The organism is Nonlabens sp. MB-3u-79, from assembly GCF_002831625.1.
Classification (GTDB): Bacteria; Bacteroidota; Bacteroidia; order Flavobacteriales; family Flavobacteriaceae; genus Nonlabens.
Window position 1 is genome coordinate 1441784 of the sequence record NZ_CP025116.1, and the last position, 50717, is coordinate 1492500.

Sequence of the window (50717 nt, forward strand, 5' to 3'; positions counted from 1 at the left end):
CCAACCGCTTCCAGAAAGATCGCGACCTAAATAACCATTCCCATATTGATTGCCATAAGTAACAGAGCTTTGATGTTCCATACCTAAATAGGGAACTTCTACTAATTTATAACTGTCTTCATAAAACGGATAAGGCCCAAACCAGTGCTCAAAAGCCTTCATCATTTTAGGCGCATCTTTAAAATGTGTTTTGGCTTTTTCTAGGTTGTCTCTCAATACGTAATAATTCATATCTAGCAGACCTTTTTCTCCTTCGTAGACTTCAGAGAAATTCACATAATCACCTATATTGATATTAACTCCATAATTGTTGATTGGGTTTTTAACTTCCCAAGTATATGTCGAGCTGCCATCTGCTTGTATTTCTGTATCAATCAAACGACCGTTAGAAATGTTCATTAAGCCTGCAGGCACGTTTATAGACATGGTCATTCCATCTACTTCTTGATACATGTGGTCTTTGTTAGGCCACCATACACTAGCTCCTAGGCCTTGATTAGAAGTGGCAATAAAATGTTTTCCATTGGAGTCTTTTTTCCAAGAAAAACCACCATCCCAAGGAGCATTTCTCGCCTCACGAGGCTGGCCTTCAAAAGTTACTTTTACAGTATTGATGGTTCCAAGGCTTTGCTTTTCTTCCAATATAATAAAATGAGCATCTCCCTCATGTTTTACTTCAAGTTCTTTCCCATTTTGGGTTGCCATGGTGATTTCCATAGGTTCTTGAAGATCGATTTGCATGACTTGATAGGGTTCTAAGACCTCATAAGTAATGGTATTCGATCCGCTTATGAATTTATCTTCTGGTTTAACTGTTACCTCTAAATCATAATACTTCAAATCCCACCAAGCGCGCTCCGGGGTGATAGAACCGCGTAAAGAATCTTGCCTGCTAAATTGCTTTTTATTGGTGAGTAACTGAGCTGTTGTTAACTGGCTTGTCCCTAAAAGGATCAGTGACGCTATTATAATATGTAATCTCTTCTTTCTCATCATTTATTTTCTTCATTAACATTCTCATCAGGGCAGAATGAATTCTGCCCCTTGGAATTTATGTTGTCGCCTTCGGCGTTTTTTTTATGTATCGAATGAATTCGGTTTTTTTTCTTCATTCTCATTCTCACCAGCGGACTGAAAGCCGCCGCTTGGAATTTATGTTGTCGCCTTTGGCGTTTTTTTATTTACCGAATGAATTCGGTTTTTCTTTGTTCATTCTCATTCTCACCATCGGACTGAAGTCCGCCGCTGGGAATTTATGTTGTCGCCTTTGGCGTTTTTTTTATTTACCGAATGAATTCGGTTTTTTTCTTTGTTCATTCTCATTTCCACCAGCGGACTGAAGTCCGCCGCTTGGAATTTATGTTGTCGCCTTCGGCGTTCCTTTTATTTACCGAATGAATTCGGTTTTTTTCTTTGTTCATTTACATTCTCGCCAGCAGACTGAAGTCCGCCGCTTAGAATTTATGTTGTCGCCTTTGGCGTTTTTTTATTTACCGAATGAATTCGGTTTTTTCTTTGTTTTGCGAACTATAATTTTTATTTTACCTCATACCTCATACCTCATACCTCATACCTCATACCTCATACCTCATACCTCATACCTCATACCTCATACCTCATACCTCATACCTCATACCTCATACCTCATACCTCATACCTCATACCTCATACCTCATACCTCATACCTCATACCTCATACCTCATACCTCATACCTCATACCTCATAAACTCAATCGATACGCCTCAGTAACCGTTACTTGTGCTTTTTTTCCTTGAGGGGTAAAAAGCTTTTCATAGCCGCGACGTCTGCTTTTTTCGGCGTGATGTTTCCAGATAAAGCCACCAGCCATCCATTCTTCCTGCCAAACATTATCATAGAGACCTTGAAGCAACACCTGTTGCGCTTCTTCATTTACTGCTCGATCTTCTCCTGCATTTTTCCAAGGTTCTTTACCAGCATAATCAGCACTGATATAGCCGTATTCTGAAAAGAGTATTTTCTTACCGTATTTTTTAGAAACTCCTTTCATTTCGTCTTTCCACTTTTTCCAATTTTGTTGAAGAGTGGCAGCATTTGGGGTTTTCTCGTCGCTTAATGGGAAATAAGCATCCACTCCTACATAGTCCAGATCATTCCAAAAAGTCACGTGCTTATAGTTATCCCAGTTGGCAGCATAGGTCAGTTTGCCTGAGTATACATTACGTATGTTTTTGATAAGCTGCAGCCAGTAAGCGGGTCGCTCTTTTACAAAGGAATCTAACTCTGTACCTATACAAAACATGCCTACTTTTTCTTTTGCTGCAATATGGACAAACCTCATAATGTAATCGGTATAGCTGTCTTCTAAAACCTTCCAAGCTTCTTCAGATTCCAGTTTGATGTTTCCCGTATAGTCACCACGGCCTATCCATATTTGTGGTTTTAAAAGCACCTCAATGCCTTGATCTTTCATATGATTTGCAGTTGATGCCACCCCATGAGGTTTCTCGCCCCACCAACCGCGATTCTCCTCATAATTAACTTGAGGTTGTTCCAGACTTTTCATCCATGCATAAGGAATTATAGCAGCATAGTTAGCATTGTAGTTTTTTACCGGAGTAATTGCAGTATGGTCAATAGAATCTCGTGTAGCAACAAATGAGATACCGTTGATTTTAGAAAGAGTTTTAATCTTACTGTCTATTTGAGTCTGTGCACCCTTCTCGTTTGGAGAGTTACAGGAAATTATGCTTACTGCTAAAAGTAGGTAAAGTATTTTTTTCATTAAAATTTAGGAATCAGAATTTAAGTAAGAGGCTAAAGCTTATCAATAATTAAATAGTATGCTGTTTTAATGCCGCTTCATAAAATTAATCAAATTTGAACGATTTTAATTCTATTTCTTAGTATACTATTTGGAATCCATTATTCTTGCAAGCTTGTGATAGATGATAGGCTGTTTTTTTTTATTGGCACCACTTTCGCATCCTACCAAGTGTGTCACCATTTTCTTTTTCTTTCTTGAAAAAGGAATTTAAATAAATCTTATCCTTATAAAAATGTGATCTCGATTACTCATAAATGTATAACTTACACTTTTCAAAGAGCTGAAAATTATATTTAGGGAACAAAGAGTCACCTCAAGGGAAGTTTCTACCTGTTTATATCTCTAATAATTCAGTTGATTTGTTATCTAATAACTCACCTACTCATGGACCACATAGTCATTATAGGAAATGGTATCGCTGGAGTTACCGCCGCACGTCACATTAGGAAAAGTTCTGATCATCGCATCACTATTATTTCTGGTGAGAGCGATTACTTTTTCTCTCGTACGGCGCTTATGTATGTCTATATGGGGCATATGAAATTTGAACACACTCAAGCTTACGAAAATTGGTTTTGGAAAAAAAACCGAATAGAATTAAAAACTGCTTGGGTAGAAAAGGTCTCTGGTGCTGATAAAACCATTCTATTCACGACAGGAGAAAGCATGAGTTTTGACAAGTTGATTATAGCTACGGGTAGTGTTCCTAATAAATTTGGATGGAAAGGTCAAGATCTCGATGGGGTTCAAGGCTTATACCACAAACAAGACCTGGAAAAACTAGAAAAAAATGCACCTGATAATAAGGTGTGTAAACGTGCTGTTATCGTAGGTGGCGGTCTTATAGGAATTGAAATGGCAGAGATGCTGCATTCCCGTCACATTCCAGTTACTTTTTTGGTAAGAGAAGATAGCTTTTGGAATGGGGTATTACCAGCTGGAGAAAGTGCGCTGGTCAATGAAGAAATTATAGCAAATGGCATTGATTTGCGCTTAGGGACTAACCTGGAAGAAATCATCGATAATGGTAATGGAAAGTGCAAAGCAATTAAAATAAAAGAAACAGGAGAAATTATAGCCTGCGATGTGGTAGGGCTTACTGCTGGAGTATCTCCTAATGTGAGTTTTTTAAAAGACTCCGATATAGAATTAGGTCGTGGGGTTCTAGTAAATAGACTTCTAGAAACTAGTGTAAAAGATATTTATGCGATAGGTGATTGCGCTGAACAGCGAGAAGCAATAGGCAGGAGAAGACCTATAGAAGCTGTATGGTATACAGGGCGTATGATGGGAGAGGCTATCGCTCAAACTATTTGTGGCAACCCCATGGAATACAATCCTGGTCACTGGTTCAATAGTGCCAAATTCATGGACGTAGAATACCAGACTTATGGATGGGTAAGTGGAGCGCGACAGCCAGATTTTGAAGAGCAATTTCACTGGAGGCATCCTAAAGAGATGATTTGCGTGACCATAGCGTATCATAAAGATACCGATGTGTTTTTAGGTATCAATACTTTTGGAATCCGAATGCGTCACGAGATTTTTGATCGCTGGCTCAGTGAAGGTCGTAAGGTAGATGAGGTCATCATGTATCTAAAGGATGCTAACTTTGATCCAGAATTTTATAAACAGCATGAGAGTGCTATTGTAAAGCACTACAATCAACAAAGAGAAAAACAAATCAAGCCAGTAAAGAAAAGCTGGAAACGCATTTTTGCTTAAACCAATCCTGACAATTACGCTTTATGAAAGCAATACAACATATAGGCATAGCCATTTTTTTAGTGGGTTTTGGAATCTTTATCAGCCTTCCTTTTTTAGGCAACTTTAAACTCGATCAAAAAGGCTTTGACGAGCTGATGGACAACCAAGGGATAAAAAGTGAGGTTTTTATACAAGACCTACAAGCCAAAATAGTCGACAAAGATTTTTCTGGTATCACACCTTTATCCTCTATAGTAGCAAAAGCTACTGAAAATGCAAATACCATTCATACCAAGAATAAGGAATGGGATAAAAAAGTGTATGCCAGTGATGATGATCTAGCAACCTCCATAAAAAAGGAATCTGGTTACGGCTTTATTACAGAAAACAAAGGTTTAATGTGGTTCCTCACCTTTGGACTTGGGATTTTAGGTGCTCTGATGTTTATCATACCACAAGTAGTTACTTTAGGTAGAAAAGGAATTAAAAACAATGGTATTTATCACCAAAGCTCTACAAATAGAGGCTGGATCGCGTGGCTCGTATTTGTCTTTTTAGTTAGTTTTTACTTAGTGCTCTATTTTCAATCAGAATATGCCGTAAACTGGACGTATTTAGTAGACCCTATAAGTAAAAGTTTGAACGGTAATCCTGCAGGGCACTGGTTTGTATATGGTTTTATGTATTGTACAGTAATGACAGTTATGGCTGTTAGGATGTATGTCAAATACCGTCATAATAAATACCAAGTCTTGCGAACAACCTCCGTATTGTTCTTTCAAATTGTCTTTGCTTTTTTGATTCCTGAAATCATGGTGCGTCTACAATTATCGTATTCAAAAGGTTATGACTTTAAGAATGCATTCCCATTAGATTATGATTTCTTTTTTAGCTGGAACTTGAAAGAGTTGGTTTCTAGCGGTGGATTAGGTTTGTTTATTCTCGTATGGGGAATTCTATTGACCGTGGTGATTGTTCCAGTAATGGTTTATTTCTTTGGAAAAAGATGGTATTGCTCATGGGTTTGTGGTTGTGGTGGACTGGCCGAAACTTTGGGGGATCCTTACCGTCAGCATTCCAGTAAATCGCTTTTCTCTTGGAAAGTAGAACGCTGGTTGATTCATGGCGTACTCGTCTTTGCCTTAGTAATGACTGGTTTTACTCTGTATGGCTTTTTTACCGAGGCTAGCGTAGTTCTTGGCATTGATGTGCAAAGTATTATGAATGTCTACAGCTTTTTAATAGGGGCTATTTTTGCCGGAGTGATAGGTACTGGATTCTATCCTATTTTTGGTAATCGTGTGTGGTGCCGTTTTGGTTGCCCGCTGGCGGCTTATTTAGGATTTGTGCAGCGTTTTAAATCTCGATTTAGGATTACCACTAACGGTGGTCAGTGTATTTCTTGTGGTAATTGTTCTACTTATTGTGAGCAAGGAATAGATGTAAGAGCTTATGCTCAAAAGGGAGAAAACATCGTTAGGTCCAGCTGTGTAGGATGTGGTATTTGTAGTGCGGTATGCCCGAGAGGAGTATTGAAGCTGGAGAACGGTCCAGAATCTGGTCGTATCAATCCTACAGAAGTATTGTTAGGAAATGATGTGGACTTGATGGAGTTGTTGAATAAGAATAAATAGAATAAGTGTTCCGCTTTCGCGAAAGCGAGACGTAAACATTGTTTTAAGCTAATGGCGAGGCTCCTAAGAATAGGTATGGATCTAAGTAAAGAGAAATGGTAAACAAAACTCAACCTGGTAAGGAATCTGTAGAAAACTATTTGAATGCTGTTGAACCTTTTTAAAAAAGAGAGGATTTTTTTCAACTTCTTCATTTGATGGAAAGCGTGGTAGGAGAGAAAGCCAAGCTTTGGGTGAATACAATAGGAGTAGGGACCTAACATTCTAAATACGACACAGTAAGAGAAGGGGATTTCTTTATTATAGATTTTGCGACTAGGTCTAAAAACATTAGGATCTATACGACAGCTTACAACTCAGAACTGGACAATAAAAAGGCCGATTTAGGTAAAGTGAAATTGGGGAAATCTTGTATTTACAACAAGAAGTGGAGTGATATAAATGAAGAAAAACTGAAAATAGTACTTTCTGAAAGTATAAGAACCAACAAAGAACTTTATCATTAATTCATTTAGAATGTGGTTTTCTTTTGTCTGCCAGCAATGGTATTAATTATTTGAGGGGCATGCACACGACTATTTTCTATAAACCATTTATGGGTTTCTTCACCACCACAAATAACCCCGGCTAGAAATATCCCTTTTACGTTGGTTTCCATAGAGTTTTCATTGTAGGACGGAATCTGTTTTTCGCCCACGAGCTCTATTCCCATTGCTTTTAAAAATGTAAAATTAGGTAGGTAACCAGTTAAGGCTACCACAAAGTCATTAGGTATAGAAATATCTTTACCTGCTTGCTTGATGACTATTTTGTCTTCTGATATTTCTTTAATCTCACTGTTATAGTAAGCCTTTATGGATCCTTCTTTAATACGATTTTCAATATCTGGCTTTACCCAATACTTGACACGATCTCCTATACCTTCATCACGTATGATCATAGAAACCGCACCGCCTTTGCGGTAAATTTCTAATGCGGCGTCCACCGCACTATTACTAGCGCCAACAACAGCTACTTTCTGAAACGCATATAAATGTGGGTCGTTGTAATAATGAGTCACTTTAGAAAGTTCTTCCCCTGTAACCTCCATTTTATTAGGAATGTCATAGAAACCTGTAGCGACTATAATGTTCTTTGCTTTGTAATGACCTCTATCAGTAGTGACTTTAAAGTTTTTAATTTTATCTACGGCAATTACTTTTTCAAAAAGCTTTATATGTAAGTCATTGGAACTTGCTATACGCCTGTAGTATTCTAAAGCTTCTTGTTTGCTGGGTTTTGCGTCTTTAGATATAAACGGAATACCATTCAGTTCTAATTTCTCACTGGTAGAGAAAAATTGCATGTTAGAGGGGTAGTTGTAAAGCGAGTTCACTAGAGGTCCCTTTTCAATAATCAGGTAGGATAGGTTATTTTTCTTTGCTTCTAGAGCGCAATTAATACCTATAGGTCCAGCACCTATAATGATGACATCAACTGGTTTTTCATTTTCCATAGCATTCAAAGGTACTTATCCAGGGCAGAAATGATCTTAAGAAAAGATTATTTTTTACGTCTTAACCCTGCTTTTATCATGGGCATTCTGTCAATAATGCTAAAAAGCTTTTGAGGTTCAAAGTAATCTTTTCTTTCTTCTTTAAGGGTTCCGCCAAAGCCTATAAGGACAACTCTAAAGTGGTTGCTCTGGTTAAAAAGAGTAAGTAGAGGTAGACTTCCATTCTTGGATTGTCTTAAAAGTAAGATGCTCCAGTTATTGGGAAGTACTTGATAAATAATCAATTTACGATGTAGACAAGCTGTTGCTTCATTAGTGATTGCCCTTATTTAAAGCACAAAAAAAATCGTCTTATGGAGATCAACTGACTTCCATAAGACGATTTGAAACTATTTTTTTAAGCTTAAGCTACCTTTGCTTTTCTGTTAAGAATAAGGTTGAGGTATAGATTTACTTTCTTTTTAAGTTGATTTCTAGGACATATAAAATCTAAGAAGCCTTTTTCGAGAAGGAACTCTGCCGTTTGGAATCCTTCTGGAAGTTCTTTTCCTGTGGTATCTCTAACTACACGAGGTCCTGCAAAGGCAATTAAAGCCCCAGGTTCTCCTACATTGATATCTCCTAGCATAGCAAATGAGGCTGTAGTCCCACCTGTAGTAGGGTCTGTACATAAAGATATATAAGGTATTCCTGCTTCGCTCAATTGAGCAAGTTTTGCACTTGTTTTTGCTAGTTGCATTAATGATAATGCCGCTTCCATCATACGAGCACCGCCAGACTTAGAAATGATCATAAATGGAATGTTGTTCTTCAGGGAATAGTCTGCTGCCCGAGCAATTTTCTCTCCTACAACACTACCCATAGAGCCACCAATAAATGCAAAGTCCATACATGCCACTACAAGATCATTACCTTCAGATTTACCTACTGCTGTGCGCACGGCATCCTTAAGTCCTGTTTTCTTTTGAGCTGCTTCTATACGGTCTGTGTACTTCTTAGTGTCTTCAAAATTTAATGGATCTTTAGAAACAATATTAGGATTGAGTTCTTTGTATTTGTTGTCGTCAAACAATATTTCAAAGTACTCATTACTTCCTATTCTTACGTGGTATCCATCTTCTGGGCTCACATAAAAATTATTTTTAAGTTGATCTGTATCTACTATCTTTCCAGTGGGCGATTTGTACCACAATCCCTTAGGAGTGTCTTTTTTTGCCTCTGTAGGTGTAGTTATTCCTTTTTTGTCTCTTTTAAACCAAGCCATATCTTCTTCAATAAAAAACATTAAAATCCGCAAGGATTGAAATGATAGGGTTTATTTATAACGTATTGATGTTATTTAGATCTTCAAAAGCTTGCTTTAATCGAGCTTTAAAAGACTCTTCTCCTTCACGCAACCATTTACGAGGGTCGTAATATTTCTTATTAGGAGCGTCTGCACCAGACGAATTTCCTATTTGGGAACGTAGAAAGTCATCGTTACTGTCCATATACTTCTTAATACCATCTGCAAATGCCCATTGCAAGTCTGTATCGATGTTCATTTTTATAACTCCGTAACCTATAGCTTCTCTTATTTCTTCTAGTGTAGAACCAGAACCACCGTGGAATACAAAATCGATGTGATTATGCTCTACGTTGTATTTTTTAGAGATGTATTCTTGAGAGTTTTTAAGAATTTTAGGAGTTAGTTTTACATTACCTGGCTTATAAACACCGTGAACGTTACCGAATGCAGCTGCAATAGTGAATTTATCACTCACCTTTTTAAGCTCTTCATAGGCATAGGCTACTTCTTCTGGTTGAGTGTATAGCTTAGATTCATCTACGTCGCTATTATCTACACCATCTTCTTCACCACCTGTTATACCTAACTCTATTTCTAGAGTCATGTCCATTTTAGACATTCTTTCTAGGTATCGTTTACAAATTTCTATATTTTCTTCTAATGGTTCCTCACTGAGGTCGATCATGTGGGAAGAGTATAAACTTTTCCCGGTTTCGCGAAAGCGTGCTTCACTAGCATCTAATAAGCCGTCAATCCATGGCAATAATTTTTTTGCACAGTGATCGGTATGTAATATTACGCTTGCACCATATGCCTCAGCAAGTCTGTGTACATGCTCTGCACCGGCGATACCTCCTAAAATGGCAGCTCTTTGATGATCATTGTTCAATCCTTTTCCAGCATTGAAAACAGATCCTCCATTGGAGTATTGGATAATTACTGGAGAGTTTAACTCTGCAGCAGTTTCCATAACAGCGTTCACGGTATTAGAACCTACGACGTTTACTGCAGGTAGTGCATAGCCGTTTGCTTTTGCGTGATTGAATATTTCTTGAACTTGATCGCCAGTGGCAACTCCTGGTTTAATTTTATGACTCATGTTTATGATGTATTGAGTAGCAAAAATAAGCAAAAATAAACGTCTATTTTAATCTTGCTAGAAAGGATAGTTAATACCGACGTTAAGTACCGATCTAGAAATTTTAAATTCTTTGAGCCACCTTCTATTTTCTTCTAGAGCGGGGTTGTAAGTTTTAAAGCCCATATCAAATCTTAAAACGAAAAAGCCAAAATCATAACGCAAGCCAGCCCCTGTTCCTAAGGCTAGGTATTCTAGATCAGTCAGGTTATTAAAAATAGCATCTGGGTCTTCTTCACTATCAAGTACGTTATAAATATTGCCTACATCTGCAAAAACAGCACCTTTAAAAGCTCCTGCAATAGGGAATCTGTACTCTACATTAAAGGCCAGTTTCATGTTTGCTATGTTAAAGTCGTTAAGGCCGCCAGTCTTTCCAGGTCCTAATTCATAGGCTTGCCAGGCTCTGTTATCATTAGGTCCGCCGGCAAAAAAAGATCTTATAAATGGAATGTTATCTGAGTTGCTATATGGAATCGCGATACCACCAAAGGCCCTTATGGCAAGCACGTGATTATTGACATATCGCCAGTGTTTGATATAGTCTATTTCTGTTTTTACGTATTGGCTGTATTCTACCCCAAAAACACGTCTTCTGTTATTGTCATTTTTATCAATGCCGGCAAGGCTTGATATCCCTGAAAGCACATTTCCAGCAGCTTCTATTCTCAGATTGAATTTAGAAAAATCATCGTCATAAATACCTACTCTATTGTTGCGTGTCCAGCTGTAACTAGAGGATATAATCAGGTTGTTTTGCGATAATCGATCCCGGCGTTCTCTTACATTTCTTATGATTTCTCTTTGATCTTCGTCTGCACCTAAACTCCCTGCTATCGCATCGTTTATAAATGCTGTAGTACCTTCTGGAATAGTTAAGTTGCCGCTATCGTTCACATATGTAGGATCGTTAATGTTCAGATTGTTTGCGAGATCATTAATGCTGCCATAACTACTTTGATAGACATTAAAGAAATTACCTGGGTCTAGATTACGGACATATTGAGCGTTGACTAAGTCTAGTCGTGTGCTTTTTATAGCCGTTTGTCGCCAATTGTAAGTAAGTGCTCCATTAAGACTTTGTTTATCGAGTCCTATATTTGTCTGGCTAAAAAAACCAAGTGAAAAATTTGTCGATGGAGACATGTATTTAGGAATGAGGCTATCGAGACTAAATGGCAGGAAGAGACGTGGGAAACTCAAACGTGCATCTGCACCTAATTCTTGTAGGTCAAAAAATCTAGAATCTCCATTTGCTGCATTAGTACTAGCGCCTATATTACCTCTAAAAGAGATGTCCAGCAGCTCGCTGCCTCTAAAAAGATTTCTTATCAACAAGGAAGTATTGAGACCTACTCCTATCGCTTGTATGTTGCTATGTGTAGCCTCAACTCCATAGGTGAATTCAAGTTTCTTTTTAGAAGTCAACAATACATTTGCAATAAGATCTGTGCCAGTAGAATCTCGAGGATCTGCATCGTACCTGATAGTAGGATATAAGAAGCTCTGAAGCTCGGTAATTCTTTTGTAAGTCCTGTCACGATCTATATCTCTATAAATATCTCCTTTATGAAAAAAGATAGCATCAGTAAGTGTAGATTTTCTGTATTTGCGTTTTCCAAAGCGCAGGATATTGTAATCTTCATATCCTGAGGTGTCTGCCACCTTATCGCTTGTGGCATTTTGATAGTCAGGAATGATATTTACTTCACTAATCTTATGTACCCTATAGGGAACGCTAATAGTAGAGTCACCATTTTGTACTTCACGGTTTTTTATAATTAAAGTGATGTTTGCTTTTTGCTTGGTATTGACGGTATCTCCTTCAAATCTTATGTTTTCCTTTTCCATGTGAAAAGCACCGTGGTCACGAAAGTAAGAGTTAAGTCGGTCTCTTTCTGCATTGATGTCTGGGGTGAAATATTGCTCTCCTTTTTTTATAATACTTTCTAATTCAACGATTTGATATAAAGAATCGATAACTGGAGTAGCTATTTGAGTGGTAATACTATCTATTTTATAGGCTTGGTTCTTGGTAACATAATATTCTATGCGGGCTCTTTTTTTGTTTTTACCGTCAATGACTTTGTGATCGACCACTGTGTTGAACCATCCTTGATTCCAGTACCATGCTTTTAGTCTTTCTTTAGACTTTTCAATGGCCACTTCATCAATTAGTGCAGGGGCTTCTCCGGTTCTTTTTAACCAATTATTAAAATCGACAAAACTTTGTCCTAATCCCATAGTTTGCTTTTCAGACAGTAAGGCATTACGTCTTTTTAAACCTTTGGGATGGTCTTGCATCCATTTTAAATAAATAGAGTCGCGATGAGGTCTTGCAAGGTTGTAAATATGGAGGCCAATTGGTATACCCAGCACTTTTTGATTAGGCTGTGATATAGGAAGGGTATTTACTCTCGGGTCTTTAGGTGCGGCACTATCAATTAGAATGGTGCTTTTTGTAAGTAGTTTTTTTGCTTCAGGAACGCGTTTGATAGCGTTACAGGAAACTAATAAGGTAATAAGCAATATAATTAAGCCTATTTTTGCATGAAGTCCTGTTTTTTCCATAGTACGATATTCAAAAATACGATTATAAATGATTACCAAAAGCAAGTTAAAGCTTATCAAATCTCTTAATAGGAAAAAAATAAGGGAAGAGCACCAGCTTTTTATCGTAGAAGGATACAAATCTATTAGAGAACTCCTTAATTCTGGGCTTATTGCAGAAGATATTCTTATTGTTTCTGGGAATCATCAATTAGATGATCTAGAATCTGAAATAATAAGTGCAAAGGATATGAATATTCTTTCCAACCTTAAAACGGCACCTGGTTACCTGGCTGTTTTTAAGATGAATCAAAAGCAAGAGCTTCCTAAGACAGGTAAAATAATAGCACTGGATGATGTAAAAGACCCTGGTAATTTAGGAACTATTATAAGACTGGCAGACTGGTTCGGTATAGAACATATCGTTTGTAGTAATGAAACAGTTGATGTTTATAATTCAAAATCTGTCCAGGCCAGTATGGCATCGCTAGCAAGAGTTCAAGTTCACTATACTCATCTTAAAGAGTACCTCAGTAATTCCTTGCTTCCTATTTTTCCTACTGCTATGGGAGGAACAAGTATTTATAAGGAAAAATTGCCTGAACAAGGGATCATTATCATGGGAAATGAATCTCATGGAATAAGTGAAGAGTTATTAGCGATAGGGACTCCCATAAGTATACCTCCATATGGAAAGCTACAAAACACAGAAAGTCTTAATGTGGCTATGGCAACATCTGTAATCTTGGGAGAATGGTTGCGCTCTTCATCTATATAGATCATATTAGAGAGTGCCATGACTTAAACGAGGCATAAATTCTATTGTCCATTACCGCTTTCGCGAAAGCGAAACAACAACAGTCTTAGCGCACGTATCTCAAAATGCTCCAAAGTAAGAACAGGATATTTGCATTAAATAGATGTTACTGAAATGTGAAGTTGATAAAAAGACCTCGGGACTGCATACTTGTAATGTTACCAGTCCATGGACTGCTGGAGTCTATGTCACGCACGAGTTCGTCTCCCATAGCAAATACACCTCTTATAGAAGGAGAAAACTTGAAGTAAAACAAGTAAAGATCTATACCTATTCCTAATTCGTAATTAAAAACACTGGAAGTTTGTCTGAATTGCCCTGTGCTATTGTCGTCTGGATTATCTTGATTACTGCTCAAGTTATTAGACCAAGAAGCCCCAGCTACAATAAAAGGTTTCCAGTTGTTAGATCTCTTTGTGGAGAATTTCACTAACAGAGGAACATGAATGTAAGTAGAAGTCACTTCACGTTCCATTTGAGCAACTGTGGTAAGAGAAGGATCTGGAAAAGTTAAGTTTCTAGTGGCAAAAACTATTCCTGGCTCTAGCCTTAAATTGAAGTAATCGTTAAGACGTAAATCGCCTATAAGACCTACATTAAAACCAGCACTGGACTCTGTAATGATATCTTCGGTGATTTCATTATAATCAAACTTGTAATCATAAGAATTGAAACCTAAATAATAACCCCAAGACATGGTCTTCTGATCAAAGTTCTCTAAATTTTTAATTTTTTCTTTTGAAAATAATTGAGCACTTGCGGTTTGAAAACCTATTGCTACAACTATGATGACCATAAGGTGTCTCATATTATGCTTTTACTGCTTTATAAATGGTGGATGCACCATGAAATTGTAATTCGTTTTGTACTTCTTTAAACCCTACTTTCTTTAAAATATTGTTGAACTTCTCTCCATAAGGAAATTTAGAGGCACTATTAGATAGGTAACGATAGGCGATTTTATCCTTTGAAAACAACCTCCCTAGTGTAGGTACGATCACACCAGAATAAAAATAATATCCTTGTTTGAAAGGAAACTTTGTCGGTACACTGGTTTCTAAAATCACTAAAATTCCTCCGGGTTTTAAAACTCTTAAAATTTCAGCCAATCCTTTTTCAAGATCTTCAAAATTACGCACTCCATAAGAAACGGTTATGGCGTCTATAGAAGCATCTTCAAATTGTAAATTTTCAGAATCTCCCAATACCATTTCAATACGGTCATCTAGATGCTCTTCTTTTACTTTCACTTTTCCTACCTCCAGCATACCGCTAGAAATATCGAGACCTATTAGTTTTTTTGCGTCAGTTTGCTGTGCCATTTTAATAACCAGGTCGCCAGTTCCAGTAGCGATGTCCATGATGACTTCAGGATGTTGTGCAGCAACTATTTTCACTACGTTATCACGCCATTTTTGGTCGAGACCAAGGGAGATCATTCGGTTGAGACCATCGTATTCACTACTGATGGTGTCAAACATCTTAGTAACTTGTTCTTTTTTTCCAGAATCTTCTTCTTTGTAAGGCTTAACTTCTTCTGACACAATCTTTAATTTAGACGGGCAAAGATAATGCAGAGTGTTGAGGTTATTGCTATGCTGCTTTCTATTCTATTTCTAGAATGGAAGTTTATTCTGGGATAGCTCAGGGCGAAAGCGAGATAATCATCCATTTTACCGTTAAAAGCAGCGCTTTTTTTACATTTTAGGTCACATTCTAGTATCTTTGATCTACTACAGATACGATTCTATGAAAATCATTATTGCAGGAGCTGGTGAGGTAGGTTTTCACCTAGCAAAATTGCTGTCCTACGAGTCACAAGACATTACACTTATTGATCCTGTTCAAGAAAGTTTACATTACGCTGATACTCATTTAGATATACGAGTAATGCGTGGTGATTCTACCTCGATAAAAATTCTTCAAGATGCACGAATAGATCAAGCAGATCTAGTTATAGCTGTGACCAGTAGCGAGACTACAAATATTACCATTTGTGTACTTGCAAAACAACTGGGCGCAAAACGAACCATCGCACGTATAACCAATACAGAATTTCTGGAACATCAAGATTCTATAGGTTTTGCTGGTTTTGGGATTGATGAGTTGATCTCTCCTGAAGCTTTGGCAAGTAAGGAAATAGAACTACTTCTCAATCAGAGTGCTTTTAATGACAGTTATGAGTTTGAGGAAGGGGCACTTACAATGGTAGGAGTCAACCTTCAGCGCACGGCACAGTTTGTCGGTAAAACAGTACAACAGGCTGGAGAGATTTTTCCTGAAATTCATTTTATGCCTATCGCTATACAGCGTTTTGGCACTCAATATACATTGATTCCTAGAGGAGATACACAGTTTAAAGAAGGAGACCAAGTGTATTTTATAACCACAACTGGTGGAGTGGAGGAGCTTTATAAACTTACTGGTAAAACAAAACACGCTATGCGTAATGTCATGATACTAGGTGGTAGTAACATAGGTAAACAAAGCGCAATGCAACTGTCCAAAGCCGGTGTCAACGTAAAGTTGATCGAAAGGGATGCAAAAAAAGCTTTTGACCTTGCTGATGCATTACCAGAAGTACTGGTTCTCAACGGCGATGGTCGCAATGTGGAATTGCTTCAAGAAGAAAACATTCATGAAATGGACGCTTTTATAGCGGTTACAGGAAATAGTGAGACCAATATTATCTCCTGTTTGATGGCAAAAAGTAAAAGTGTCAAGAAAACCATATCTCTTGTGGAGAACATGGATTATTTCCAGTTGTCTCATAGTATAGGAATTGACACGCTGATCAACAAAAAATTACTTGCAGCAAATAATATCTTTAGATATGTACGCAAAGGGGAAGTAGTCGCGATGACAAAACTCAACAACATGAATGCAGAGCTGCTAGAGTTTATTGTGCAACCAGAAAGTGCTGTGTGTGGTAAAACCATAGCAAATGCCGGCGTGCCTAGAAGCGCTATCATAGGTGGTGTGATAAGAGAAGGAATAGGTAATATAGTTTTGGGAAGTTTTGTTATCGAGGCTGGAGATAGAGTAGTAGTCTGTTGTTTGCCACGCTCCATTTCAAAGGTGGAAAAACTATTCTTATAATGACAAAACTTAATTATAAGATCATTGTTTTTATCATGGGACTGCTTTTAGTCTTTAATGGCGGGTTCATGTTGTTTTCTGCATTAGTCAGCGCTATTTATGCAGAGAGTGAAGGTCTAGATATTCTTGCAGCTGCGGGTGTGGCTGTCGCTGCAGGAGGATTAGTCATGTTCCTGACCCGTAATCATATAAAAGTACTCAATAAAAAAGATGGTTATCTCATTGTAACTTTAGGCTGGTTGATCATGGCTTTTGCCGGTACTATGCCCTATATGTTTACAGGTGCGATCACTAATTATACCGATGCCTTTTTTGAAACCATGAGTGGTTTTACAACTACTGGTGCAAGTATCATTAACGATATAGAGGTCATGCCCAAAGGAATTCTATTCTGGCGCAGTCTTACGCACTGGATAGGGGGTATGGGTATTATTGTTCTCGCTGTCGCCATTCTACCATTATTAGGAATTGGAGGTATGCAACTCTTTGCTGCAGAAGCTCCTGGGCCTAGTGCAGATAAATTGCATCCCCGCATCACAGATACTGCAAAAAGACTCTGGTTGATCTATGTAGGTTTTACTGCGGTAGAAACCTTGCTGCTTAGGATTGCTGGAATGGGTTGGTTTGACGCGGTGAATCACGCGTTAAGCACGCTTTCTACTGGTGGTTTTTCAACAAAAAATGCCAGTATAGCCTTCTGGAATGACAACCCTGCTATACAATGGATCATTATTGTGTTTATGTTTATTGCTGGAGCCAACTTTGTTTTAAGCTACTTTGCTATTAAGGGAAGGTTTAGTAAAATTTTAAATGATACGGAGTTCAAATGGTACAGCGTTTTTGTATTGGGTTTTTCTATTTTAGGAGGTGTTTTGATTTATTTTCAAGCAGATCCACTGACCTCCTCCATTGCTCATCCTATGGTTTTAGGTGAAGTAGAAAGTGCTTTTAGGCATAGTACTTTTCAAGTGCTAGCGGTCATCACAACAACTGGATTTGTTTCTGCAGACTATACCATGTGGACGCCTTTTTTGACCATCATGTTTTTTGGCTTGTTCTTTTTAGGTGGTAGCGCAGGTTCTACTGCTGGAGGAATTAAAGTGATGCGTCACATCATTTTAATACGTAACGGTATTATGGAATTTAAAAGAACACTGCATCCAAATGCTATTTTACCCATACGATATAATGGTAGAGCTTTACAAAGTGGTATTGTTTTCAATGTACTGGGTTTCTTTATTCTTTACATGCTTTCTTTTATTGTAGGAGCAACTGTACTAGCAGCGCTAGGTCTAGATTTTGAAACAGCCATAGGTGGAGCTTTGAGTAGTCTCGGGAACGTGGGACCAGCTTTTGGAGATCTATCTCCTGTAGATAATTTTTCTGGATTACCGAAGTTAGGAAAATGGTGGTGTTGTTTCTTAATGTTGATAGGTAGACTGGAGTTGTTTACTGTGTTGATACTGTTGACGCCTTTTTTCTGGAGGAATAGGTAGCTTTCAATTACCAATTACCAATTACCAATTCACAATCCAAATCGCTACAGCGGTAAAATAGACAGTCCATAAACCCATGCTTGCGCTTTGAGTTTATGGACTGTCTAATATTTTCAATCTTTTAAGCTTCCTACATAGAGGGAAGGCTAGAACGGTTATAGCCTGTTTGAAATATTCTTATCAGGTCAACTCATCATTAAGAAAGCACCTCTTTAATCCTTCTAATAGCTTCTGTTATTTGCTCTGAACTAGCCGCGTAAGAAATACGAATACAATTAGGAGCACCGAAAGCATCTCCAGAAACGGTAGCTACATTTGCCTCTTCAAGTAGCATTAAAGAGAAGTCTGTTGAGGTTTTAATCTGATGTCCTTTAACTGTTTTTCCAAGCCATGCTGAAATATCTGGAAACACATAAAAAGCACCATCAGGAACGTCTGTCGTAAAACCTTCAAGCTCAGAAAGCAGGTTTAAAATCAAGTCACGACGTTCTGCAAATGCATCGATCATGTACTTAATTTTTGAAACCGGTGCTTCTAGTGCGGTGATTACAGCGCGTTGTGCTATACAATTGGTTCCACTGGTAATCTGACCTTGCATCTTATTACAAGCTCTTGCAATCCATGTTGGAGCGCCTATATAACCTACTCTCCATCCAGTCATTGCAAAGGCTTTACTTACACCGTTAATGGTGACGGTACGATCGTACATGCTTGGAATAGCCGCTATGCTTGCATGCTTTCCAGTGTAGTTAATATGTTCATAGATTTCATCACTTACTATGATGATATTAGGATAATCAACAAGTACATCTGCAAATGATTGAAGTTCTTCTTCCGTATACAAACTACCACTTGGGTTGTTAGGAGAAGAAAACAACATCATTTTAGTTTTAGGAGTAATTGCGGCTCTCAATTGCGCTGCGGTAATTTTAAAGTTTTGTTCTACTCCAGCTCTTACTTCTACAGGAGTACCTTCGGCAAGTTCCACTATGGCAGCATAACTTACCCAGTATGGAGCAGGAAGAATACACTCATCTCCTTTATTGAGCAACACCATAGCGACATTTGCAATAGATTGCTTTGCTCCAGTAGATACGACTATCTGACTGCGGTCGTAAGTAAGGTGGTTATCCCTTTTAAACTTGAGTATGATCGCATCTTTGAGCTCGGTATAGCCGTCTACAGGAGAATAGCTATTGTAATTCTCGTTGATGGCTCTGATAGCGGCATCTTTGACAAAATCTGGAGTATTAAAATCAGGCTCGCCTAGGCTTAAACCTATGATGTCTTTACCTTGTTCTTTTAATTCGCGAGCCTTTGCTGCCATTGCTAGTGTTTCACTTACAGGTAAATTGTTAATGCGATCAGATAGTTGAGAGTTCATAATAGTTTTAATTATAATACAAAAATATCACAACACTTGAATTAACAATCGCTTATGACGACAATTAATATTTTATTTTTGCACAAATTATAAATAGTGCATCAAATTATAAAAGAATACTTTCCGCATATTACAGATCATCAGTTAGAGCAGTTTTCTAAACTAGGAGATTTATATAAAGAATGGAACGCTCAGATCAATGTGATTTCTAGAAAAGACATCGATCAATTATATACACGACATGTGTTACACTCTCTTGGGATTGTTTCTATAGTTCGCTTTCGCGAAAGCTTGCCTAATAAACCAGGTGGAACCAGAGTGCTGGATGTAGGAACAGGTGGGGGCTTTCCTGGAATTCCTCTTGCCATCATGTTTCCTAAAACAAGTTTCCACCTTATCGATGCAATAGGTAAAAAAATCAAAGTAGTCGATGCTGTTGTGGAGGCTTTGGGATTAGAGAATGTCACTACAGAGCACGGAAGAGCAGAAACAGTGAAAGGTCGTTTTGATTTTATAGTCTCCAGAGCAGTTACTAACATGCCTGATTTTGTAACCTGGGTGAAGAATAAAGTCAGAAAAGACAGTTTTCATAACGTGAAAAACGGAATTCTTTATTTAAAAGGAGGTGATCTTACCGAAGAATTAAAACCCTTTCCTAAAGCTCGTATATACGAGTTAGAAGAAGTTTTTGAAGACCCGTTTTTTGAAACAAAGAAAGTAGTGCATCTTCCAATAAAATAAAAAAAGGAGCTTCGATAGAAGCTCCTTTTTGTTTTTGATTTAAAGTTGTATACTAGAAATTAGTGCTTAAATTTAAAGTAAAACCAGTATTCTCTGGCACAAATCTACAAACTCCACCTACACAAATAAGTCCACCACGTTGGCGTCCATAGTTGACGGCTATCCTACTGCGTCCTTTTGTGTAACTTCCACCAGCAGAATAATAATGGATTTCAGTGATGTCATAATTATACAAGTCAGTGGCATATATAGATAATGAAGAGTTGAAAGCATATTCTAAAGTTGCTGCGGCCCAATTGCCACGATCAGCATCGGCACTCAAGTGTTGCAAGTCCAGGCGCAGGCTTTGACCTTTGTCTAATTCATAAAGGAAATCAGCAACTATAGCTGTTCCATTCAAAACAAATGTTCCACCTTCAATGACTCTCCCATCATAGTAAGTTTGTGTGCCTGTTACTTTTGCTGAGAAATCATCAGTTAATTTTTTATAAACTTGCAAGCTGTATTCTTCAAAATAACGGTCGCCTCTGGAAAAAAGAGAGGCTTCATAAGTATTGTTAGGAACATCAAAAGTAGCATCTAAGCCACCCCAGTTTGCATAATTAAAGGAGAAGGTTGTTCCTTTTTTACCGCCTAGAAGACTTCCTTTTTTAGCGGTATAAACCACATCTATTTGTCCACCTATTTCTCCAGCTTTTCCTTCAGCTGGTGATAAAAGCGCCTGTGGGGCGTATACATATATATTGTTTACAGCATAACTGCTTTGTTTAGTATAACCAGGTATAAAATTGATGGTCTGTTGTTGAAAGGCATTTCCCTGCGCTTCACGATCAGAATAGAAGCCCATATTTTCTAAGGACCTAAAAACAGCATTGATCCCTAATCCAGGAACCGCATAACCAGCAGTAAATAAAAAGGCTCTACCATCACTGTAATTACCGTTTAAGGCACTTCCTCCTAAAATAAATGCATCAGGATCTTTATATATATATTCTAACCCAAAGTTCAATGCGTTCATATACACATCAGATCTAACACTATATGCATTTACGGTTGCAGGAAAGTTAGGATCTGGACTGGTGGACTGCTGATAGCGACCTACATAACTTGCTCCTACATTGATTGAAGTTTCCAAATCAAGTACAGTACCTAAATCGAGTTCTGTATTGAAACCTTGAATAGTTCCTTCAGAAAGTTCAAAAGCTGCTCGCTGATTACCAGCAAAACCTGTTGCTTCTAGATAATCAGTAAATTGATAGTTGACACGTATTCCTCTTATGGAGTTATCTACACCTAAGGTGTGGTCTTCCCATGATCTGTAAATCAATCCACTACCGAATTGATCGTAAAAGTTACCTGCCGTAATATCTAGTCCTTTATGTCTAAAGTTAGCAAAATAGGTTGCTATACCATTATCTGCATATTCTGGAAAATATCCTAAAAGAGGAGATGGTTGGTACATTTCATATTGTGCACCTGCAGTAAATTTACCGTTGGAATAATTTAATTTAAAATAGTTATTGGATCTTAATTGATCTTGTGGTGCTAGGGTTCCTATCCCATCGCCATCTTCATCTAGTCCGTTATCATCTTGATACCATTGTGTATTAGATTCAAATCCGCCAGAGAAACTTCCATCTTGTGCTGCAGTTATACTAAGGCTGCAAACCGCTATTGCGGTGATCAGTATTTTTTTCATAAAAGTAAGGTTAGTTTCTGGAGTGGTTTAGTTGAGGTGTTTTTTGAACTCTTCAAATAATTCTAATTCTGCTCCAGGAGTAAAACTAGAGTGACGGTAAACGATTTTATTATTCTTAACGATTAAGGTTAAAGGAATTTGAGGATTACCTAGAGATCTTATGATTTCATTTTTTGTATCTAATAAAATTTCATAGGGCCAGTTTCTACCCATAGATTCTGTCTTCACTCGTTGCTTAGTTCTAGCATCATCGGTAGCTATTGCGACCACTTCAAAACCAAACTGTTCCTGCTTGTCAGCATAATGTTCTTTGATTGCGTCTAATTCGCGCATACAAGGAGTGCACCAGGTTGCCCAGAATGATAAAACAACTGGTTTATCTTTAGATAGGTCTTGAATATTGATTTTTTTCCCTTTGATGTTTTTTAGGGATAACTGTGGTAGTTCTGTTTGCGCTTTCGCGAAAGCGAAACATAAAATAGCGGCTAGAAATATTAATTTTTTCATAATAGAATAAAATTGTTTAGGAATGCAATTATAATTATTTCAAAGGACTAATCATACCAAACCACTGAAATCCGTCATTTTTACAAATAATCACGAAATAGTTATGATAATTTCACAAGAAGTCTATATTTGACGATCCATAATTAATTGTTAAAAAAATTTATTCATGAAAACAGCAAACTTTTTAAAAATCTTTACATTATTCTTAGCTATAGGAATAACTTCTTGTACAACTGAATCTACCGACGAGGGTGGAGGAAATGATGGTGCAAACGGCCTTGTGTTAACAGCAAGTAAAACCAGAGTATATAACTTTACATCGGTGACTTTTACTGTTAATGACGGGAATAGTGATGTAACTTCTAGTGCTGTCATCTCTGTGGACGGGACACCTATTTCAGGTAATACTTCTACGATGACTGGTCTAGGAACAAAAAATATAACAGCAGTCGTTGGAACGGACAATACAAACTCCCTGGACGTTGTTGTTATTGAACCTAGTTTTACAACCAAAGCATTAATAGAAGATTATACAGGCGCTTGGTGTGGATGGTGTCCTCGTATTTCTCAAGGGATTATAGATGTTCACAACTCGACAAACGGTGAAAACGTAATTGCTGTAGCGGTACATAACGGAGATTCAATGGCTTTCCCATTAGAAGCACAAATGAGATCTCGATTTGGTGTAAGTGGTTTTCCTACTGGAATACTTAATAGAGACGCTGACTGGTCAGCAGTTTCAGGAAGTTCTATGGACATTACCCAGCCTATGGCATTGTTGAATACAACTAAATCTGTAGGTCTTGCAATCAATTCTTCATTAAGCGGTTCTTCAGTTTCAGCTACTATCAAAGTAGGTTTTGATTTTGATACAACAGGCATGAAGCTAGTAGCCGTGTTAGTAGAAAACGGTAAAATTCTTCCTCAAACTAATTATACAAATAACTGGGGTGGAGCAAGTACCATTTCAGATTTTGAACACAATGATATCTTAAGAGCAGCATTTACTGACGTTTTTGGTAATGTAATACCAGCCGCTGAGCAAATAGGAGGTTCTGAATATTCAGTTACTTTGTCTGCAAGCGTTCCTTCTGGAACTAATACAGCAGACATGGATGTTGTAGCATTTGTTGTTGATGATTCAGGAAAAGTAGTGAATGTTCAAAAGGCTGCAGTAGGTGTTAATCAAGATTTTGATTAATCAATAGTCATAAACATTTAATTTTTAAACGAAAAGCGCTCTTTTAAGAGCGCTTTTTTTATGGTTTTTTTTATTCTTTTTAATTAGTTGAAAGGAACGGGCATTTTAATTTAGCCTCCGTTTCTAATTTATGTTTGTCATCTATAGTAGTCCTTAAGAGTTTTGATCACATCATTTTTTATAATGTTTTCAATTTAAAGCTTGAGTTAATTAAGGAAAAAGCCTGACGTCTATAATAAAAAAAGCCACATCAATTGATGTGGCTTTTTTGTTAAAGTCTCAAGAATGTTTATTCTCCCATGAAAGGATATCTGTAATCGGTAGGTGTTACAAATGTTTCTTTAATCATGCGCGCAGAAACCCATCTGAGTAAGTTCAATTTAGAACCTGCTTTATCATTTGTTCCAGAAGAACGAGCTCCGCCAAATGGTTGTTGTCCAACTACTGCTCCTGTACATTTATCATTAATATAGAAGTTACCTGCACAATTCTCAAGGGCTTGAGTGGCTTGTGTAACAGCGTAGCGGTCTTGTCCTAGTATAGCGCCAGTAAGAGCGTATTCACTGGTTTCATCAACTAGTTTCAACATCTCTGCATACTCATCATCTTCATACACGTAGATAGTAATTACTGGGCCGAATAGCTCCGTCTCCATGGTTATATATTTAGGGTCCGTGGTTAAAATAACCGTTGGGTCCACAAACCATCCTTTAGACTTGTCGTAGTTTCCTCCTATGATCACATCAGCGTTAGAGTCTTTTTTAGCTCCATCTATATAGGTTGCTAGCTTATCAAACGAACCTTCATGAATCACAGCGGTAATAAAATTACTCATGTCTTCTGGAGACCCTATTTTAAAACTATCTACATCTCTACGAATGTATTTTTCCACTTCTGACCACATACTCTTAGGGACATAAGCACGGGAAGCGGCACTACATTTCTGACCTTGGAATTCAAAAGCACCTCTCACTATAGCTGTAGCAACTTGTGCAGGGACAGCACTTTTATGTGCAACGATAAAGTCTTTACCACCTGTTTCACCTACTATTCTAGGGTACGTCTTATAGGTATTGATGTTTTCACCTATTTTAGTCCATAGGCTTTTAAATACCGCTGTAGAACCGGTGAAGTGAACACCAGCAAAATCTGCATGCGTCATTACCTCGTTAGTCATCATAACAGGATCTGCATTTACCATATTGATAACGCCATCAGGTACCCCAGCTTCTCTAAATACTTCTACAATTACTTGTGCGCTCAACATTTGATGGTCACTAGGCTTCCATATGCATACATTACCCATTAAGGCAGCGCTGGAAGGAAGATTACCCGCAATAGCGGTAAAGTTAAACGGAGAAATACAGTATACAAAACCTTCCAAAGGTCTGTATTCTAATCTATTCCATGCACCAGAAGTGGATTCAGGTTGCTCTGCATAAATCTCTGTCATGTATTGTACATTGAACCTCAAGAAATCTACCAGCTCACAAGCGGCGTCAATTTCTGCTTGGTAAATGGTTTTAGACTGATTGATCATGGTTGCGGCGTTAATACGCGCTCTGTAAGGACCAGCAACTAGTTCTGCAGCTTTTAAGAAAATGCCAGCTCTTTGTTCCCAGGGCATTTGAGACCACTTTTTACGTGCTTCTAAGGAGGAAGCAATAGCATCTTGAACTTCTTTTTTTCCACCTCGGTGGTATTTTCCTACTATATGTTGGTGGTCATGTGGGGGTCTTATAGGTGCCGTATCGCCAGTTTTTATCTCTTTTCCATTGATGTACAAGGGCACCTCCGTATTTGTATTCCACAATTCTTTGTAAGCTGCTAGCACTTGGTCTCTTTCTACAGTTCCTGGAGCATATGTTTTAATAGGCTCGTTTACAGCAACTGGGACGTTGAAAAATCCTTTTCCCATGATCTAATTTGTATTTTTAATTCGTGGGTGAAATTACAAATAATCTAGCATTACTTTGAATTCTATTTTGGTAAAGTAATCTTAATCTAGAAGAGTAGGTGAAAAGAAAGCGGCACTTTTAAAGGGAAGCAGGTTGATAATCAACTACTATTTTTTAATAAAATATAAATACAGATTCTTGAAATCTAATTCAGCGCAAAAGGAGCGCTGAGTTTAAAAGCAGGGATAATAACACTGAATTGATTAGAAGTAGTGAAGTTAACCATATTGTAAAAACCACTCATGTTGCCAAATGGAGAGCTAAGTAAGCAACCACTTTGGTAGCTATGCGACTGCCCAGGTTTAAGAACCGGCTTTTTACCTATGATGCCTTCTCCATCAACGTGCTCTGTGCGACTTAAGCTGTCTTTGATACGCCAGTGTCTGGTGTTGAGTTGGACGTAATCCTTGCTCTGATTTTCTATAGTGATGACATAGGTAAAGGCAAAGCGCATCTTATAATTTTTATAAAATGTACCTTCAAAACTCGTTTGTACCGAGATTTTAATACCTCTTGTAACCTGTTGTATCATAATTTAATAAAGTACAATTCCTATCAAAAGTAATAAACTAACTCCTAACAATAGTCCCACGACAAATATAAAGCTTACTAAAAGAAATTTAATGATGGTTTTAAACCGTCTTTGTCCATAAAAATTACGCAGAGATTTATACAGGTAAAACGGACCTATAAACAAGAAAAAGAATTGAGTGAGGTTGACATAACCCAAACTGCACCATTTTATCAGCATCATAAGAATCATACATAGAAATGTAAACGTAAAGGTGTTAAACGCAAAAATCAAATGTTCCATATAAGTGAATTTCCTGCGAGCATAGAGCAACCAAAGAAATAAAGTTAAGACAGGTGTAAATAGAAATAGAAACACAGGTAGTTTAGGTAAGATAATATCGACTAAAATATGAGGGTCAGAGCTTATATTTTGTATCAATAGCACCTTTTCATAAATGGATTTATTGTACAAAGTATTATTGTGTTTCATTTGTGCCAGCGCTGTTGCTGGATCTGCGATTTTATGTTCCTCGTAAAAGTCACGATAAAACTTTATTTGTTTAAAAAAGGAGTTTAGAGTACCTAGACTGTCCATGTCTTTTTGTGTAAGCTCGTTTTTAGAGAGGTCTTTTTCTTTTTTTGATTGTTCTACCGCAAGGCTATCTGCTGCCATAGCTGCTGCTTGCCCTTTGCGTATTTGTTTTGCTATATAATTGCCCACAATAGGTTTTTCCTCAATTTCTTGAAGCTCTTCCTGAGTAAGTTGTCCGTTATTTTTTTTATCATCCTGATCAACTAAAACTAAGCCGTTACCGAAATTGATATCAGCATCGTCATTTTTGACATCTGCGACTGCTTTTTCTATTTGATCTTCGGTAAAAATATTCACAAAATTCTCTAATTGTAGCATTAAAAAGAAAACAATACATACACTCAAAAAGAAGCGAAAGGGATTTGTATAACTCAATCTTTTACCACTTATAAATTGCCTGCTTACGTAACCAGGTTTGAACAGAAGGTGCTTGATCGTGCGCCAGATGCGACTGTCATAAGAAAATATGTTGGAAAAGAACTCGCCAAAGAAATCTTGGAGTGCCAGTTGCTTCTTAGAATTGAGTTGTCCACACTGATGACAGTATTTATCTTCTACATCAAGTGGTGTAGAGCAGTTGAGGCATTCCTCCCCTCTGTATTCAATAAGCGATCTTGTTGTAGGTTTCATGAATAATGGTTGGTCTCTGGTAAAGGTAGTTAATTCGTAATGTTTTGAGAATTGGCCTCACCTATACCTATTAGTTGATCGTACCTACCACCTAACTCTCTGTAATAAGCTAGCACGGAATACTGATTTTCTGTTTGCCATTTATTGCCACTTATAAAGCCTGGATCTTGAGAACTGTTGTCGTAAACAACCGTATAGCGATAATTGTAGAATCCTTGCTTTAATAAAATAACCGCTTCGTATTTTCCTGTTTTGGAATTATAAACAGCTTCGTTTTCTGGTTGGAGTTGGAAGGCGTTGTAATTACCCATGATATAGATTTTAGCATCAGGCGGCAATTGTATGCCTTGTGTGTCCAAGGCAAAATGAATATTGACATACTCTGCTTGTACGGCGTTATCTTCATTATCAAGGGTAGTTACCAGGTAGTTGCCATTAATGTCTGGATTAAAGGTGTATTCTAGGTTCTTACGAGGGCCATCGACAAATAGATAAGCGTTGTACAATTCCTCTTTACGTACAAAATCTATGTTCATATTAGGTGATCTAAAATCTCTATTCTCAAAGTTGAGAAATTCATTCCCTGCCCAGAAAGAGGTTTGTTCGTCATATCTGTAAACTTGTTTGTTTCCTAAATTGAATTGAGGTTTTATATCGGTGATGCTTGTATTCAAGTCGCTGTTTTGGATAATAGCAATTTTAAGTTGGTCATTAGGGTTTATAAAATTGATCTCTTTAGAATCTATAAAGAATTGAATACGTTGTTGGGTCAACACATAGTTCAAATCACGGGCGCGTTTTATTTCTACTCCTACGACAGATTTTTGATCCAAGACCATAAATTTTCTAGAGAAAACAAGTTCTTGATCAGAATTATAAATATGGATCATGTAATTACCACTCACTTTAAATCCTTGTGTAAACTGATTGGGTATTCTTAAATCATAATGAGAATAAGGCTGGATAGTGGTAAATGAATTGCGGTAATTAAAAATGCGCATGTCATCGATTCCTAAGAGAAACTCATTTTTAAAGAGTTGGCTAGGTTTCCAGTCGTAATCATAATGCTCAAACTGATAATAATAATCAGCTTCATCTCCTATAACATCATCAAAACTCATTTCAAATGCATCGCCTAATTTGAATACAGGCAGCATGTTTTCTGGGGGTTTATTAAAGGTCACTGATTTGATGTAATCAGGATCATTAATCAGTTCTTTTTCGGTCTGAGAGTTGACATTGAAAAAGATGAATAAAACTGTAATAAAGAATAAAATGTACGACTTCATAGCTAGGCGATAGTTAGGTATAAATATAGTGGAATTGCTCTTAATAGTTACGCTTTCGCGAAAGCGATGCCAAAGCAAATAAAAAGATCTATTTAGAACATATCTAAATAATATTATGAGTATATTATCAAGTCTTTATTGCGTAAATTTGCAGACTTTTAAAAAAGATTAAATATAACATCCTATGTCAAAGGACATTAGAGTAAAAAAAGGGCTTGATTTGAAGCTCAAAGGTGAGGCTGACAAGAATATTGTCCCGGCTCCACAGTCTTCCATTTATGCGATAAAACCTGCTGATTTTCATGCAGTTGTTCCTAAGTTAATTCTTAAGGAAGGAGCAACAGTTAAAGCTGGTGAACCTATTTTTTATTCCAAGCATGATGAGAAGGTAAAGTTTGCTGCTCCTGTGAGTGGAACTATCACCGAAATCCTACGTGGTGCAAAAAGACGCCTTCTAGAAGTAAAAATTACTGCAAACGCGAGTAATGAGGCTATACATCATGGTAATACCGACCTTTCTACTGCTAGTGCAGATCAAGTGCGAAACCTATTGTTAGAAAGTGGGTGCTGGCCATTTATTATACAGCGTCCATATAGCATCATAGCAAACTCTGAAGACACCCCTAAATCTATTTTTATATCGGCATACGCGACGGCTCCACTTGCTGGAGATCCAGAAGTATATCTTGCAGATAAGATGGGTGATTTTCAAGCTGGTATTACTGCTTTAAGCAAATTGACCAGTGGGAAGGTACATCTTTGTGTAGGCAAAGATTCTACTCTTAAAGGTGTGGAAGATGTTGAGGTGCATACCGTGAAAGGACTTCATCCTGCAGGTAACGTTGGTGTGCAAATTCATAAGATTGATCCTATTAATATGGGAGAACGCGTTTGGACGGTAGGTCCAGAAGATGTAGCTACAATAGGTCATCTTTTTCTTACTGGAGAATTTAAACCAGAAAGAACTGTCGCCTTAGTAGGTACTGATGCAAAAGAATCAGATCGTAAATATTATAGAACTTTAGTAGGTGCGCAAGCAAATACGATAGCTGGAACAGTAGATACAGCTCACACACGTATCATTTCAGGTGATGTGTTAACTGGAGATAAATTGAGCAATGATCAGTTTTTAAACTACTATCACAATACGCTCACTCTGATCCCAGAAGGTAATGAATACGCTTTCTTAGGTTGGATGCCATTTACACGTAACAATGTACCCTCTAATGCAGGAACCTCTTTTTCTAAATTATTAGGAGGAAAGCGCACTGTGGATACCAATCTTAACGGGGAAGAACGCGCACTAGTTGTGACCGGAGAAATGGAAGAAATGTTGCCAATGGATATATATCCATTGCAGCTTATTAAAGCTTGTATGGCTGGAAATATTGAACAAATGGAAAATTTAGGGATCTACGAAGTAGCCCCAGAAGATTTTGCGTTAATTGATTTTACAAATACGTCTAAACTAGAGGCTCAAGAAGTGATTCGTCTAGGATTAGATTTAATGATAACAGAAGTAGGATAAATTATGAAATGGGTTAGAAACAAATTAGACCAAGCAAGAAAGCCGTTTGAACCTGGGCAAAAATTTGAAAAATTTGCTCCAGCGATCAATGCTTTTGATACTTTTTTATACACTCCTAATCACACCACTAAAAAAGGAGCGCACATACGCGATGTGGTGGATTTAAAGCGTACGATGATTACTGTTGTATTTGCTTTAATACCGGCACTTCTTTTTGGTATGTGGAATACAGGTGCTCAATACCTGTATCAAGATTTAGGCTTAGCAAACGTTACAGATGTACCGTTTTGGGACGCTTTTATAGAAGGTGCGATTCTAGTGACTCCGTTAATTATTGTGAGTTATGTAGTAGGATTAACCATTGAGTTTATTTTTGCGATCTACAGAGGTCATGAGGTGAATGAAGGTTATTTAGTAACCGGATTGTTAATTCCTATGATTTTTCCAGTGGATATCCCGCTATGGATGCTGGCTATCTCTGTGGCTTTTGCAGTTTTGATAGGTAAAGAAGCTTTTGGTGGTACTGGGATGAATATTTTGAACCCAGCACTTACTGCTCGAGCTTTTGCTTTTTTTGCATATCCTTTATATATGTCAGGTAACGCTATTTGGGTTCACCAAGGAGCGACTGATAGCATTTCAGGAGAAACAATATTAGGTACACTGGCACAAGGCAAATCGGTAGCTTATAGTTTCTTTGATGCAGCTGCTGGTTTTATACCTGGATCTGTATCGGAGACATCAACTATCGCAGTGCTTCTTGGTGCAGCAATATTGATACTTACTAAAGTCGGTAGCTGGAGAATCATTTTAAGTGGTTTTGCAGGTGCGGCAGTGATGGGATTAATTTTCAATGCTTTTGGTCTTAATGCCTTAATGCAATTTGATTGGTACATGCACTTAGTTGTAGGTGGATTAGCCTTTGGTCTTGTATTCATGGCGACTGATCCAGTTAGTGCTGCTCAGACCATGAAAGGAAAATGGATTTATGGGTTCCTTTGTGGATTCTTCGGTGTCATGATACGTGTATTTAATCCCGCCTATCCAGAAGGAATTATGCTTGCGATATTATTGATGAATGTATTTGCTCCGACCATTGACCATTATGTGATTCAAGGAAATGTGTCTAAACGTAAAAAACGCCTAGCAAAAGCAAAGGCTCAACTTCAAACAGCTTAGAAATGGATAGAAATTCAAATGCTTATACATTCTTATTTGTGATAGTGCTTATTGCGGTAGTTGCAAGTGCTTTAGCTATAACAGCTACTTCATTACAACCGGCACAAGCAGAGAATGTAAAGAACGAAAAAATGCAAAATATACTCGGTACAGTTGGTATTGAGGTGGCAAGAGACAGTGCTTCCTTGCCTTTTGAAAAATATATTGTGCAACGCATTGCTTTAGATAATAAAGGTAATGAGAGAACTGACGTAAATGCTTTTGACATAGAACTTAAAAAAGAACTGAAGAAGCCTCTTGCTGAACAAGCGTTCCCACTTTATGTTGCCGATGTGGAAGGTTCTAAATACTATATTGTTCCACTTAGAGGTAAAGGTCTTTGGGATGCTATATGGGGTTATGTAGCTCTTAAAGATGACGTGAATACTATTAAAGGTGCCGTATTTGATCATAAAGGAGAAACTCCTGGATTAGGTGCTGAGATTACTCAAATGTGGTTCAAGAAAAGTTTTGATGACGAAAAAATATTTGATAGTTCTGGAGACTTTACTGGAGTTTCTGTTGAAAAAGGATATCAAGGAGGGGATAATAAAGATGACAATGCAGTAGACGCTATTTCTGGAGCAACAATTACTGGTGACGGCGTTACCAAAATGATTACAGAACGTCTTAAGAATTACCTTCCTTATTTTGAAAATAACACTAACGTTAAAGTGGTGTCTAACTAGTTTATAGTTCCGCTTTCGCGAAAGCGATATAAAAACAACCATTATGGCTGAAAATAAAAAATTAACCAAAAAAGAAGATTTGATTCTTTTTCTATCAGATACTGATGAGAGAGAAGGCCTTCTAGGTAAGAAAAACAGAAAATTGCTTTCTGATCCACTTACAGACAATAACCCTATTACGGTACAAGTGTTGGGTATTTGTAGTGCATTGGCAATTACTGTTAAATTAGAACCTGCAATTGTAATGTCCTTAGCGGTGATGGCAGTAATGGCTTTTAGTAACATGATTATTTCTATGTTGCGTAATTCGATTCCATCTCGTATTAGAATCATCGTGCAACTAGTAATAGTGGCAGCTTTAGTAATTCTTGTGGATCAAGTATTGAGAGCTTACGCATACGATGTGTCCAAACAGCTATCGGTCTTTGTGGGATTGATTATTACAAACTGTATTGTAATGGGACGTTTAGAAGCTTTTGCATTAGGTAATGGAGTTTATAAATCATTCCTTGATGGAATAGGTAATGCAGCTGGATATGCTTTTATACTTATTCTAGTGGCCTTCTTTAGAGAGCTTTTAGGATTTGGTAAATTATTAGGTTACCAAATTATCCCAGACGCTTGGTATGAAGCTGGTTATTCTAACAACGGTTTAATGTTGTTATCTCCTATGGCTTTGATAACAGTTGGTCTTATTATATGGGTGCAACGCAGTCGTAGCAGAACATTAATTGAACAAAATTAATTTTAAGAAATAGAATCAAATGGATTTAATCAACATTTTTGTAAAAAGTATTTTTATAGAGAACATGGTTTTCGCCTATTTCTTAGGTATGTGTTCTTACTTAGCCGTTTCAAAGTCGGTTAAGACAGCTGTAGGCCTTGGAGCTGCAGTGGTATTTGTATTAGGTATTACCGTGCCTATTAACTGGTTGTTAGACACCTATTTATTAAAGCCAGGAGCTTTAGTATGGTTGGATGCTGAGTATGCTAGTATAGATTTATCCTTCCTTAGTTTTATCATGTTTATAGCAGTAATCGCTAGTATGGTACAGCTCGTAGAGATGGTAGTAGAGCGTTTTGCTCCAGCTTTATATGGTGCCTTGGGTATTTTCTTGCCACTTATCGCTGTAAACTGCGCTATTTTAGGGGGGTCGTTATTCATGCAACAAAAAGATTTTTCAGGAATCTCAGAAGCTGCGACTTATGGTATAGGAAGTGGTATAGGTTTCTTTCTTGCGATCTTAGCTATTGCAGCAATACGTGAGAAGATTACTTACTCTAATGTACCAGCGCCACTTCGTGGACTAGGAATAACATTCATCATCACAGGACTTATGGCTTTAGGTTTTATGAGTTTTATGGGAATAGAAATTTAAAAAGAAAACATCGTTATGGATTCTAACATGATTACAGTTTTAGCAAGTGTTGCAATTTTCTTGACACTTATTTTATTATTAGTATCTCTTCTATTAGGAGCAAAATCTAAATTGCTTCCTTCTGGACCGGTTACTATTAATGTTAACGGAGAAAAAGATATTACTACAGGTTCTGGAAGTACGCTTCTAGGAACTTTAGGAGATAACAAATTATTCTTACCATCTGCTTGTGGTGGTGGTGGTACATGTGTTCAATGCAAATGTATCGTTACCGAAGGTGGGGGTTCTATTTTACCTACTGAAGTACCTCACTTTACAAGAAAGGAAATCGCTGCTGGATGGAGACTTGGTTGTCAAGTTAAAGTAAAGCAGGACATGAAGATCGAAATTCCAGAAGAAGTTTTTGGTATTAAAAAATGGGAAGCTGAAGTAGTTCGTAATTACAACGTTGCTTCCTTTATTAAAGAGTTTGTAGTACGTCTTCCAGAAGACATGCATTATGAAGCTGGTGGATATATTCAGATCGAAATTCCTAAGTGTGAAGTGAAATTTGAAGATATAGATATCACAGCTCACCCAGAAGAGCACGATACCCCAGATAAATTTAAAGCAGAGTGGGAAAAATTTAATTTATGGCCACTTGTGATGAAAAATCCGGAAACTGTGGAAAGAGCCTACTCTATGGCTTCTTTCCCTGCAGAGGGTCGCGAGATCATGTTGAATGTGCGTATTGCTACTCCACCATGGGATAGAGCAAAGAATGGATGGATGGATGTTAATCCAGGTATTGCAAGTTCTTATATCTTCAATCAAAAACAGGGAGATAAAGTAGTGGTCTCTGGACCCTATGGAGAGTTTTTTATCAATCATTCAGAATCTGAAATGCTTTATGTAGGCGGTGGTGCAGGAATGGCGCCAATGCGTTCTCACTTATATGAGCTTTTTAGAACATTGAAAACTAATCGCAAGGTGACGTATTGGTATGGTGGTCGTTCCAAGGCAGAATTATTTTACATTGAGCATTTTCGTTCTTTAGAACGTGAATTTCCTAACTTTAAATTCTACTTAGCTCTTTCAGAACCAGCAGAAAAAGATAATTGGAAAGTAAAAGAAGACCTGGATGCTGAAGGAGATGGATTTGTCGGATTCATTCACCAGGTTGTTATTGATCAATATTTAAACAAACACGATTCTCCTGAAGACTTAGAAGTGTATTTCTGTGGGCCACCATTGATGAACAATGCTGTAGGTAAAATGGCAGAGGACTTTGGTGTAGACCCTGAGAATATACGTTTTGATGACTTTGGAGGTTAGAAATAGCCTCATCACTACATTATAAATTAAAAGCCTGGTCCAAGACCAGGCTTTTTTTTATGCTCGTGATATAGCTGATTTTAAGAATTTTTAAAATATAGCGTACACATATACCCTTAATTTATCTAGTTCTATTATTAGTCTTTGAAGCGCTTATAGGTAGCAAATGGGTAGTGACACGTACTTCTTGACTTTGCATAAAATAAGATGCAATCACATCAATAACTGAGTTTTAGAAACTGAAAAGTGTAGTTTTTTAGTTCATTTGATAGTAGTGTCCCAACTTGAAATGATCAAGGGGTTGTTGTTAAACTTGCTGGTAAATTTGTTGGATTACTCATAAAAAGCGCCTAAAATACCCCGCTAGCACATTAATACTAATAATATTTACACTTCATCGATAGTATTTCTGTTTTATTTTAACTTGAATATTTGTTTTTTATCGATTGAACTTTTAAAGTTATCGATATAAAGTGCTGTTCGTAGGAGGGTTAAGTTCTGTATGTATATAAAAAACGCATTTTAATATTATATTTTTACTATGCATACATCACAAATAAGCATTATTATTTTGGATAACTCATATATTTTCGTTTAAAACGGAGGTTTACTCGTTCAACGACGTTTTGTGTATAGTGTTAGATAAGCACAATCCCTTTATAATTGTATAGAGGATTGTTTGAAGAATTTGTTAGCAATTCAGCACTCTTATGACATTGAATATTTGTTAAATAAACAGTTTATGAGAAAATTTCTACAATTAGTAATTTTATTTTCAATGTTGCCTGTAATAAGTCAAAACATTGATTATACGAGTAATGTAACCAGTTTTTATGGGGACTGCCCAGATGCAAATGGTAATGAAGAGTATACATGGAACGGATGGCTTTCTGATGATTTTGATACCACTGAAGATGCAACAGGTTGTATAACTCAGGAATCTAACGGTGTAACGACTCATGCTGGAATTTTTCTTACAAGAAGTCGTACCAATATAGCCACTACCCAAATTATCACAAGATTTGACGGTTGGGAAGACGACAGTACCGACATTGGAAATGGAAATGGAAATGCCAACGGTTACGGGAACGGAAATGGGAACGGGAACGGAAATGGGAACGGGAACGGAAACGGAAATGGGAACGGAAACGGAAATGGAAATGGCTATGGGAACGGAAATGGCAACGGAAACGGGAACGGAAACGGGAACGGAAACGGAAACGGCGGTAGTACGGGTGATCTATGCAATTATGATAGTGGTGTTGATGACTGTCGAGTTCAAGAAATAAGTTATTTCATAGTTACAGATGCTGTAGAGCATGAGTCTCAATCGCAAACTCGGAGATGTGGTACTGACAACATGAATATGAGCGTTTCTTACTCCTATCAATACGCAACAACTTCTTTAGAAAATGCTACTGGCTATAACGGAACTTTTACAACTGAGGGTAACCTTCCTTTTTGGGGAGCACAAGGGTCTTGGGGTAATTCCAATCAGAATACTGCTGCTAGTGGATCTATAGACGATGATGAAACCTCTTCTTTCAGTACCACAGTTACTTGTATGACAGAAGTAAGTTTTAATTGGAAAGTCTCTTCTCAAGCTACTTATGACTTTTTAAAGGTATATGTAAATGGGAGCCTAGAAAGACAAATTTCTGGGGAGACCGATTGGGCCACTGTTACTTTGCCTTTGGATCGAGGGACGAACACCATCAAATGGGAATATGCTAAAGATGCCTACGTTTCTGAGTATTTAGATAGAGGATTTGTAGATGATATTAGTTTTAATAGCAACGAGCAAATTTATGCCGGTTCTATAGATGGTGCACAATCGTTTTGTGTAGGTCAATTACCTAACGCTCTTGGTACTGTAAATTATACCAATACCTTATATAATGGTTTAACTCAACAATGGCAGCAAAATGTTGCAGGAGTCTGGGTAGACCTAGTAAATGAAAATAATGAGACTTTGGACTTCGATAGTCCATTATCTGCAACAACTACTTTCCGCAAGAAAGTAAGTGATACCTGTGGTAATGCAACTTACTCCAATGAAATTGTGGTGACTATGACTGCTGGAGATGTGGCAGAATTTAGTTATGAGAGAATGTCTTTTTATCCAGAAGATACAACTGCAGTACCTCAGTTAGGTGCAACTACTGTTTCAAATGGATTTTTTACAGCAACAAATGGTCTTGTGATAGATCGGTTAACAGGGGTTGTTGATGTGGTAGCCTCTCCTTTTGGAACCTATCAAGTAACTTATACTACTAACGGCAATTGTAGTGGTGTAGAAACAGTGGATATTAAAATAGAAAAGGACTTTATTTACGATAATGGAATATGGACTCCTAACGATCCAAGTGACTTAACTAATCCCTCTACAAGAAATCACAGCATTCAAATAATGGAAGATATTGTATATGCTAACGAGCTTGTCGTGAAAAATATAAAAATAGCACCGGCGGTGTCTGTTTCCTTTACTAATGATGTATCTGTTTACAATAAGTTAAATAATCAAGGTAACATGAATAGCACAGCAAGTTTCAAAGCTGCTGAAGTCATAAATACAATAGCTTGGTTTTCTAATAAAGCATCCTTTGAAGTTCTGGAAGTTGAAAACTCCAACCTCACAATACAAGGTAATTATATCATCAATAATAAGTTGTTTAATGATGATGCGATTTCAGCATCTACTGTTGACGCAACTAATGCTGTTGTGATTTTTAGATCGACTGCCAATAAAACAGCTGTTATAGACGGTGCTTTTATAGATATTACTGGAAGTGTTAATGTAGAAAATTTTATTGAAAACCGCAGATCATTCCGATTCTTATCTTCATCAGTAACCTCTACCAGTTCTATATATCAAAACTGGCAAGAAAATGGAGACAACCTTATTGTAGGATTAGGTATTCATATTACAGGTGCAGGTGGAGCTGCAAATGGTTTTGATACCACATCTACTAATAATGCTTCTATGTTTGGGTATAATAATCTTAATCAAAGTTGGTTAGCTCAAACATCTACCAATCAACAACAAGATGTTCTTACTGCTGGAAAGCCTTACCGAGTATTGGTAAGAGGAGATAGGCAAACCGATTTAAGTTCCAATTCAAGTGCTTCTTCACAAACCGTTTTAAGAGCAAATGGGACTTTAGAAAACAGCAGTAAAACAGTAAATGATATAGCGCTAAACTCAGGAGAATATATGATGATAGGAAATCCTTATCAGTCTAATTTAGATTTGGCTTCACAGTTAAGAGAGCTTTTAAATAATAACTCCAACAACCTTACTGCGGTAGATCCTAATTTTTACTATGTATGGGACCCCTTAGGAAATGAAAAGGGAGTTTATAGAACCTATGACCTTGCTACTAACACTTTTGTAGGAGCACAGGTGCCTAATACAAGGATGATTCCCGGCACTATAACACCAGGGCAGTCCTTTTTTATCGCTGCTTCTGGAACCGCAAACGGGAATGTGACTCTTAACAGAACCTCAAATAGTACTCCATTACCATCTGGTCTTAGAAACCAAATTAATTCTAATGCCTCTTTAATGATTTCCTTATTTGACAATACAAGTGCTGCATCTGCCACATCCTCTATAGATGGATTGATGATTAGATTTGAAAACGGTTCTAATAATGGTGTTGATAATAGCGATGCAATTAAATTTAGCAATATCGATGAGAACATGGCTAGACAACATTCTAGTGGTTCCTTATTGAGTATAGAGAACAGAGCGCTTCCGTTTGACGGAGAAGAACTTCAATTATTTAACAATAACTATAGAAATACCAACTACATTATTGAAGTAGCTTCAACTAGCTTAGGCCAAGTTCAAGGGGTTCTTGTGGATAATTTAAACAATACTAGAACTATTTTAAACGACGGTCAGTCCACGAGCTACAGTTTTACAGTAGATGGTGCTAATTCTCAAAGCATTGCCTCAGATCGCTTTAAAATTGTATTTGAAAACACGACTTTAGGTGTTGATGATGTGATCACGGATACTACAGCAATTAAAATCTATCCTAACCCGGCAACTGGGGACTTTGTGACTTTAGATTTAGGTCTTAAATCTTCTGATGCACAGGTAAGTGTTTATAATGTTTTAGGGCAACTTGTAAGTACGCAAGAGACTAAAGGCCTGTCTAAGCTGACTATTAATACGAGCCAATTAGCTGCTGGGACTTATATAGTGAATGTAGTTTTGGACGGTCAGAAATATGTAGAGAAATTATTAGTGAAGTAACTTATTGGGAAATTAGAAGCTTACGCTGTTATGTAAACCTTAATCATGAAAATGGTTAAGGTTTTTTAATTGTTCCGCTTTCGCGAAAGCGAAACAACTATCCAACTGCAGCCACATCATCATCATTAACTTATAGGGACGCTACTTAATCAGGCTGCCTATATGCAGTGTCCTTGGCTTACATACTTTAACCAGCTACTTGGGCAACCGGCAAAAAAAAAGCCATCACAATTGCAATGGCTTTAAATTATTAGCTAAATTTTAAGTTACACATTTCTTTTACTTGAGCCGTAATAAGCAATGTATGCGTAGCACAATAAAAGAACAAGAAAGGCAATACTTAGACCTGTGCCAGTAGCATTTCCATTAACGTCTGCACCAAAAGCATCTGCTATAGTACCGACTAACTTTGGAATAAACGCACCACCTACTATTCCCATCACAAGAAGACCTGAAGCTTGAGCTTTTAAGTTGTCTAAGCCATCTAAAGCAAGGCTAAATATAGTTGGAAACATTATAGAATTAAATAAACCTACTGCCAGTATAGTAAACATGGCTGTAGTGCCAGTGCTGCCTATAGAAATCAAAATCATTGCGATAGCAAGTATACCAAAAACCGTCAACAGTTTACCACTGCTTATAAACCTCATTAAAAAGGCTCCGACAAATCTTCCTATCATTGCTCCACCCCAATAAAGAGTTACAAAAGAACCTAGAATAGCGTTAGCATCTACCTCGCTGATGTCTTTCCCTATAAGAAGGAAAGAAGATAAGCTACTTAAAAAGCCGCTATTTTCTATCGTCGTTATCACGTTTAATTCTTGAAAATAGTTAACTAGGAAGCTACCTATAGAGACTTCTGCTCCTACATACATAAAAATACCTAAGACGCCTAGTAAAAATCTTTTGTTAGATAGCAATTTAGAATAGCCTCCTTTAGGAGCTTTTTGTAAGAGAGAAGGTAGTTTTGTAAAGCCAAATATGGCGGCAAGTGTGAAGAGGACACCGGCAATGATAAGAAATGGTTCCTGAACTGTTAAGGCCTCTCCAGCGTAATAAGTAATTTTATCGGTATCTGACAATTTTAAAATGCCTTCACTTGACATCACGCTATCACTCAGTAAGAATAATGCTCCAGCTATAGGAGCGAGTAGAGTTCCAAAGCTATTAAATGCCTGTGATAGGTTCAACCTGCTAGAAGCCGTTTTTTCATCACCCAAGAGCGTTACATAGGGATTTGCAGCAACTTGCAGCAATGTGATTCCAGCAGCTAATGTGAAGAAGGCGGTTATAAAAATCCAAAACTGTCGGTAGCTTGCTGCGGGATAGAATAAGCAACAAGCAACTCCCATGACGATTAGGCCGGTAACAATACCTTTTTGATAGCCTATTTTCTCCAATAAAAAACTAGACGGAATAGCAAAGCAAAAAAATGCACCAAAAAACGCAAACTGAACCATTATAGACTGCCCATAACTTAATTCAAACACATCTTTTAACCTCGGTACTAGCGCATCTACTAATACCGTTATAAATCCCCACATAAAGAAAAGGGTGGTTAAGAAGGCAAAGGCTGACGTATAATCTTTTTTATGACTCATATAAATAGGTTGCAATTAATGACTTTATGACTTTAAATAAGCCTTTGATTCTATTCTAGTATTTACAGAGTTTTTATATTCCATTCGAGCAAACCCTGGATGTATGCAATAACTACCTGTTTCACCAGCTTTATTCATCGCAATGTAGGCTACTTGAAAGTGGTCTATTTGATCGTTTTTAGAAACGATTCTGTTCAAAGCCTCTTCACAAGCTTCTTGAGGACTTTTACCTTGTCGCATAAGCTCGACAATTAAAAAGCTACCCACATTTTTCATGATCTCTTCACCCATACCCGTAGCTGCTGCACCGCCTATTTCATTATCTATAAACAATCCAGCTCCTATAATAGGAGAGTCGCCTACACGACCCTTCATTTTATAAGAAAGACCAGATGTGGTACAAGCACCGGCAATATCGCCATTTTGATCCATACACAACATGCCTATGGTATCGTGGTTTTCGATATTGATGATAGGTTTGTACTCGCTGTCTTTGAGCCATGCTCGATACGCTTTTTCTGAAGACTCTGTAAGTAATTGTTCTTTTTGAAAACCGTATTTATAGGCCAGTTCTTCGGCACCTTGGGAAGCGAGCATGACGTGTGGTGTTTCTTCCATCACGATTTTTGCAAGTGCTGCAACATTAGTGATGTTCTCTACACAAACCACAGCGCCGCAATCACCATTAGCATCCATTACACAGGCGTCTAGAGTAACATTACCTTCTCGATCTGGTGCACCGCCTTTGCCTACCGTAGTATTTTTAATGTTTTCTTCTTCAACAGCAACACCTATTATGGCAGCGTCTAGAGCAGAAACACCTTTATCTAAGGCTTTTCCAGCAGCGTCATTAGCTTTTGTAAACGCCCAAGTGCATATGGCAATGGGTTGTTTTTTATAGGTCATAGTAGAAGGAGATTTGTCTACACAAGCTAGTAATGTCGCTCCTAAGGAAAGGGCAACACCAGCTTTAGTACTTTTAATTATGAAATTACGTCTGTTCACGAGCTTGAAAAATACGATTTTAGCAATTAAAAACTCGAAACTCTATAAAAGGAATATTAAAGAGGCTTAAAAGCCATCGCTTTAATTTCAATCAATAAATGAGGATGTGGTAATTGGTGCACAGCAACAGTAGTTCTGGTAGGTCCATCATAGTCAAAAAACTCACCGTAGGTAGTATTGTAACCACCAAAATCATTCATGTTTACTAAGAAGGTAGTCACATCAACAACATCTTTTAAGGAGGCGCCTTCAGTTTGTAAAATCCCATCTATATTTTCCAGAACCGCTGCGGTTTGTGCTTTGATATCTAGACTGGTGGTTCCCATTTCGTCCACTTCCACACCCGCGAAAGTATTGTCTGCTCTACGACTACTCGTTCCTGAAACAAATAAAAAATCGCCTACACGTTTGATATGCGGGTATTTACCTCTAGGTCTTGCTTTATCTTTTAATACTGCCATTGTTGTTATTTTATCTTTTAACTAGCCAACCCCAAAGGTTTCCAAAACCTTTAGGGTTTGGCGGTTTATTTCATTCTAAATCTTTTCTCGATGAAAATAGTTTATAATTTTTAATTCGGCTTGCGTTTTAATACCCTAAAGTTAACATCCCCAAAGGTTTTTAAAATTTAATTAGCAATGAGCCTCCTTAAACTCTTCAACTCCATCAAACCACTTCAAAGCAACTTCCTTGTTAATAAAAGTTGATTCGTTAGATAAATAGTCATGATAAGAAGTCCATGAGTATTCTATAGAGTCATCGCAATAACCATGATTTACTGGATTATTATGAATGTATATTAGCGTGTTGTTTAAATATTGTTGATTTTCAATTTTCTTTCTTCTAAATTTTCTTCTGAATAAGCTACCACTTCGTTTTTGTTGCTTATTAAAAGCTTTCGCGTAACTATTAAATAAATTTCCAAACGCTTGAGAAGCTATCTTTTCATTACAATTCGATTTTATTTGAACTAGAAAATGAAAATGATTAGGCATTAATGCATAAGCATAAATATGAGCTACTGGAACAATATACTTTTCAAATCGTTGTAAAAAGAATAAATAGTTTCCTGCGTTTAAGAACAAGTTGATACCATTATTACCTTGGTTGTAAATATGATAAAATTGATCAGGTTCTAAAAGGTCGTATTTTTCCAATTTTTACTTTATTAGTTTCAGCAGACCGCAAAGGTTTCGCAAACCTTTGGGTCTTTATCCTACGATTAATTATCCTCGCAACCAGATAACTTCCTCCGTTTTCGATCTAATCTTCTTTAACAATTCGTTTAAATCATCTTCTACTTGAATCGCGCCATTTTCTAACAACCATAATATAGCTTTGTCTTGCGCACGGCCCTTAAGCATTGCATCTCGGTAGCTGATTCCTTCTTGTGGGAAGGTAACTAAGGAGTATTTAGATTGGTATTCCGCTTTCGCGAAAGCGGACTCTAATCGCATTTCAATCTGACGCTTCAACTGGAAGTTAGGATTAGCTACACTATCTCTCATCTCTACAAAATTGTCTAGAGCAAGATCTGCTATAGCATCAGCATCTGGTTTTCTCTTTTTGGAGAAAGCGGTAAAGGCATCGGCCCAAGATTCGTTTTGGTCGAGCATCTGGTCAAAAACCACTACGTCTTCAAAACTAGCATTCATTCCTTGACCGTAAAAGGGTACAATGGCATGTGCCGAATCACCTATAATCAAACTGGTTCCATAAGCCGTCCATGGGGAGCATCGCACAGTTCCTAGTGGTGGTGCTGGATTAGTATGGTATTGCTCTACTAAATCTGGAATGTGTTCTACCACATCTTTAAAGTAGGTGTTGAAGAAGTCTTTTATTTCTAAGTCTGTTGTAATACTATTAAAAGCAGGTCCATCCCCTTCATATTGCATGAATAATGTCAGTGTAAAACTACCGTCGAGGTTGGGCAGAGCGATCAACATAAAACCACCACGTGGCCAGATGTGCAAGAAGTTTTTTTCTATACGCCATTTTCCATCTTCAGTAGCCGGGATACTGAGTTCTTTATAGCCATGAGGCAACCAATTCATGCTGTGAGAAAACAAAAAGTCGCGTTGTTTCATCATCTCCTTGCGCACCACAGATCCAGCTCCGTCAGTTCCTAGAAGAATATCAGCTTTCCATTCTTTCTCTGTTTCTGTTTCTGAATCTTGATAAGTGACAGAGGCATTTTTTAAATCTACGGAAGTTACTTTATCATCAAAGTCTATTTGTACATCATCGTATTGATCAGCTTCGTCCAGCAGAAGTTTGTTGAGCTCTTCTCGGGAGATCGAATTGATATATTCTCCTTCACGGCCACTGTAGTTAGAGGCAAATGTATTGCCCTCTATATCGTGAACTAATCTTCCGTTCATAGGGATACATAACTCGCGTACTTTTTCTTCAAGGCCCACTAATTTTAATCCAGCCAGACCACGATCAGAAAGGGCCAGGTTGATAGAACGACCACCATCTACAGTTGCTTTGCGCATATCGGGACGTTTTTCTAGTATATCTACCTGATATCCTTTTTGCGCTAGTCGCAACCCTAAAAGTGAGCCGCATAGTCCAGCTCCTGTGATGAGTACTTTAGTTTTTTTATTAGTTGTTTTCATTTTGTAATTACTAAGAAATTAGTATTAGGTATTAGGACGTTTTAAAAGGAGTCTCTTACAACTCGCTTTTCAAAACTTCTACAAATCTCCAGCAATCTTCATAGTTATTATATAAAGGAACCGGTGCTACTCTAATAACATCTGGTTCTCGCCAGTCGGCAATGACACCTTTTGCAGTTATGGCGTCATAAAGTGATTTATCTGCATTTTTAACCGCTAGTGATAACTGGCAACCTCTATCTTTAGGAGTACTAGGGGTAATAATCGAAATACGGTCGTCTTTGAGTTCTTTTAAAAGGTATTCCAAATAACCAGTAAGCTGTATGGATTTTTCACGAAGGTGTTCGAAACCTGCTTGTGCAAATAAGTCTAAACTGGCCCTTATCGCTACCATACTTAATATAGGAGGATTGGATAGTTGCCAGCCTTCAGCACCGTGCATAGGTTCAAAGTCGTCCCGCATTTTAAAACGGGTGTCTTTATTATGACCCCACCAACCAGTAAATCGCGGTAAGTCTGTATTGTTAGCATGACGCTCATGTACAAAACAACCCCCTAAACTACCTGGTCCAGAGTTCATATATTTATAAGTACACCATACGGCAAAGTCTGCTCCTGACTCGTGTAGCTCTAAATCTACATTTCCAGCTCCGTGCGCACAGTCAAAACCTACCATGGCTCCGGCTGCATGCCCTAAAGAGGTGATTTTTTTAAGATCAAAAAACTGTCCTGTATAATAATTTACAGCACCTACCATGATCAAAGCAATACTATCGCCTTGTTCTTTTAACAGCTTTTCCAGGTCTTCTATTCTTGGAGTGTGCTCTCCAGCTCTCGGTGCCCACTCTATAATGTTTTCCTTGTCATCATAACCATGAAATTGCACCTGAGAAGCTACCGCATAGCGGTCACTAGGAAAGGCATCGGCCTCGATAATGATTTTAGTGCGTTTGCCCTTAGGTTGATAAAAGCTAACCATCATTAAATGCAGGTTAGTCGTCAAGGTATTCATGATAACTACTTCGTGAGCTTTTGCACCTACCACTTGAGCGGTAGTTTCGGTTAAAATTTCATGATAAGGCATCCACGGATTTGCGGCATGAAAATGTCCTTCTACACCCAGTCGTGCCCAGTCATCCAGTTCTTGATTGAGATAAGCTTTCGTCTGACGCGGTTGTAGTCCTAACGAATTGCCACATAAATAGATGGACTCTGTTCCGTCTGTATGTTTTGGAATGAAGAAGCTTTCGCGAAAGCGAGACAAGGAATCTTCTCGATCTAACTCTAAAGCAAAATTGCGGTCTGTTTTAAAAATCATTACTTGGTTTTAGTAATTTCTATATCGGTAAAATTAATGCTCGTAGCACCATCTGGGGACCGGTGATCTGTGGCAAAAGTAAAGCCTGCGATAGTCTCAAACTTTTCAAAGGTAGTGATCATAGAAGGCGTGCTGTCATTTCCTCTACGGTAGGCCCATTCTTTAAATTTGTGGTTTGCGTCATAATATATGTCATAAGCATCGCCAGGAGTGTAGCCGCCTTCCTTATTATAAAGTATGCTAATCATATCCAGCGTATCTTTAGAGATAGGTGCCATTTGAGATTTCTTTTCAGTAATCGTTGTTCCTTGATCCCATACTAGTTTAAATTCAGGAATCAACCAATACACATCATTGATAAATGCGCGATCTGAACTGATTTGAAGGCTGTCTAATTTTGAATGGCGCTTGTAATTAATGGTGTCTCCTAATGCGATCAACTGCACGTTGTTAGTCTTAGGGTTCCAAGTCCAGTTTCTGGTCAATACCGTTTTACCTGATTTACCTACGTTAAAGCTAAATTTGATTTCTTCTACCTCATTCCAGCTTTTCAGACCGGCTGTATTTGCAAGACGTTGAGCGGTAGAAAGTGTTGTTGTTTCTTTATCAGTACCTGTAGGAGTTTCCTTTTTACAACTGCTTATGATGGCAATAACACAAAGAATTAAAAAGGTATTTTTCATTGAAAATTAATTTGTTTAAAAATACAAATTATAAGGGGTTACTAAATGGTAAAGCTTTGTGAATAATCTAAATAAAGATTATGCTAAAACGTAGTTTTGCGATATGAGAGTAAAGTGGGTGGAAAAAAATAAAATGAGTAAAGGGCGTAGGGTGAGTATTATTCTCGTTCTCGGTACTTTGATCGCGGTAGGACCATTTTCTATAGATGCCTATTTGCCCGCCTTTAAACAAATTGCTGGTGAATTTAAAGTAGACACTAGTGCTATAGGGATTACGCTTACTACTTATTTTATAGGTATAGGTTTAGGACAGTTAGCTTATGGCCCATTAATGGATCGATTCGGTAGAAGAAAGCCTTTGATGTTTGGATTGGTCCTATATATAGTCACTAGTCTTTTGAGTGCTTATGCTTGGGATGTGACCTCTTTGGCAATTTTGAGGTTTTTTACTGCACTTGGGGCTTGTGCGGGAATGGTCGCTAGTAAGGCTATAGTTAGGGATTTATTTGATGAAGAAAAGGTGGCAGATGTGCTCTCTACTTTAATGCTAATCATGGGAATTGCTCCTATTATAGCCCCTACCATTGGTGGTTTTGTGATCGAGTATTATCATTGGGAAATGATTTTTTATGGATTAGCAGGCTTTGCTACCTTGATGTTGCTCAATGTCATTTTTGTACTCCCAGAAAGCTCTAAACCAAATCGAGCGACCAGTTTACACCCTATTCCTGTATTGCGGGAATATATAGCTATTTATAAACACAGAGATTTTTTTGTATTTGCCACAGCTCGCGGTTTTGTGATAGGGTTGTTATTGGGTTATGTAGCTGCCGCGCCATTTATCTTTATGGATTACTTTGATATGAGTCAAGAAAACTTTGCTTATATCTTTGGTAGTAATGCAGCCGGACTTATAGCCGGTAGCCAGTTGAATAGACTTGCCCTTACTCGATTCACTACATTTCAAATAACTTATGTGGTCAGTTTGTTACTGGTCTTGATTACTGGTTTTGGTTTTATCTACGTTTGGAATTTTACTCCCGTATTTTGGGTGGTGTATCCTACTTTATTTACGATGATGATGTGTATAGGTTTTCAAAACCCAAATGTTACTGCTCTTGCTTTGAATCCGTTTACCAAGCGCGCTGGTAGTGCGAGTGCCTTTGTAGGTGCGGTAAGCATGATTTTTGGTTCGATTGCCAGTTGGTATGTGTCTCGATTTGTAACGGTTTCTTTATTTCCTTTGTTTGCTATGCTTTCAGGTGGCGCGCTGCTAGCTCATATCGCAGTAGAATATTTTAGGATGAATTATGCTCAGGGTTACGCTTTCGCGAAAGCGTACTTAAGACACCCTTATAAGTTTAAAAAACGAGAAGACCAGTTATCAGACTTTTAGATAGAGGGATCGTTTTTATTTTCCAAGTATTTAGAATAACCAAAGGTTTTCTGACACGCCAAGAGAGTTTCTATACAGGTCCTTTTATTCCTGTAGCCGTTTCCTTTTTTAAGAGGTAGTAATACCGTCTGATTTCCAAGCCAGCATCTTTTCAATTGTTTAATAGAGTTAAGGAAGCTACCTACCTTGTTAGTTGGTGTGGATGCATCGTTAAGAAAAATGTAGAAGAGTATAAATGGCCTTTGTAATGAGTAGCTATGTGTGGCCGAGGTAATTTTTTCACCTTCTAGCTGTAGTACCATTTAATAAAAAGACGCTTCATACCTGGTTTTAGCAATTGTTTTCGGCTATTTTAATGTTTGAGGGTACAGGTATTTATGGAGCAGTTATAATGTTGTTGCCGAGGCGAAGGCGGCGTAGGTAGGGTTTGGAGGATTATTTGATTAGGGCACAAAATAATTTTCAACATTAAATAGCTGTAAATGAGCTTATTGTTTTTCACTTCAATTTATTTTCATTTTTTCTCATTAAAAAGTTTGGTTGGTAACAGATAGTGTCTGTATATTTGCACCCGCTAAGGAAAACAGGTATATGTTTAACAAGGCAAATGTTCTTCAAAAAGGCTAAAAAATCAACAATGAAATCGTGAAGATTTGCTGTAAGATTTTAGTTTTAGATTTTGAAGATGTTCATTGAGATATTGATTGACAGAACAAATTAAAGTTATCACTTTAGAGTGATAACAATAGTTATATAATAAATATAGATAAGCACAATGCTAATTAAGTAGTTTCTAAAAAGCATCATATATTAAATGATCTTTAAAAAGATTCGACGATGAAGAGTTTGATCCTGGCTCAGGATGAACGCTAGCGGCAGGCTTAACACATGCAAGTCGAGGGGCAGCATATCTAGCTTGCTAGATGATGGCGACCGGCGCACGGGTGCGTAACGCGTATACAATCTACCTATTACTGAGGTATAGCCCGAAGAAATTTGGATTAACACCTCATAGTATTATTAAGTCGCATGATTTAATAATTAAAGGTTACGGTAATAGATGAGTATGCGTCCTATTAGCTAGATGGTGAGGTAAAGGCTCACCATGGCTACGATAGGTAGGGGTCCTGAGAGGGAGATCCCCCACACTGGTACTGAGACACGGACCAGACTCCTACGGGAGGCAGCAGTGAGGAATATTGGACAATGGGCGCAAGCCTGATCCAGCCATGCCGCGTGTAGGAAGACGGCCCTATGGGTTGTAAACTACTTTTGTACGGGAAGAAATCTCTCTACGTGTAGAGAGTTGACGGTACCGTAAGAATAAGCACCGGCTAACTCCGTGCCAGCAGCCGCGGTAATACGGAGGGTGCAAGCGTTATCCGGAATCATTGGGTTTAAAGGGTCCGTAGGCGGGCTAATAAGTCAGTGGTGAAATGCAGGGGCTTAACTCCGGCACTGCCATTGATACTGTTAGTCTTGAATTATTGTGAAGTGGTTAGAATATGTAGTGTAGCGGTGAAATGCTTAGATATTACATAGAATACCAATTGCGAAGGCAGATCACTAACAATATATTGACGCTGATGGACGAAAGCGTGGGTAGCGAACAGGATTAGATACCCTGGTAGTCCACGCCGTAAACGATGGTTACTAGCTGTTCGGTACGATTGAGTACTGAGTGGCCAAGCGAAAGTGATAAGTAACCCACCTGGGGAGTACGTTCGCAAGAATGAAACTCAAAGGAATTGACGGGGGCCCGCACAAGCGGTGGAGCATGTGGTTTAATTCGATGATACGCGAGGAACCTTACCAGGGCTTAAATGCATTTTGACAGGTCTAGAAATAGATTTTTCTTCGGACAATTTGCAAGGTGCTGCATGGTTGTCGTCAGCTCGTGCCGTGAGGTGTCAGGTTAAGTCCTATAACGAGCGCAACCCCTGTTGCTAGTTGCCAGCGAGTCATGTCGGGGACTCTAGTGAGACTGCCGGTGCAAACCGTGAGGAAGGTGGGGATGACGTCAAATCATCACGGCCCTTACGTCCTGGGCCACACACGTGCTACAATGGTAGGGACAGAGAGCAGCCACTTCGTGAGAAGGAGCGAATCTACAAACCCTATCTCAGTTCGGATCGTAGTCTGCAACTCGACTACGTGAAGCTGGAATCGCTAGTAATCGCATATCAGCCATGATGCGGTGAATACGTTCCCGGGCCTTGTACACACCGCCCGTCAAGCCATGGAAGCTGGGGGTGCCTGAAGTCGGTGACCGCAAGGAGCTGCCTAGGGTAAAACCGGTAACTGGGGCTAAGTCGTAACAAGGTAGCCGTACCGGAAGGTGCGGCTGGAACACCTCCTTTCTGGAGTTTCTGAAATAATGAAACTACAAGAGTGATGTAATGCAGAGTTACTTAGTTAGTGTGTTTATTTATTTTTATATTAAGAATTGTCAATTAAGAGAAGCCGCGAGGTTTTGTTCAATGATTTAGAGTCTCATAGCTCAGCTGGTTAGAGCGCTACACTGATAATGTAGAGGTCGGCAGTTCGAGTCTGCCTGGGACTACTTTTTTTTGTGGTTTTGCCACATTTGTTCATTTAAAATAATTAGGAAACTTTAGATGTTGAGGATTATATTCCATATTCATAATTTTGAATTAATTTTCTAAATTTCTGAAATGGGGGATTAGCTCAGCTGGCTAGAGCGCCTGCCTTGCACGCAGGAGGTCATCGGTTCGACTCCGATATTCTCCACGAGTGTATTTATACACAAACGTTCATTGACATATTGAAAAGATTAAACGAGTAACGTAGATTAATTTCTACATTATAAAAGTAAAATAAAATAGGTTTTTACTCCATATCGTTGTGGGGTAAAATTGAATATCATAAGCAAATTAAGGGCGTATGGGGAATGCCTTGGCTCTCAGAGGCGATGAAGGACGTGATAAGCTGCGATAAGTTGCGGGGATCAGCACATGTGAATTGATCCGCAAATTTCCGAATGGGGCAACCCGGTATATTGAAGATATATCATCCGCAAGGAAGCAAACCTGGTGAACTGAAACATCTAAGTAGCCAGAGGAAGAGAAAACAATAGTGATTCCGCTAGTAGTGGCGAGCGAACGCGGAATAGCCCAAACCAATAATGTTACGGCA

38 protein-coding genes, 2 tRNA genes and 2 rRNA genes (2 of these 42 running past the window's edge) are annotated in these 50717 nt (G+C 37.9%); 19 read left to right on the forward strand and 23 right to left on the reverse strand.

Annotation, left to right across the window (positions count from 1 at the left end; translation table 11 throughout):
• Together CW736_RS06345 and CW736_RS06350 are read right to left on the reverse strand one after the other, a co-directional pair.
• A protein-coding gene (locus tag CW736_RS06345) for a M1 family metallopeptidase (RefSeq protein WP_101013174.1) crosses the window boundary here: on the reverse strand, positions 1 to 993 show its 5' portion. The gene continues 675 nt to the left of window position 1, outside the view; only the first 993 of its 1668 coding nucleotides appear in the window; the start codon lies at positions 991 to 993; its stop codon lies off the left edge, out of view.
• A 728-nt stretch (positions 994 to 1721) separates the two neighbouring features.
• Entirely contained in the window at positions 1722 to 2765 is a 1044-nt protein-coding gene (locus CW736_RS06350; protein WP_101013175.1) for a glycoside hydrolase family 113, read from the reverse strand.
• Positions 2766 to 3191: 426 nt separating this feature from the next.
• Here CW736_RS06350 and CW736_RS06355 point away from each other — a divergent pair, with 426 nt between their 5' ends.
• Together CW736_RS06355 and CW736_RS06360 are read left to right on the forward strand one after the other, a co-directional pair.
• A complete protein-coding gene (locus CW736_RS06355) occupies positions 3192 to 4532 on the forward strand; it encodes an NAD(P)/FAD-dependent oxidoreductase (protein WP_101013176.1) in 1341 nt (446 codons plus the stop codon).
• Positions 4533 to 4555: 23 nt separating this feature from the next.
• On the forward strand, positions 4556 to 6148 hold the full coding sequence (locus CW736_RS06360; protein ID WP_101013177.1) for a 4Fe-4S binding protein: 1593 nt from the start codon (positions 4556 to 4558) through the stop codon (positions 6146 to 6148).
• A 511-nt stretch (positions 6149 to 6659) separates the two neighbouring features.
• Here the strand turns inward: CW736_RS06360 and CW736_RS06370 are convergent.
• The 5 genes from CW736_RS06370 to CW736_RS06390 form a co-directional block, all read right to left on the reverse strand.
• On the reverse strand, positions 6660 to 7643 hold the full coding sequence (locus CW736_RS06370; RefSeq protein WP_101013178.1) for a YpdA family putative bacillithiol disulfide reductase: 984 nt from the start codon (positions 7641 to 7643) through the stop codon (positions 6660 to 6662).
• A gap of 47 nt (positions 7644 to 7690) precedes the next feature.
• Positions 7691 to 7927, reverse strand: coding sequence for a DUF4174 domain-containing protein (locus tag CW736_RS14360; RefSeq protein WP_157810898.1), 237 nt, complete (start codon positions 7925 to 7927; stop codon positions 7691 to 7693).
• Between the two features lie 119 nt (positions 7928 to 8046).
• On the reverse strand, positions 8047 to 8907 hold the full coding sequence (gene accD / locus CW736_RS06380; RefSeq protein WP_101015053.1) for an acetyl-CoA carboxylase, carboxyltransferase subunit beta: 861 nt from the start codon (positions 8905 to 8907) through the stop codon (positions 8047 to 8049).
• A gap of 55 nt (positions 8908 to 8962) precedes the next feature.
• On the reverse strand, positions 8963 to 10030 hold the full coding sequence (fbaA, locus tag CW736_RS06385) for a class II fructose-bisphosphate aldolase (protein WP_101013180.1): 1068 nt from the start codon (positions 10028 to 10030) through the stop codon (positions 8963 to 8965).
• Positions 10031 to 10087: 57 nt separating this feature from the next.
• A complete protein-coding gene (locus tag CW736_RS06390) occupies positions 10088 to 12640 on the reverse strand; it encodes a BamA/TamA family outer membrane protein (RefSeq protein WP_101013181.1) in 2553 nt (850 codons plus the stop codon).
• A 28-nt stretch (positions 12641 to 12668) separates the two neighbouring features.
• On the opposite strand from CW736_RS06390, the gene CW736_RS06395 reads away from it, so the two are divergent.
• Positions 12669 to 13397: an RNA methyltransferase gene (locus CW736_RS06395; protein ID WP_101013182.1), complete on the forward strand. Its 729-nt coding sequence runs from the start codon at positions 12669 to 12671 to the stop codon at positions 13395 to 13397.
• A 145-nt stretch (positions 13398 to 13542) separates the two neighbouring features.
• Here CW736_RS06395 and CW736_RS06400 read toward each other — a convergent pair whose 3' ends face one another.
• Positions 13543 to 14244 (reverse strand): porin family protein, encoded by a 702-nt coding sequence (locus tag CW736_RS06400; protein WP_101013183.1) that lies wholly within the window; start codon positions 14242 to 14244, stop codon positions 13543 to 13545.
• A gap of 1 nt (position 14245) precedes the next feature.
• Positions 14246 to 14980, reverse strand: coding sequence for a bifunctional demethylmenaquinone methyltransferase/2-methoxy-6-polyprenyl-1,4-benzoquinol methylase UbiE (gene ubiE / locus CW736_RS06405; RefSeq protein ID WP_101013184.1), 735 nt, complete (start codon positions 14978 to 14980; stop codon positions 14246 to 14248).
• 205 nt (positions 14981 to 15185) lie between these two features.
• On the opposite strand from ubiE, the gene trkA reads away from it, so the two are divergent.
• Both trkA and CW736_RS06415 read left to right on the forward strand, forming a co-directional pair.
• Positions 15186 to 16535: a Trk system potassium transporter TrkA gene (gene trkA / locus CW736_RS06410; RefSeq protein WP_101013185.1), complete on the forward strand. Its 1350-nt coding sequence runs from the start codon at positions 15186 to 15188 to the stop codon at positions 16533 to 16535.
• The gene (locus CW736_RS06415; RefSeq protein ID WP_101015054.1) at positions 16535 to 18031 is read left to right on the forward strand and encodes a TrkH family potassium uptake protein; all 1497 of its coding nucleotides are present in this window, start codon (positions 16535 to 16537) and stop codon (positions 18029 to 18031) included. Before trkA ends, CW736_RS06415 begins: the two co-directional genes overlap by 1 nt.
• A 196-nt stretch (positions 18032 to 18227) precedes the next feature.
• On the opposite strand, the gene CW736_RS06420 is transcribed toward CW736_RS06415, so the two are convergent.
• Positions 18228 to 19415, reverse strand: a complete 1188-nt coding sequence (locus tag CW736_RS06420; RefSeq protein WP_101013186.1) for a pyridoxal phosphate-dependent aminotransferase — start codon at positions 19413 to 19415, stop codon at positions 18228 to 18230.
• A 96-nt stretch (positions 19416 to 19511) separates the two neighbouring features.
• On the opposite strand from CW736_RS06420, the gene rsmG reads away from it, so the two are divergent.
• Positions 19512 to 20156: a 16S rRNA (guanine(527)-N(7))-methyltransferase RsmG gene (rsmG, locus tag CW736_RS06425; protein WP_101013187.1), complete on the forward strand. Its 645-nt coding sequence runs from the start codon at positions 19512 to 19514 to the stop codon at positions 20154 to 20156.
• Positions 20157 to 20208: 52 nt separating this feature from the next.
• Here rsmG and CW736_RS06430 read toward each other — a convergent pair whose 3' ends face one another.
• A complete protein-coding gene (locus CW736_RS06430) occupies positions 20209 to 21855 on the reverse strand; it encodes a DUF6029 family protein (RefSeq protein ID WP_101013188.1) in 1647 nt (548 codons plus the stop codon).
• Positions 21856 to 21882: 27 nt separating this feature from the next.
• Positions 21883 to 22362, reverse strand: coding sequence for a TlpA family protein disulfide reductase (locus CW736_RS06435; RefSeq protein ID WP_101013189.1), 480 nt, complete (start codon positions 22360 to 22362; stop codon positions 21883 to 21885).
• 166 nt (positions 22363 to 22528) lie between these two features.
• Here CW736_RS06435 and CW736_RS06440 point away from each other — a divergent pair, with 166 nt between their 5' ends.
• A complete protein-coding gene (locus CW736_RS06440; RefSeq protein WP_101013190.1) occupies positions 22529 to 23563 on the forward strand; it encodes an Omp28-related outer membrane protein in 1035 nt (344 codons plus the stop codon).
• 289 nt (positions 23564 to 23852) lie between these two features.
• Here CW736_RS06440 and pruA read toward each other — a convergent pair whose 3' ends face one another.
• The 4 genes from pruA to CW736_RS06460 form a co-directional block, all read right to left on the reverse strand.
• The gene (gene pruA / locus CW736_RS06445) at positions 23853 to 25481 is read right to left on the reverse strand and encodes an L-glutamate gamma-semialdehyde dehydrogenase (protein WP_101013191.1); all 1629 of its coding nucleotides are present in this window, start codon (positions 25479 to 25481) and stop codon (positions 23853 to 23855) included.
• A 185-nt stretch (positions 25482 to 25666) separates the two neighbouring features.
• Positions 25667 to 26053, reverse strand: coding sequence for a Co2+/Mg2+ efflux protein ApaG (gene apaG, locus CW736_RS06450; RefSeq protein WP_101013192.1), 387 nt, complete (start codon positions 26051 to 26053; stop codon positions 25667 to 25669).
• A 3-nt stretch (positions 26054 to 26056) separates the two neighbouring features.
• Positions 26057 to 27256 carry a DUF3667 domain-containing protein gene (locus tag CW736_RS06455; RefSeq protein WP_101013193.1) on the reverse strand — a complete coding sequence of 400 codons (1200 nt, stop codon included), beginning with the start codon at positions 27254 to 27256 and terminating at the stop codon, positions 26057 to 26059.
• A 29-nt stretch (positions 27257 to 27285) separates the two neighbouring features.
• A complete protein-coding gene (locus CW736_RS06460) occupies positions 27286 to 28545 on the reverse strand; it encodes a DUF5103 domain-containing protein (protein ID WP_101013194.1) in 1260 nt (419 codons plus the stop codon).
• A 184-nt stretch (positions 28546 to 28729) separates the two neighbouring features.
• On the opposite strand from CW736_RS06460, the gene CW736_RS06465 reads away from it, so the two are divergent.
• From CW736_RS06465 to CW736_RS06495, 7 genes are all read left to right on the forward strand, one after another.
• On the forward strand, positions 28730 to 30073 hold the full coding sequence (locus CW736_RS06465; RefSeq protein ID WP_101013195.1) for a Na(+)-translocating NADH-quinone reductase subunit A: 1344 nt from the start codon (positions 28730 to 28732) through the stop codon (positions 30071 to 30073).
• Positions 30074 to 30076: 3 nt separating this feature from the next.
• Positions 30077 to 31252: an NADH:ubiquinone reductase (Na(+)-transporting) subunit B gene (locus CW736_RS06470; protein ID WP_101013196.1), complete on the forward strand. Its 1176-nt coding sequence runs from the start codon at positions 30077 to 30079 to the stop codon at positions 31250 to 31252.
• A gap of 2 nt (positions 31253 to 31254) precedes the next feature.
• On the forward strand, positions 31255 to 31980 hold the full coding sequence (gene nqrC, locus CW736_RS06475; RefSeq protein ID WP_101013197.1) for an NADH:ubiquinone reductase (Na(+)-transporting) subunit C: 726 nt from the start codon (positions 31255 to 31257) through the stop codon (positions 31978 to 31980).
• Positions 31981 to 32023: 43 nt separating this feature from the next.
• Positions 32024 to 32725 carry an NADH:ubiquinone reductase (Na(+)-transporting) subunit D gene (locus tag CW736_RS06480; protein WP_101013198.1) on the forward strand — a complete coding sequence of 234 codons (702 nt, stop codon included), beginning with the start codon at positions 32024 to 32026 and terminating at the stop codon, positions 32723 to 32725.
• Positions 32726 to 32744: 19 nt separating this feature from the next.
• Complete coding sequence (gene nqrE / locus CW736_RS06485; protein ID WP_101013199.1) at positions 32745 to 33359, forward strand: NADH:ubiquinone reductase (Na(+)-transporting) subunit E; 615 nt, start codon at positions 32745 to 32747, stop codon at positions 33357 to 33359.
• A gap of 27 nt (positions 33360 to 33386) precedes the next feature.
• Positions 33387 to 34673, forward strand: a complete 1287-nt coding sequence (nqrF, locus tag CW736_RS06490; RefSeq protein ID WP_101015055.1) for an NADH:ubiquinone reductase (Na(+)-transporting) subunit F — start codon at positions 33387 to 33389, stop codon at positions 34671 to 34673.
• Positions 34674 to 35415: 742 nt separating this feature from the next.
• Positions 35416 to 38937 (forward strand): T9SS type A sorting domain-containing protein, encoded by a 3522-nt coding sequence (locus CW736_RS06495; protein ID WP_101013200.1) that lies wholly within the window; start codon positions 35416 to 35418, stop codon positions 38935 to 38937.
• A 266-nt stretch (positions 38938 to 39203) separates the two neighbouring features.
• Here CW736_RS06495 and CW736_RS06500 read toward each other — a convergent pair whose 3' ends face one another.
• From CW736_RS06500 to CW736_RS06530, 7 genes are all read right to left on the reverse strand, one after another.
• Entirely contained in the window at positions 39204 to 40538 is a 1335-nt protein-coding gene (locus tag CW736_RS06500) for a sugar MFS transporter (protein WP_101013201.1), read from the reverse strand.
• 24 nt (positions 40539 to 40562) lie between these two features.
• Positions 40563 to 41543, reverse strand: a complete 981-nt coding sequence (locus CW736_RS06505) for an isoaspartyl peptidase/L-asparaginase family protein (protein WP_101013202.1) — start codon at positions 41541 to 41543, stop codon at positions 40563 to 40565.
• A gap of 56 nt (positions 41544 to 41599) precedes the next feature.
• Positions 41600 to 42004, reverse strand: a complete 405-nt coding sequence (locus CW736_RS06510; RefSeq protein ID WP_101013203.1) for a RidA family protein — start codon at positions 42002 to 42004, stop codon at positions 41600 to 41602.
• A gap of 171 nt (positions 42005 to 42175) precedes the next feature.
• Positions 42176 to 42700, reverse strand: a complete 525-nt coding sequence (locus CW736_RS06515; protein WP_232735435.1) for a transposase — start codon at positions 42698 to 42700, stop codon at positions 42176 to 42178.
• 69 nt (positions 42701 to 42769) lie between these two features.
• Positions 42770 to 44164: an FAD-dependent oxidoreductase gene (locus CW736_RS06520; RefSeq protein ID WP_101013204.1), complete on the reverse strand. Its 1395-nt coding sequence runs from the start codon at positions 44162 to 44164 to the stop codon at positions 42770 to 42772.
• A gap of 55 nt (positions 44165 to 44219) precedes the next feature.
• Complete coding sequence (gene kynU / locus CW736_RS06525; RefSeq protein ID WP_101013205.1) at positions 44220 to 45482, reverse strand: kynureninase; 1263 nt, start codon at positions 45480 to 45482, stop codon at positions 44220 to 44222.
• Positions 45482 to 46165 (reverse strand): selenophosphate synthetase, encoded by a 684-nt coding sequence (locus CW736_RS06530; protein WP_101013206.1) that lies wholly within the window; start codon positions 46163 to 46165, stop codon positions 45482 to 45484. Before CW736_RS06530 ends, kynU begins: the two co-directional genes overlap by 1 nt.
• 103 nt (positions 46166 to 46268) lie before the next feature.
• On the opposite strand from CW736_RS06530, the gene CW736_RS06535 reads away from it, so the two are divergent.
• The 5 genes from CW736_RS06535 to CW736_RS06560 all read left to right on the forward strand — a co-directional run.
• Positions 46269 to 47561 (forward strand): multidrug effflux MFS transporter, encoded by a 1293-nt coding sequence (locus tag CW736_RS06535; protein WP_101013207.1) that lies wholly within the window; start codon positions 46269 to 46271, stop codon positions 47559 to 47561.
• An 834-nt stretch (positions 47562 to 48395) separates the two neighbouring features.
• Positions 48396 to 49921, forward strand: a 16S ribosomal RNA gene (locus tag CW736_RS06545).
• Positions 49922 to 50050: 129 nt separating this feature from the next.
• Positions 50051 to 50124: transfer RNA gene (locus tag CW736_RS06550), tRNA-Ile, on the forward strand.
• 114 nt (positions 50125 to 50238) lie between these two features.
• A tRNA-Ala gene (locus tag CW736_RS06555) sits at positions 50239 to 50312 on the forward strand.
• A gap of 132 nt (positions 50313 to 50444) precedes the next feature.
• Positions 50445 to 50717 (forward strand): 23S ribosomal RNA (locus CW736_RS06560); it runs 2546 nt beyond the window's last position.
• Together the 16S and 23S rRNA genes with 2 tRNA genes alongside form the textbook arrangement of a ribosomal RNA operon.

Bases quoted from the DNA above. Each gene is read 5' to 3' on its own strand.
- nqrF (WP_101015055.1), top strand. From the start codon at position 33,387: ATGATTACAGTTTTAGCAAGTGTTGCAATTTTCTTGACACTTATTTTA.
- CW736_RS06420 (WP_101013186.1), bottom strand. From the start codon at position 19,415: ATGAACTCTCAACTATCTGATCGCATTAACAATTTACCTGTAAGTGAA.
- CW736_RS06360 (WP_101013177.1), top strand. From the start codon at position 4,556: ATGAAAGCAATACAACATATAGGCATAGCCATTTTTTTAGTGGGTTTT.
- CW736_RS06530 (WP_101013206.1), bottom strand. From the start codon at position 46,165: ATGAAAAATACCTTTTTAATTCTTTGTGTTATTGCCATCATAAGCAGT.
- CW736_RS06355 (WP_101013176.1), top strand. From the start codon at position 3,192: ATGGACCACATAGTCATTATAGGAAATGGTATCGCTGGAGTTACCGCC.
- CW736_RS06440 (WP_101013190.1), top strand. From the start codon at position 22,529: ATGAAAACAGCAAACTTTTTAAAAATCTTTACATTATTCTTAGCTATA.
- nqrC (WP_101013197.1), top strand. From the start codon at position 31,255: ATGGATAGAAATTCAAATGCTTATACATTCTTATTTGTGATAGTGCTT.
- CW736_RS06400 (WP_101013183.1), bottom strand. From the start codon at position 14,244: ATGAGACACCTTATGGTCATCATAGTTGTAGCAATAGGTTTTCAAACC.
- apaG (WP_101013192.1), bottom strand. From the start codon at position 26,053: ATGATACAACAGGTTACAAGAGGTATTAAAATCTCGGTACAAACGAGT.
- CW736_RS06350 (WP_101013175.1), bottom strand. From the start codon at position 2,765: ATGAAAAAAATACTTTACCTACTTTTAGCAGTAAGCATAATTTCCTGT.
- nqrE (WP_101013199.1), top strand. From the start codon at position 32,745: ATGGATTTAATCAACATTTTTGTAAAAAGTATTTTTATAGAGAACATG.
- CW736_RS06460 (WP_101013194.1), bottom strand. From the start codon at position 28,545: ATGAAGTCGTACATTTTATTCTTTATTACAGTTTTATTCATCTTTTTC.
- CW736_RS06535 (WP_101013207.1), top strand. From the start codon at position 46,269: ATGAGAGTAAAGTGGGTGGAAAAAAATAAAATGAGTAAAGGGCGTAGG.
- CW736_RS06415 (WP_101015054.1), top strand. From the start codon at position 16,535: ATGACAAAACTTAATTATAAGATCATTGTTTTTATCATGGGACTGCTT.
- CW736_RS06470 (WP_101013196.1), top strand. From the start codon at position 30,077: ATGAAATGGGTTAGAAACAAATTAGACCAAGCAAGAAAGCCGTTTGAA.
- pruA (WP_101013191.1), bottom strand. From the start codon at position 25,481: ATGGGAAAAGGATTTTTCAACGTCCCAGTTGCTGTAAACGAGCCTATT.
- CW736_RS06495 (WP_101013200.1), top strand. From the start codon at position 35,416: ATGAGAAAATTTCTACAATTAGTAATTTTATTTTCAATGTTGCCTGTA.
- trkA (WP_101013185.1), top strand. From the start codon at position 15,186: ATGAAAATCATTATTGCAGGAGCTGGTGAGGTAGGTTTTCACCTAGCA.
- accD (WP_101015053.1), bottom strand. From the start codon at position 8,907: ATGGCTTGGTTTAAAAGAGACAAAAAAGGAATAACTACACCTACAGAG.
- CW736_RS06435 (WP_101013189.1), bottom strand. From the start codon at position 22,362: ATGAAAAAATTAATATTTCTAGCCGCTATTTTATGTTTCGCTTTCGCG.
- fbaA (WP_101013180.1), bottom strand. From the start codon at position 10,030: ATGAGTCATAAAATTAAACCAGGAGTTGCCACTGGCGATCAAGTTCAA.
- CW736_RS06520 (WP_101013204.1), bottom strand. From the start codon at position 44,164: ATGAAAACAACTAATAAAAAAACTAAAGTACTCATCACAGGAGCTGGA.
- CW736_RS06500 (WP_101013201.1), bottom strand. From the start codon at position 40,538: ATGAGTCATAAAAAAGATTATACGTCAGCCTTTGCCTTCTTAACCACC.
- kynU (WP_101013205.1), bottom strand. From the start codon at position 45,482: ATGATTTTTAAAACAGACCGCAATTTTGCTTTAGAGTTAGATCGAGAA.
- CW736_RS06465 (WP_101013195.1), top strand. From the start codon at position 28,730: ATGTCAAAGGACATTAGAGTAAAAAAAGGGCTTGATTTGAAGCTCAAA.
- CW736_RS06510 (WP_101013203.1), bottom strand. From the start codon at position 42,004: ATGGCAGTATTAAAAGATAAAGCAAGACCTAGAGGTAAATACCCGCAT.
- CW736_RS06370 (WP_101013178.1), bottom strand. From the start codon at position 7,643: ATGGAAAATGAAAAACCAGTTGATGTCATCATTATAGGTGCTGGACCT.
- CW736_RS06395 (WP_101013182.1), top strand. From the start codon at position 12,669: ATGATTACCAAAAGCAAGTTAAAGCTTATCAAATCTCTTAATAGGAAA.
- CW736_RS06430 (WP_101013188.1), bottom strand. From the start codon at position 21,855: ATGAAAAAAATACTGATCACCGCAATAGCGGTTTGCAGCCTTAGTATA.
- CW736_RS06390 (WP_101013181.1), bottom strand. From the start codon at position 12,640: ATGGAAAAAACAGGACTTCATGCAAAAATAGGCTTAATTATATTGCTT.
- CW736_RS06480 (WP_101013198.1), top strand. From the start codon at position 32,024: ATGGCTGAAAATAAAAAATTAACCAAAAAAGAAGATTTGATTCTTTTT.
- CW736_RS06455 (WP_101013193.1), bottom strand. From the start codon at position 27,256: ATGAAACCTACAACAAGATCGCTTATTGAATACAGAGGGGAGGAATGC.